Below are 45,827 nucleotides of genomic sequence, written 5' to 3' on the forward strand. Positions count from 1 at the left end.
TGCTCGCGCCGCCTATGAAGACGCGCTGCATTTCGTGCGAAGCAAAACCCGCCCGTGGATCGACTCCGGCAATGACAACGCCACCGAAGACCCGCTGACGATCAAAAGTTTCGGCCACCTGAGCATTCGCCTGCACGCGACGGAAGCACTGCTTGAACGCGCAGGAGAATTCCTCGACCGCGCCCAGGCCGACACCAATGCCGAGACCATCGCGGCGGCCTCGATTGCCGTGGCCGAAGCGCGCGCCATCAGCACGGATATCTCCCTGGCGGCCGGCAGCACGCTGTTCGAACTGGCCGGCAGCCAGGCCACCCTGGCCGAGCACGGGCTGGATCGTCACTGGCGCAACGCCCGCGTGCACACCCTGCACGACCCGGTGCGCTGGAAGTACCACGCGGTTGGCAACTACTACCTCAACGATGAAAACCCGCCGCTGCGAGGGACTATTTGATGCCCTCACCTCTGACAAGGAGAAAAAAGATCCTGCTCAATGCCTTCAACATGAACTGCATCGGGCACATCAACCACGGCCTGTGGACGCATCCACGGGACAACTCGACCCAGTACAAGACTGTCGAGTATTGGACTGAATTGGCGCAGTTGCTGGAGCGTGGTTTGTTCGACGGGCTATTTATCGCCGACATCGTCGGGGTGTATGACGTGTACCAGCACTCGGTCGACGTGCCACTCAAAGAGTCGATCCAGTTGCCGGTCAACGACCCGTTGCTGCTGGTGTCGGCCATGGCCGCGGTGACCAGGAACCTCGGCTTCGGCCTGACCGCCAACCTGACCTATGAGCCGCCGTACCTGTTCGCCCGGCGCCTGTCGACCCTCGATCACCTGAGCCGTGGCCGGGTCGGCTGGAACATCGTCACCGGCTATCTCGACAGCGCCGCCAAGGCCATGGGCCTGAGCGAACAGGTCGAACATGACCGGCGTTACGACCAGGCCGATGAGTACCTTGAGGTGCTGTACAAACTCTGGGAAGGCAGCTGGGAAAACGACGCGGTGATCAACGACCGCGAGCAGCGGGTCTACGCCCAACCTGGAAAAGTCCACAAGGTCGAACACCACGGCGAGTTCTATCAGGTCGAGGGTTATCACCTCTGCGAGCCTTCACCGCAGCGCACGCCGGTGCTGTTTCAGGCCGGCAGTTCGGATCGCGGCCTGGTGTTCGCCGGGCAACACGCCGAGTGCGTGTTCATCAGCGGCCAGAACAAGGCCTCGACCAAGGTGCAGGTGGACAAGGTCCGCGCCAGCGCCGCAGCTGCCGGGCGTAATCCCGAGGACATCAAGGTCTTCATGGGGCTGAACGTAATCGTCGGCGCGACCGAGGCGTTGGCCTGGGCCAAGCACGCTGAATACCTGAGCTACGCCAGCGCCGAGGCCGGGGTGGCGCATTTCTCGGCGTCCACCGGGATCGATTTTTCCGAATACGAACTCGATGAACCCATCCAGTACGTGAAAAACAACGCCATCCAGTCCGCCACCAAAAACCTGCAAAACAACGACTGGACCCGACGCAAGTTGCTTGAGCAACACGCCTTGGGCGGCCGCTACATCACCGTGGTCGGCTCGCCTGAGCAGGTCGCCGATGAACTGGAATCCTGGATCGCGGAAACCGGCCTGGACGGCTTCAACCTGACCCGCATCGTCACCCCGGAAAGTTATGTCGATTTCATCGACTTGGTGATTCCCGAGTTGCAGCGACGCGGCTCGTACAAGACCGCTTATGACGAGGGCACGTTGCGCGAAAAGCTGTTTCACGGCGAGGCGTATTTGCCCGAGCAACACACCGGCTCGGCGTTCCGACGCTAAAAGCATCGCGAGCAGACTCGCTCCCACAGTTGGAATGCGTTCCCCTGTGGGAGCGAGCCTGCTCGCGATGAGGCCCGACGAGACACCACACACTCATGCCCTGACTGGAATAACCACCATGAAAAACAACCTGCTCACCCTCCCAGTCAAAGCACTGGCCCTGGCCCTCGGCCTCTTCAGCTCGGTGACTTTCGCCGCCGACGCACCGCTGAAAATCGGCACCACCGCAGCCTTCGCCATTCCATTGGAAGCAGCGGTCGAAGAGGCCGGCAAACAAGGTCTGAAGGTCGAGCTGGTGGAGTTCAGCGACTGGATCGCACCGAACGTCAGCCTGGCCTCGGGCGACATCGATGTGAACTACTTCCAGCACATTCCGTTCCTCGAAAACGCCAAGGCCGCTGCCGGGTTTGACCTGGTGCCGTTTGCGCCGGGCATCATCAACAACGTCGGCCTGTACTCGAAGAAATACAAAAGCTTTGACGAGCTTCCCGTCGGTGCCAGCGTGGCCATCGCCAACGATCCAATCAACAGCGGGCGTGGGCTGCAACTGCTGGCCAAGGCCGGGTTGATCACCCTCAAACCGGGTGTGGGCTACAAGGCCACCGAAGACGACATCGTCGCCAATCCGAAAAAACTGAAGATCCTTCAGGTCGAAGCCGTGCAACTGGTGCGCGCGTATGACGATGCCGATCTGGTGCAGGGCTACCCGGCCTACATTCGTCTGGCCAAGACCTTCGATGCTGGCTCGGCGCTGCTGTTCGACGGCCTCGACCACAAGGAATACGTGATCCAGTTCGTGATCCAGCCGAAAAGCAAAACCGACCCGCGCCTGATCAAATTCGTCGACATCTACCAGCATTCGCCGGTGGTTCGTGCAGCCCTGGATAAAGCCCATGGCAAGCTCTACCAAGCTGGCTGGGAAGGCTGACCATGAATGCCGCCAACGCCCAGCTTCAACTGCAAATCCCGCCGTCTCGCAGTGCCGAACGGACTGAGCTGCACCCTGAGTTCAACCGCGCCCATGTGCGCTTTATCGGTGTGGGTAAAACCTACAATGGCCAGCAAGGCCCGGTCGCTGCGCTGCACGGCATCGACCTGGCCATCCAGCACGGTGAAGTGTTCGGCATCATCGGCCGCAGCGGTGCCGGCAAGTCCTCGCTGATCCGCACCATCAACCGCCTCGAACAACCGAGCACAGGACGGGTGCTGATCGATCAGGTGGACATCGGCGAGTTCGATGAAGACCGTCTGGTGGCGCTGCGGCGGCGGATCGGCATGATCTTCCAGCACTTCAACCTGATGTCGGCGAAAACCGTGTGGCAGAACGTCGAGCTGCCGCTCAAGGTCGCGGGCGTGCCAAAAGCCGAGCGCGAACAGAAGGTCCGTGAGCTGCTGGAACTGGTGGGCCTGCAAGGCAAACACACGGCCTACCCGGCGCAACTCTCGGGTGGGCAAAAACAGCGCGTCGGCATCGCCCGGGCGCTGGTGCACGACCCGGCGATTCTGCTCTGCGATGAGGCCACCTCGGCGCTTGACCCAGAGACCACGCAATCGATCCTCGGCCTGCTGCGCGAGATCAATCAGCGCCTCGGACTGACGATCATTCTGATTACCCACGAGATGGCGGTGATCCGCGATATCTGCGATCGGGTGGTGGTGCTCGAGCACGGGCGGATTGTCGAGCAGGGGCCGGTTTGGGAAGTGTTTGGCAACCCGCAGCACGAGGTCAGTAAAACCCTGCTGGCGCCTCTGCAACACGGCTTGCCGGAAGAACTGCAAAGCCGATTGCAGGCGCAAGCGCAATCGTCGGAATCCGCGGTAGTGCTGCGCTTGCAGTTCACCGGCAACAGCAATGACGAGCCAGACCTCGCGGCGCTGTTCAGTGCACTTGGCGGTCGCGTGCGCTTGCTGCAAGGCGGTGTCGATCGGATTCAGGGGCATGCCCTTGGGCAATTGTTATTGGCGGTAACCGGTTCGTCCTTGGGCGCCGAAGAGTTACGCCAGCGCGCCAGTCACTGGGCACAACAGGTGGAGGTGCTGGGTTATGTGGTTTGATCGATTGCTGCAGGGCGTTATCGACACGTTTCTGATGGTCGGCGTGTCGTCGCTGATCGCGCTGTTGGCGGGTATTCCGCTGGCGGTGATTCTGGTCACCAGTTCCAAAGGCGGGATCTACCAGGCACCGGCGCTGAACCGCGCGCTGGGGGCCTTCGTCAACCTGTTCCGCTCGATCCCGTTTCTGATCCTGATGGTCGCGCTCATCCCCTTCACCCGCTTGATCGTCGGCACCACTTACGGCGTCTGGGCCGCCGTGGTGCCGCTGACCATCGCCGCTACACCGTTTTTTGCGCGCATCGCCGAGGTCAGTTTGCGCGAGGTCGACCACGGTTTGATCGAGGCCGCTCAGGCCATGGGTTGCCGACGCTGGCACATCGTCTGGCATGTGTTGTTGCCTGAGGCGTTGCCGGGGATTGTCGGTGGTTTCACCATCACGCTGGTCACGATGATCAACTCATCGGCCATGGCGGGAGCGATTGGCGCTGGTGGGCTTGGCGACATCGCGTATCGGTATGGCTATCAGCGGTTTGATAGTCAGATCATGCTGACGGTAATTGTGTTGCTGGTGGTGTTGGTGGCGCTGATTCAGTTGGGAGGGGATCGGTTGGCGCGGGGGTTGAATAAGCGGCGAGAGTAATTTTGGTATTTACTGTGGTGAGGGAGCTGACTCCCAGTCACTGACTCCATCACCAGAAGCATGACCTAAGTCTGGATCGAACTCACGCGAATAGAGTTTGTTTTCAGAAAATGTCTTGAGCCTTCCTGGCTGAGTACATTTTCCAGATCCTGCTGATTCTGGAATACCAAGTCCGTCATATCCTTCCACTTCGCAGAGCTATGGGACTGCCACTCAATGTAATTTTCCGGTAAGTAAAAACTTTTTTCTTGCCCATGAACAGCACGACTTAGTACACCCCAAGTCTCCGATTCCATTTTGTGAAAAATAGGGTACAGATTTTCAAATACAGCCAGATTATTTATTGATGCTTTAAAATCGAAGCTATCACCTCCTGTCAATGTCATATATTTCCGAGATTGCTCTGGCAAGTAAAAGGCTGCCGCACCGTAGCTCGCCGCCCCACCCGCAATCATGAAATTATCAGAAAGCTCAAGTGCGCCGTAAATCGGTCGGACTTTCCCATTGAATTTTGGATGTTCTATAGAACCATACTCTCTGATTACCTTTGACGGCGAGTGGGTATAATCAAACATATTCATTTCAAATCCATCTCTAAAATCCATACCATAATTCGGCGCGGACTCCTGCTCCCATACATTTCTTAACCCGTCACCTTTAAGCTCATGGATTTGATCAGGCGAGATATTAACGGTAAGCCGAGCGTTGGATACAATAACTATTGCAGCTTCCAGAAGTTCCTCCGCCGCTCCAGCATCCTGAACTCTCGCCAACTTCTTAATCTGAGTAATTGCAAAATCTTTGTCCGCACTTTTGCCAGCCAGTATTTTGGGTAGCAGATGCTGTTTGAAATGATTTTTTCTAGCGGCTTCTGCATCACTGTCATTTACAGTCCGGGGGCTACCCCCCAATAAACGACCTAGCCCACCGAACATCCCACTTTCATCAGTGAGTTTTATTGGGTTATTACCAACCATACAGTAAATATTCAGGCCATCGATATTCCCTGCAGGGTCTGCGCTAATCCACCGCTGCAACCACGGCGCGTAATACCGATATCCATAGTAATAAAGCCCGGTCGCATCCCGCTCTTTCCCCGAATAGCGAATCGTCTTGTACTTCGCCACCAGCGCACTTTTACCCGCCCAGCACGCCGTGCCACCGAACGGGTAATAGTGCTCCAGCGTCAGCACACCGGCCTGATCATCCAGCTCCATAGAGCTGGAGCCCAGGTGATCACTCAGGCTGTAGCGCAGTTGATTGTTGTCGACACCGTCAGGCGCGGATTTCGGCCAGTGCAACACGCGCATGCTGCTGCGGCCGGCTTCCACACTGATCACGTGGTGCTCTTCGCCATCGGCATCCCGATGGATTTCCAGACCCGGCAGATAACGCACTTCAGCCCGCAAGGTCCGGGTGCCGGTGTGCGTGAGGCGCACCTTGCGCAGGCGGTGGCCGGGGCGGTCGTAGACGTAACGTTCGTCGTCATCCGGTCCATCGTCACGCTTGACCAAAGTCACCCGGCTCAGCTGATTGCGCGTGTCCCAACTCATCGCTTGTCCGCGTTGCAGCTCGCACTGATTGCCGTTGGCATCGAAGCCCTCGGCAATTTCGTCCTCCCCCGGCAACCCGCCGTCGTCCCGTTGGCCCAGGCTGCGATTACTGCTGCTGGACGTGAACATCGAGAAGCTAGGGGCGCCGCTGTGGTGGCGGGTGATCAGGTTGCCCGCCCGGTCATAGTCGAAGGTCTGGGTGTAACTGCGCCGCTGGTTGGGGTCCAGCGGTGTCGGCAACCACCCCGGCAGTGCCGGGCCATGGCTTGGGCTGCTGACCTCCCAGCCCTTGGCTTCGACCAGTTGATAGAGGCTGTTGTAGCGATAATGGCTGATCGGTTCAATGCGCTGATTGTTGAAATGACTGACCGTCTGCGACTGGTCTTCCAGCTCGACGATATTGCCCACCGGGTCGTAGGCATAGTTCAGGTCCTGCAAGGTTTTTTGCTGTGCAAGACCGGCCACCAGCCTGATCAACCGGCCGTCATCGGCCGCGTACTCGGCGTTGGTCACCACCCCATTGCCAGCGGTTTCGCTGTCGATCTGGCCCAAGGCGTTGTAACGGATGTGGCTGACCAGCAGCTGCGGTTCGTTGGCCGCGGCCTGTTTTAGCCAAACCGCCTTGAGCTCTCCCGCGACGGTGTGGGAGAAGATTCTGACATTGCGTTTGGCATCGGTCTGAGTCTGAAGCTCACCGAGGGGATTGCAGGTTTGTGTCGAGACGAAAGTTTGTTCTTCCAGTAATGCGTTACGAGCGTCGATTGCCAACGGCCAGTCGGGAGTTTCCAGGTCCGCGAGCACGCGCCGGCTCTCGCTCAGTGCTGAGCCATTGAGGGCATAATCGGTAAAGAGTTGAGTGCCGGCAGGGTCGTCGTGACGAATCAGCTGGCCACACTGATTGTGTTCCGCGGTTCCTGCCTCCGAACCGCCATAGCCCAGACGTTCGACTATTCGGGGAGCGCCGTCACTGGCCCACTCGGTAATCGCAACCGGGCGCCGCAACTCGTCGTATTGGGTGTGACGCTGACTGCCGCGACTGTCCCAACTCGATAGCGATTGGCCCGTTTCGTCCAGCAAGCTCAACTGCCAACCGCCGTCGACGCTGTCGGTCAGCAAACTCTGGCCCGTCAAGCCATAGACGGTCGCCAGGTTCGGCTTCGGCGCAGTTCCCCACAACCGTGGGTCCCAGCTCTCGATCAGCCGCCCCGCCGCATCAAAACCCTGTCGGGTAACCCGCGTATCCATGGCTTGCCCGGCGGACTGCCGGCAGTACCCCACGCTACAAATCGCCAACCCACGCTGATCCATAACCGACAATGTCGGTGTGGCCGTGTCGTGAGTTGCCTGGACAGTCATCGCGATCCCTCGCTCGCTTGAGTCTCCCTGAAGCCTGAGCGATTTTTCGTCTGGCCGATACTGTTAGAAGTAACAGGTACGACGGTGATTCATCGGCGCAAAAGCGCTTATAGTCGGCACATCACCCTTTACCTGCGCAGCCGCCATGAAACACACCCCCGACGACCTCAAACAGATCACCGCGACCACGCTGGGCCACTACGATCAGGTGGCCGAGAGTTTTCGTGAAGGCACACGCGACCACGATGTCAGCCAGAACATCGACGCACTGTTGCGGCACATTCAGGGCACTGCGCCGTTCACCCTGCTCGATTTCGGCTGTGGCCCCGGACGCGATCTGCAGACATTCACCCGCATGGGCCACATCGCCATCGGCCTCGATGGTTCGGAACGGTTTGCCCAGATGGCCCGTAAGGACAGCGGTTGCGAAGTCTGGCAGCAAGACTTTCTGAAACTCGATCTGCCGGCCGAACGCTTCGACGGGATCTTCGCCAACGCGGTGCTGTTTCACGTTCCTGTTCAAGAGTTGCCTCGGGTGCTGAAGCAGTTGCACGAGACGTTGAAGCCGGGCGGTGTGTTGTTCAGTTCGAATCCGCGCGGGGATAACCGCGAAGGCTGGAATGGCCCACGCTTTGGGGCGTATCACGATCTGGCAGCGTGGCAAAAGTTGCTGACAGAGGCGGGGTTTGTCGAGTTGGAGCATTACTACCGGCCGGCGGGATTGCCGAGGGATCAACAGCCTTGGTTGGCGAGTGTCTGGCGTAAATCGGTGTAGGCTGATCGTTCCCACGCTCCTGCGTGGGAATGCATCCCGTGACGCTCCGCGTCACATTCAGAGCAGACGCAGAGCGTCCATGGCGGCATTCCCACACGGAGCGTGGGAACGATCATTACGAGGACTTCTTCGGCTCCTTGATCTTGTACCAGGCCACATACAGCGCCGGCAGGAACAGCAGCGTCAGCAAGGTGGCAACAATGATCCCGCCGATCATCGCGTAGGCCATCGGCCCCCAGAACACTTCCCGGGCAATCGGGATCATGCCCAGGCAGGCCGACGCGGCGGTGAGCAGAATCGGTCGGCGACGGTGCTCGGTGGCTTGCACTACGGCGTCCCACGGTGAATATCCGTTGCTCTCGAACTCATCAATCTGAGTCACCAGAATCACCGAGTTGCGGATGATGATGCCGATCAGCGCCAGGATCCCGAGAATCGCCACAAAGCCCATCGGCGTCCCCGTCGGAATCAGCGCCAGCGCCACACCAATCAAACCCAGCGGCGCGACACTCGCCACCAGAAACAGCTTCTGCACGCTGTGCAACTGGATCATCAGGAAGGTCGCCATCAGAAACAGCATCAGCGGCACGACTTTGGCGATCGGCCCTTGGGCCTTGCCGCTTGCTTCGACCGTACCGCCGGTAGCGACCTTATAGCCCACCGGCAACCCGGCAGTGAACTTCTCGATCGCAGGTTTTAGCAGCATCACCAGGTCGGTCGGTTGAATCTGGTCGCGCACCGCCGCCTTGATGGTGACGGTCGGTTGGCGGTCGCGACGCCAGACCAGCGGCTGCTCCAGTTCATAACGCACGGTGGCAAAGGCCAGTAGCGGGATCGACGTTCCGCTGGACGTGACGATTTGCAGGTTTTGCAGGGTTTCCGGCGTACCGCGCTCGGCGTCCACGGCACGCCCGACCACATTGATCAGGTAGATATCATCATCGACCTGGGTCACCGCCGAGCCACTGACGATGCTGTTCATCAGGTTCGCCACGTCTACGGACGACAACCCGAGTTGCCGCGCCTTGTCCTGGGCGATGTCAATGCGCAGGACTTTGCCCGGTTCGTTCCAGTCGAAAATGATCTCGCCGATGTGCGGGCTCTTGTCCAGCTCGCTGGCCAGGTCGATGGCGTGCTTGCGCACCTGATCGATGTCTTTGCCACTGACCCGGTACTGGATCGGCCGGCCTACGGGCGGCCCCATCTCCAGGGCTTGCACAAAGCTGCCAATGCCGACGAAGTCCTTGCGCAGGCGTTCGCGCAAGCGCTCGCTCAGCACCTGTCGGGTTTTGAAATCCTTGCTGACGATCACCAGTTGCGCGTAGTAGGGGTTCTGCAATTGCTGGTCGAGCGGCAGGTAGAAACGAATCGCGCCCTGGCCGATGTAGCTGCTCCAGCGCACGATGTCCGGATCGCCCTTGAGGGTCGCTTCGAAACGGTCGACGGCCCTGCGGGTTTCATCCATCGAGGCGTTTTGTGGCAGGTTGAGATCGACGAGGATTTCCGGGCGATCCGACGACGGGAAGAACTGGTTCTGCACGAAACGCATGCAAAACACCGCCAGCAGAAAGCACAGCACCGTAATGCTGATCGCCCACCAGCGGTTGCGCATGCTCCACAACAAGCCACCGTTGAACGCCTTGCCGATGCGCCCGGGCTCCGCAGCATGCGGTTTCACGTTGGCGCTGAGGATGTGCACGCCGATCACCGGGGCGAACAGCACCGCGACGATCCACGACACGAGCATGGCCGCGGTAAGGACCGCAAACAAGGTGAAGGTGTACTCACCGGCGGAGCTGGCGTTCAGGCCTATCGGCACGAAGCCCGCGACCGTTACCAGGGTCCCGGTCAGCATCGGAAACGCCGTCGAGGTGTAGGCAAACGTCGCCGCCTGCTCCTTGGTTTCGCCCATTTCCAGGCGCGTGACCATCATCTCGACGGTGATCATTGCGTCGTCCACCAACAGCCCCAGGGAGATGATCAACGCACCGAGGGAAATCCGCTGCATGGTGATGCCGCTGTACTCCATGAACACGAAGACCACCGCCAGCACCAGCGGAATCGAACACGCCACCACCAGCCCGGCACGCACGCCAAGGCTGATGAAGCTGACCGCCAGCACGATGATGACCGCCTCGAACAACGCACTGGTAAAGCCACCGACCGCCTCCTCCACCACTTCAGCCTGATCCGACACGTTGTGCACACCGACGCCCACCGGCAGCTCGGCTGTCAGTTCGTCTATGCGCTGGTGCAGTGCCTTACCGAAGACCTGAATGTTGCCGCCCTTCTGCATCGCAATTGCCAGGCCGATGGCCGGCTGGCCGTTGAAGCGGAACATCGGTGACGCCGGGTCGACGTAACCACGGCTGATTTCAGCGATATCGGCCAAACGGTAGAAGCGATCGTTGAGCCGAAGATTGACCGTCTCCAGGTCTTTTTCCGAGGCGAACTGCCCGGAGGTGCGCACGGAAATCCGTTCTGGACCGGCCTCGATCACCCCGGCCGGGGTCACGGCGTTCTGGGTTTGCAGGCTCTGCACCACCTGACGCTGGTCGATGCCGAGTGCCGCCAGTTTGCGGGTGGAGAAGTTCAGGTAGAGCACTTCATTCTGCTGGCCGACCATCTCGATCTTGCCCAGTCCCGGTATGTCGCGAAGCTCGGCGCGGGCCTGCTCGACGTAGTCGCGCAACTCGCGCATCGACAGGCCGTCGGAGGTAAAGGCGTACACCGAGCCAAATACATCACCGAACTCGTCGTTGAACGACGGGCCCTGTATGCCCTGGGGGAAGGTGCCGCGAATGTCGTTGATCTTCTTGCGCACCTGGTACCAGATTTCCGGGATGTCCTTGGCACTGGTGGTGTCACGCAAGTTGACGTAGACCGTGGATTCGCCGGGCCGGGTGTAGCTCTTCACGTAGTCGAGCGAGTCGAGCTCTTCGAGTTTTTTCTCGATACGGTCAGTGACCTGCTTGAGGGTTTCTTCCTGGGTCGCACCGGGCCAGCGGGTCTGGATCACCATGGTTTTGATGGTGAAGGACGGGTCTTCTTCGCGCCCCAGATTGAGGTACGAAAAAACGCCCATCAGCAAGGCGACGAACATCAAATACCAGATGAAGGACTGATGCTTGATGGCCCACTCGGATAAGTTGAAGCTCCCTTTCATTGTGGGCTGCCCTCGTCGACTTTGACTTTTTGCCCCGGTTTGAGGCTGTTCACACCGGCGCTGACCACTCGTTCACCACTTTTGACGCCGTGCGCGAGGATTACGCTGTCGGTGCCACGACTGAGCAGGGTGACGTCTCGTGGGGAAACCGTCTGGGTCTGTTTGTCGACCACCCAGATACGGGTTTTACCGTCGACTTCCTGCAAGGCCGTCAGCGGCAATTCGATACGCGGCTCGATGGCCGAACTCAGGGTCACGCTGATCGCCGTACCAAGACGAAAACCCCGCGGCGTCTCGGCCAGGGTCAAGCGAGCGCGGCGAGTTCGGGTCGCGCTTTGCGCCTGCGGCTCGATCTCGCGGATGGTGGCAGTGCTGTGGATACTCGGGTCAAGTTGCGCCGCAACTGCAAACACCACATCGACGGGCAATTGCTCGGCGAGGCCCGCCGGCAGATCGATGACCGCTTCCTTGATGTCGGGCCGCGCCAGCGTCACCACTTGCTGGCCGGCCGTTACCACCTGTCCGGCCTCGGCGTTCCAGGCCGTCACGATCGCGGCGTGATCGGTACGCAGCTCGGTGTAATTGAGCTGGTCCCGGGCCTGACTGACCGCCGCCCTGGCCTGGTCCAGTGAAGCCTGGGTGGTTGTCAGGTCGGTCTGGGCGATGTCCAGATCCGCCTGAGCGCCCACCCCCTTGTTGAACAGTTCCTGCTGACGGCGTGCATTGGCCTTGGCATTGATCAGCTGCGCCTCGACTTTCGCCTGATCGCCTTGGGCGGCACGTAACTGGTTCTGCTGATCGGTCGGGTCGAGGGTTGCCAGCAACGCGCCCTTCCTGACTTCGCTGCCGACATCCACATTGCGGCTGGCGATACGTCCGGGCACACGGAAACCAAGGTTGCTTTCGTAGCGCGCCTGAATGCTCCCGGCGAAACGCCCGAGGTCCTGCTGGTCAAGAGAATGCACTTCGATCGACAGCACCGGGCGCACCGGCTCCGGGGGTACTTCCTTTTTCGAGCAGGCAGCCAACAGCAGGCCCATCGAAAACAGCAGCAACACGCGCTTCATGGCTGGGCCCCCGTCGAACCTTCGGCGAGCGGCGTAACGATCTCGACCAATACATCGGGGTGCAACAACTGGCCGCCAGCCGTGACGACTTTTTCGCCCCCCTTCAGGCCTTCGCTGATGACCACTTTGCCGGTCAGGTAACGCCCCACTTTGACGGCCTGCAACTGTGCCTTGCCATTGGCGTCCACCCACCACACCGCCGGATCACTGAGGTTCTTGGTCAGCGCTGCCCAGGGCAATTCGATCACAGACGTGCCCGGCACCTGGGCCGTGGCACTGACCACCGAGCCCAACCGCATGCCTTCGGGCAATGCGCTGAGGGTGACCTTGACCTGCACTGTACCGGTTTGCGCCGAAACCGCCGGGGTAATTTCGCGCACCGTGCCGGTGGTGTTGATCTTCGGGTTGTCGAGCAGGCTGACCACCACCGAGCGGTTCGATGGCGGCGCGCTCAACAGCGATTCGTAGACATTGAACACCGCGTCACGCTCGCCATCCCGGGCCAGGCTGAAAATCGGCACCGTGGCCTGCACCACCTGGCCGACTTCAGCCTGACGCGCCGTAATCACACCGGGCGCGTCGGCAATCAGCGCGGTGTAACTCAGTTGCTCGCGGGCATTGGCCAACTGCGCCCGTGCTGCGGTCAACGCGCTTTGGCTGCTGCGCAATGCAGCCTGTGCGGAATCGTATTCGCTTTGGCTGGTGTAACCCTTGGGCAAGAGTTTTTGCTGGCGGACGAACGCGGCAGCAGTCTGTTTGACCCGAGCCTGCTCGGCGACCACTTGGGCCTGGGCCGAATCAACACTGGTCTGCAGGTCTTTCGGGTCGAGTCTGGCCAACACTTGTTTGGCCGAAACCCGATCGCCGACATCCACCATGCGCTGGATGATCTTGCCCGCTACGCGAAACGACAATTCGGTCTGAACCCGCGCCTGAACATCCCCGGTCAGGGTCACCGAAGCGGCGAAATTGGTCGGTTGAACCTCTTGCACAAACACCCGCGGGCGTTCCTTCTCGACCGGCTTTTTATCGCCGCACGCGGCCAGCAGAGCAAACAGGCTCAGGCCAACGATACATTTCAATCCGAGACCAGCCATGCAAGCTCCTTTGCGTGATACGGGCGGGCGTGATGCGGGCGGACACGTGACGGTACGAGTGAGAGCTTAGATCAGGGTTTGGCTACTGCACCCGGAGACTGAAAAATCGAGGGGGTATGGCAATCGGGCGCCTTGTGGCGAGGGGGATGGGCTGGATACACCTGCGTGGAACTGGCCGGACTGAACCTACATAGATCGTTCCCATGCTCCGCGTGGGAATGTAGCCAGGGACGCTGAGCGTCCGGTGAGGCATTCCCACGCAGAGCGTGGGAATGATCATCACGGCAAAGGTCTGGACTTACCCCTGCCACTTCCCGCCTTCGACAATCACGCTCTCAGGCTGGGTGTCATCGCTCAGTTCTTTACGCACGTACTGGTCGTAAAGCTTGAGCAAGTATTTATCTTCACCCAGCTTTGCCAGCTCGGCGTTGACCCAGTCACGCAGTTCGATATTGCCCTTCTTTACCGCAGGCGCAATCGGTGCCTCGGCACCCAGGGTCTCCGTCAACACGCGGTAGCCCGGGTTCTGTTTGGCCCAGCTGAACAGCACCAGATTGTCTTGCGCGTACGCATCGCCGCGACCGCTGGCCAGGGCTTGCAGTGACTCGGTGTTTTTCTCGAACTTCAGCAGCTTCCAGTCCGGGTGGTTCCTGGTCAGCCAGATATCGGCAGTGGTGCCGGTGGTGACGATAGTGGTGCGGGTTGCCAGGTCATCGAGGCTTTTGACCGTGCTTGCCTGCGGCACCAGCGCCTGCACCGCAACCTTGAGGTTCGGGTTGGTGAATTCCACCGCTTCCTTGCGCTCCAGGGTGACGGTCATGTTGGCGAGGATCAGGTCGACCTTGTCGCTTTGCAGGAACGGAATCCGGCTCGCCGGCTCGACCGCGACGAACTCGACCTTGTTCTCGTCGCCCAGCAGATCCTTGGCGAATTGACGGCCGATATCGGTATCAAAACCCACGTAGCGCCCGGCTTCATCGACGAAGCCGAACGGCGGTTTGTCGGTGAACACACCGACGATCAGCTTGTCCCGTGCCTTGATTTTCTCCAGGTAGCTGGCCGCAGGCGCCGCGCTGGCGGTAGAGGCCGCAGGCTTGGCGGCTTGTTCGGATTTGTTGCACCCGGCCAGCAGCGCGAGGCCGAACAAGGGGAGTAGCAGCAGTGAAGACTTGGCAGTTTTCATGAGGGTTCCAGTTCCTTTGCAAGTGTCTTTTTAGGCAGTGCTTCGACGTAGGAGAACTTCTCCAGGAACTGCTGCGCTCGTGCGGTTTGCGGGTTCGTAAAGAAAATCTCGGGGGGGTTTTGTTCGAGGATGCGCCCGGCATCCATGAACACAATGCGGTCGGCCACCGCGCGGGCGAAGGCCATTTCATGGGTGACGATCAACAGCGTCATGCCGTCGCGGGCCAGGCCCTGAATCACTTCCAGCACTTCCTTGACCATCTCCGGGTCAAGGGCGGCGGTGACTTCATCGAACAGCATCACCTGCGGGTTCATGCACAGTGAACGGATGATGGCGATGCGTTGCTGCTGACCACCGGAAAGCTGGCGCGGGAAAGCCTCGCGCTTGTCTGAAAGACCGACTCGTTCGAGCAACGCCAATGCTTGCTCCCGGGCTTCACGCAGTGGACGTTTTTGCACCTTCAGCGGGCCAAGCAAAAGGTTGTCGAGCACGCTCATGTGTGGAAACAGGTGATAGCTCTGGAACACCATGCCGATCTGCTGACGCACTTCGCGCCAGTCGGTGGCCTTGCTCAGCAACTCGCGCCCGGCAAAACGCAGCTCGCCGCTGTGGGCGACTTCCAGACCGTTGAGGCAACGCAGCAAGGTGCTTTTACCGCAGCCGCTGGGGCCGAGGATGACGATCACTTCGCCGGTTTCGACGCTCAAGTCGATCCCGTTCAGAACCTGATGCTCACCGAAGAACTTGTTGAAACCCTTGAACTCGATCAATGCGCTCATGCTTGCGTCCAGCGCCGTTCCAGCACGCGGGAAGCGGCCGAGAGCGGGTAGCAGATAAAGAAGAAAAACAGGAACAACGCGCCGTAGATCAACACCGATTCGTAGGTGCGCTCGATGATCTGCTGGCCGACCTTGATCACGTCGACCACGCCGATCAACACCGCCAGCGAACTGGTCTTGATGATCCGCGTGTAGACGTTGATGGTCGGCGGCGTCATGCGTTTGAGTGCCTGGGGCAGCAGCACATAACCGAAGAGTTGCGGGCCAGACAGCCCGATCGACAAGCCCGCTTCACGCTGGCCGCGGGGCAAGGAATGCAACGCACCGCGTACCACCTCGCCGACTTCGCTGGCGCCCCACAACGACAACACCAGCACCGCGCACCAGAAACCCGGCAGGCTCAGGCCGAAAAAAATTGGCAGGCCGAAGAACAGCAAATACAGCCAGACCAGCACCGGGATTGCCCGGAACAGCTCCAGATAAACCCGCAAAATCGCCTTCAACCACTTCGAGTTCAGGCTGCACAGCACGCCGTAAAGCACTCCGCCCAGCGTGCTGATGGCGATGCTCAAAAACGAAATCGACAAGGTTTGCGCAGCGCCTTTGCCTAACTGCGGCAAGGACACCCAGAGCAATTCAAGACCCGAACTGGCCATGCTGGAGCCTCCTTTCCAGACGGCTGAGCAGCAGCGACAACGGCAAGAACAGCAGCACGCAGATCAGCGTCAGCACGGCGAGCATTTCGTAGGTTTTGTAGTACAGCGCGATGTAGCTCTTGGTGGTGTAGAGAATCTCCGGCACCGCCACCGCCGAGATCACGGTGGTCTCCTTGAGCAGGAAAATGAAGTTGGCGAACAGCGATGGCAAGCTGAGGAGCCCCGCTTGCGGCAGGATCACGTAACGCAGCAATTGCCAGTGGGACAGGCCGATGGAGCGCCCCGACTCCAGTTGTGCCGCAGGTACCGCTTCAACGCCGGCCCGCAGCACCTCCGTGAGGTAGGCACCACCAAGAAAGGTCATGGTGATGATCGCCGCCGCAAACCCGGACACCTTCACCCCAAGCGCTGGCAACGCGAAGTACACGAAGAACAGTTGAATCAGCAGCGGGGTGTTGCGCGCCAGTTCCACGTACAACGCCACCAGGCGCTGCAAGTACGGTGTGCGGAACACCAGGAGCGTCGCGTTGATCAGGGCTACCAGCAACGAAGTGCCGATGGCGATCAGACCGACCTGCAGTGTCACGCCCACGGCGCGCAGAAACGCCGGCAGGGTGCTGAGGATAAAAGCGTAATCGAACGTCATTGAAGATCCTGAACGCCGCAGGGTAAGCGACGGTGGCGCAGTCCATTGAGCTGTCGATAACAGCCCGGCAGGAATCGACTTTAAAGGTATAAAAATAAACATTTAAATACCGATAGAGCATATTGATATCACGCAAAAAACTATCTGCTGGAATGGCGGCGACAGCGGGAGACAGCTATTTTCCTTTGCGCTGTAGGAGGGATCTTTTTTTCAGATTGCCCCTCCAAGGACGAGCAGCGTGCGGCCACACTCCCCCGGCCGAACCATCACAAGGACGATAAAAATGGCAGATGTGCAAACACCCCAGCGGCTGGATCCGCAGGACATCGTGAAGTTATTGGCGGCGTTGCGCCGGGCGTTGAAGGCCAGAGTGGCCTGATGATCGTTCCCACGCTCTGCGTGGGAATGCAGCCAGTGACGCTCTGCGTCACATCCAGAGCCGAACGCGGAGCGTCCGTAGAGGCATGATCACGCCGACGCTATCGAAAGCCGTCGGCGTTGAAACTTTGAAGGGTTTACCGCTCAATCAGAACGCCGGCAGTACCGCGCCGTTGTACTTCTTGGCGATGAATGCCTTCACTTCAGGGCTGGTCAGGGCCTTGGCCAGTTTCTGCATCGCTGCGCTGTCCTTGTTGTCTGGACGCGCGACCAGGAAGTTCACGTAGGGCGAATCCGCACCTTCGATCACCAGCGCATCTTTAGCCGGGTTCAGACCCGCTTCCAGCGCGTAGTTGGTGTTGATCATGTCCAGGTCGACCTGATCCAGCACACGCGGCAGCATCGCCGATTCCAGTTCCTTGAACTTGAAGTTGTGCGGGTTCTTGGCGATGTCTTTCGGGGTAGCCAGGGCGTTTTTTGGGTCTTTCAATTCGATCAGGCCGGCTTTCTGCAACAGGATCAGCGCACGGCCGCTGTTGCTGCCTTCGTTCGGGATAGCGATGGTTGCGCCGTCTTTCAGCTCAGCCAGGGTTTTGACCTTTTTCGAGTAGCCGCCGAACGGTTCGACGTGGACGCCGATCACGGTCACCAGGTGAGTGCCTTTGCCTTCGTTGAAGCTTTGCAGGTACGGCAGGGTCTGGAAGTAGTTGGCGTCCAGACGCTTCTGATCGACCTGCACGTTCGGTTGTACGTAGTCGGTGAAGACCTTGATTTCCAGATCCACGCCTTCTTTGGCGAGGGTTGGTTTGATCAGCTCGAGGATCTCGGCGTGCGGCACCGGCGTTGCGGCAACCACCAGTTTTTCGCCAGCCTGGGCCAGGCCCGCAGTCAGGGCAGCCGCCAATGCGGTGAACAACAGAACCTTTTTCATGCAGTGTCCTTATTTGTCGTTATCGACAACGGCTAAAAAATGAAATGCCAGTGAAGTGCTATCGCTGGTGTGGTGCGGACAATACCGAGATTTTTTATTCCCGAACAATATCTTTTATTCACTTTCATATTCCATTTTGTTCATACAGGCACCACACACTTTGTAGCAGCTGCCGAAGGCTGCGTTCGGCCGCGCAGCGGTCGTCATCCAGACACCGCATTTGCTCAGCAAAAATGAGTTCGATCATTTTGCGTCTGCTAGGCAGCCGAACGCAGGCTACGCCAGCTGCTACAGGATTTGCGTCAGTCTTATCAGCCGGCTTTTTAAAGCGGATCGCTCGTCAACAGTGCCGTTTTTGATCACTTGCGCCACCTGCTGCTCGACCTGCTCCAGCGGCGAGGGTGTTAGAGGTAAATTCAAATGCGCAGGCAGAATCTCCTCGCCACTGCTCACCAGCAACGCAAAGTGAATGACGTTCTCCAGCTCACGGGTATTGCCCGGCCAGCTGTGTCGCTCCAGAACCTGCTGTGCCGCGTCGCTGATAAACGGCACCGGCAGGTCGAGGCGCTGGCTGTAGATACCGAGGAAATACTCGGCCAGTGATTGAATGTCACCGACTCGCTCACGCAAGGCCGGCAATTCGAGCTGACCTTCGCTGAGGTAGTGGTAGAGCCGCTCATGGAATTTACCGGCCGCCACGGCTTGTGCCAGATCGATGCTGGTCGCCGCCACGAGTCGCACATCCACCGGGCTCGGTTGCTGGGCACCCACGCGGGTGACTTCGTGATTCTCCAGGGCGGCGAGCAGTTTGATCTGAATCGGCAACGGCAAATCGCCGATTTCATCCAGGTACAACGTCCCGCCATTGGCCGAACCAAACCACCCGGCGCGACTGCTGGCCGAGCCGCTGAAGCTGCCACCGGCATAACCAAACAACTCGGCATCGGCGTAGGTCGGGCTAATGGCGCCGCAGTTGACCGACACGAACAAACCGCCACGATCACTGGCGCGGTGAATGTGCCGTGCCAACAGCTCTTTGCCACTGCCGGTTTCACCGCGAATCAACACCGAGATCGAGCGCGGCGCCAGTTGCTCCAGCTCTTGGCGCAGCTGACGCGAGCGTGGGTCGACGAACACCAGCGCCTTGGCGCGAATGCTCAACGGGCTTTTTTCAGCGTCGGGAAAAGTCAGCAAGGGCTGACCGAAAGACTCATGCAAACTCATGGCAGACTCCCGCCCATAACCGCCGGGAGACGGGGGCGTTTAAATAAAAAAGAGGTTCAAGCGCGGCGCAGGGCGTGCTGTTCCATGCGGTTTTGCAGGCGATACAGGTAGGCGAAACCCTGTTCCCAACGATGGTGGCCGGACTTCACGTTGATGTGCCCGGCCCCCGCCAGAATCCCCGCCTCAGCGCCCCAGTTACGTGCCAGTTCAAGCGCCCGTGGAGCGCTGACGGCGGCATCGTTGTCGGAGCTCACAACCTGGCTCGGGAACGGCAGCAGGTGCGTCGGAATCGGTGCAAAATTGCGCAACGCTGGCGCGCAGGCCGGGCGTTCGACGTCGGCAGGCGCAACCAGCAAGGCCCCGCGAACCTGACGCAAAGCCTGCAACGGCGCAGCGGCCGCCCAATGGGCAACGGTGATGCAGCCCAGGCTGTGGGCGATCAGGATCACCGGTGTGCTGTCGGCATCAATCGCTTCGGCCAGCGCCGCGACCCAATCTTCACGGCGTGGCGTCAACCAGTCGGCCTGCTCCACCCGTGCGCTGTTCGGCAGGCTGTTCTGCCAATGGCTTTGCCAATGATCATCTGGCGATCCTTGCCAGCCCGGCACAATCAGGTAGCGAATTGATTCGTTGCGCATGGGGAGCTCTCCTGTGCGTGTCTGTTCCTGATCGAGTATAGGGACGGGATTTATATTCGTTAAGGAATAAGAAGATATTTATTAATATCTATATCGAATATAAAACCTGCCCCTGTGGGAGCGAGCTTGCTCGCGATAGCGGCAAATCAGTCACCATCAATGTTGAATGTGGCGGCGCCATCGCGAGCAAGCTCGCTCCCACAGGGTTACTGGTTGGCAGTTGATTCAGGACAAAAAAAGGGGCCGCACCCTGCCAAGGAGACGGCCCCGGAAATCGAAAATCTGTTAACCCGTGGTAATCACCGACAGCTCGGTAATCTTCAAATGTTTAACACGGACAGGTTGCGGTTCAATGAATAGATCCGCCTGCGCCTGACGCCCCCACGTGACCGCTTCGACGGATGAATCATCGCTTCAATTACTTATCCCCTAAAGTAATATTTTATGATTTATATATAATTTTATCGTATAAAAAAATCAGCATTTCCTGCCAGCGCCCGGAATCAAAGGGCTGCCGAGGAACACGCCTGAGAACGATCTACGCTTGAGCTTCCCGCACCGTTTCGATTGTCTGCAGCTCCTTGCGCACAAACCGGTTCGCCCGCCCAAACGTGCCAAAATCATTGAAGCGCACGCCCATCTCGTGCATCACCTTGTGCGCCACCGGCACGGTCAGCTGGCGGATATAAAACGGTTCCTTCACCACAAAATGATGGACGCCATGGCTGCTGCCGAAGTTGAAGCAGAACGCCTGCAACGGCCACATCCACCATGGATTGAGCACCTGGGTCTGCTGGATCACGTTGCCCGGCTCGATGTCGCCGTAGTAATGCATATTCGAGCTGACGAAGTGCAGGCAAAAGGTGCGCAGCACGTTCGGGCCGATGATCACCACGGCGGCGATATCAATCACCTGCATCACCGACAGCGTGGTCGCCGACCACTCCACCGAGGTTCCCAGCAAACACGCAATGCCGTTGGCCGCGTGGAAACCAAGAAACAGGTACCACGCCCCCCAATGCACCAGCGCCAGTGGCGCGTAAACCTTCAGCGTGCGCTTGATGATGCTGAATTTATGCGTCCAGGTCTTGGCCCGCAGCATGCGGATAAACGCCGACATCACGTTGTCGCCGATCATCAGCAAACGCGCGATGCCCCAAGGCTCGCCGTTGGTGATAGCGCGTTCTTCCATGTCGGCTTCACTGCCGGACACCTTGTGATGGTTGAGGTGCAGATGGCGGCGGATCCACGGGTTGATGGTGCTCGGCCGCGCCAGCCAGACCAAGCCCATCATCAGGTTGTGCGGCACGCGTTGCTTGCGAAAATACATGCTGTGAATCAGGTCGTGTTCCAGCTCATGGGTCAGCGATGCAAAAAACGCATTCAGCAGCAAACACACCCACCAGGCCATGTGCCCGGTCATGTAGAGCGCCGCCGAGCCGATTATCCCGGCCAGGGCGAAGGCCAGAATGCCCGCGCCCAACGCGTCTTGATGATTGAGAATCGGGTAGCGTTGACGCAGTTCGACACCGCGGGCGAGCACCACTTCACGAATATGTGCTGATCGTTGTTGTGCATTCAGGCGTTCAGGACTTGCAGAAGTACCGTACATGCTTCCATCCTTTAGTTATTGATGTTCGCATCCTGCCCTGTGCGATTGCTTCGGGCGTTAGCTGTGAACGCCAACCTGTTGACCGGAAGCGCCAATCATCATGATTGAACCTACCTCACTCGCCAGCTGGACCCGCGCTTTGCGCAAGCAACTCGACGCCCTCGGCCTCGACAGCCACGCGCTGTGCCTGCAAGCCGGGCTCGACCCAAAACTGATGGACGACCCCAATGCCCGCTATCCGTTATCGGCCACCACCCGACTGTGGGAACTGGCGGTCGAGGTCAGCGGCGACCCGGCGATTGGCTTGCGGGTTTCGCGGTTCGTCAGCCCGACCACCTTCCACGCGTTGGGTTATGCCTTGGTGGCCAGTGGCAGTCTGCGTGAGGTGTTCGAGCGCATCGTGCGGTATCACCAGGTGATCAGCGACGCCTTGGACCTCGAACTGACCCGTGGCGAAGACCGCTATTACTTCACCCTCAAGGTTCCCGAAGGCAGCCCGGCGCCAGCACGGGAAGCGATCGACGCCTTCGCCGCGATCTACGTGCGCACCTGTCGCAACCGTCTGGGCCGGGACTATGCGCCGCTGGCGGTGTACCTGCGTCGCCCGGAACCGGTCGACCCGAAACAATGGCACGCGGTGTTCCGCGCGCCGATCTTCTTTGCCGCTGACGAAGACCGGCTGGAGTTTTCCATCGAAGACTTCGAAAGCCATCTGGATGACGCCAACCCGGAGCTGGCCGAACACAACGAAACCGTACTCAAGCGCGCCCTGACGCAACTGCGCCTGCTGACCTGGGAGCGCAAGGTGCTCGATGCCATCGAAGCACAACTGCCGGAAGGCGAACCCAGCGCCGAACGTATCGCCGAGACCTTGCACTTGAGTTTACGCAGCTTGCAACGGCACCTGGCGGACGAAGGTTGCCGGTTCGATACGCTGCTCAATGAGTGTCGTGAAAATCTGGCACTGCTGCACTTGCGAGACCCGCAGTGCTCGTTGAGCGAAATCAGTTATCTGCTCGGATTCGCCGACACCAGCAGCTTCAGCCGTGCCTTCAAACGCTGGACCGGGATGACGCCGGGGCAGTTTCGGGATGGGTTGCGGTGATCAGCCTTTCACGAGACTGCGCTCAACGCCTGATTTCCACTGCTCCAACATCGCTTCACCCACCTCAGAAAAGGCACTGTTTGCCTTGATGTAATCAACCATCTCAGCCATCGCTACCTCCATCCCGTGGGCGACTTGCTGCAGCAGTTCATTACAACGCCCCTCGGTCAGGCTGCAGGCAGACCGACCAAAACGCATCAGCATTTTGTATTTGGGCCATGCCTTTGATCCACCCAACAGCAACGCCATGCTGTCTGTCTTGATGTAGACCGAGGTTGTGACGATGTCATAGGCCGGAGCAAGGCTGATTTGCGCATCGGCGCCGCAGTGCTCGTAAAGCACACCGAAGTTCTTGAGGTGGGCGTCGCCATTTTTCAGACCGGATGACAGGACAACGATCTTGAAAAATGACTCAAGGGCCCGGTTAAGCAAGGACGGGGAGACAAATTCCTTGATCTGCCTGGCGGCACCTTCGTATGAGCCATCGTATTTTGCCCTGGAAGGCCAGGCATTGAGCACGCAGAAATCTTCAAAGCCCAGATAGCCCTGGTCATTCAGATCGAAGCGTTCGACGACCAGAAATTTGCCGCGCTCGCTGAGCTCGAACTTCGGTACCTCAAGACCCGAATGCAATGCAGCCCGCATACAAAAGTATTCGTTGGCGGCCAACTCAGGGTATTCCTCTGGACGGAAGGTCTTGACCAGATGAGTTGCCCCTCGATGGGTCAGGCGATCGACGGTTGTCGCGCTGTCACGGACAAGCACTTTGGGCTGCACACCGGAAACACCCGAATACTGACCATAGGTGTGCACCAGATCTTCAAACAAACCCTGAGCACCGTCATGCACCAGTAGGTCCGCAAGGCAGGTTTCAGGTGGCCGGTCGCTTGCATCCTGGGTGTCTGCAATCCCCAGCCGCCCCAGTTGATGCGGACCGATGATCGCTAGCATCGCGAAGTCGTCAAACCCTCGAACCGCCTTGCTGAAACGACGAACCAGCTCATCGCGCAGAGAGCCTTCCGGCAGATTCATTTCGAAAACCGGTGGCACTCCTCTTTCCCACGTATAGCTCTCGAGGCGAGCCGGCATGGTCAGCGAGACGGCGTTTTCTTCCAGCACGTCTTCGGTGTAGGTAAACACTGAATCAATGCGAGACTGACTGCGGCCCAGAGTTCCTACCGGGGTGCCGGACACACTGATATGCAACCTGTCCCTATCCTGCGATTCAACCATGGAAGTTTTCCTTTTTCAGGGTATCCAGAGTCGGACGCTTCGATTGCCGGGGCACGGCCGCGAGCTCGTACCCAAAGCCGTTGAGAATTGCTTCAACCTTGCGGATACCGATTTCGGAGAGGGTGTTGTTCTCGATACCCGAGATCGTGGCACGGCTCATGCCATACTGCTTTGCCAGGTCTTGTTGTGACAGCTTTCGCTCTTTACGTAGCAATCTGATCAGTTCGCCAAGGCTTTCCATTCGAACCCCATGCATCATATACAGTGCATTTCTAATAAATAGCTAAATATGCATCATATTTAATGCATTATTAAGGCAAAGTTTAGCTCATTTTTTCGCCTGACTCGCTCCGCAGGTTCGTGTTAATCATCAGGGACCCGAGGCGCCCAAGAGACCTCAGCGCCCTCGATCACGTCTGAGCAACTTGCGCACCCGCGCCACCAGCTCGCTCACCGCGAACGGTTTGAGCAGGTAGTCATCCTCATGCAGTTCCAACCCGCGCAGCCGGTCTTCAATACCATCGTGGGTGGTCAGGAACAGCACCGGCGTTGCGCCGAGCTGGCGGATCTGTTGCAACAGCTGCCAGCCGTTGAGGCCGGGCAGCATCACGTCGAGGATGATCAAATCGTACTCACCCGCTTCGATGAAGCGTCGACCGGCCATGCCGTTGTCCGCCACATCCACTACATAACTGGCTTCGCTCAGGCCCTGGGCCAGAAGTTTCGCGGTCTCGGGTTCGTCTTCCACTAACAGCAAACGCATGGCACACCTCGAATAATCGTAAACACAGGCTAGGCGCCTTGGTGCACAAAGCCCATCACTAACGGTTATTTCGGATGAGGCGGCCGACTCAGACGCTCGCCATCGCCCGCAACCGACCTGCATCGAGGATCTCTATCTCGCCATAACTCAGGTTGAGAATGCCCTGGTTCTCCAGGTCCTTGAGGATCTGGTTCGTGGTCTGCCGCGACAGCGAAAGCAACAACGCCAACTGCTCCTGCGGCAGCTGCAAGGTGCGCCGTGCCGGTTCGATCTCACCGTAGCCGTCGGCGATCATCAGCAAGCGATGCGCCACGCGGGCCGGGGCCGGCAGCAGCGTCAACTGTTCGAGATTGATGAACGTCAGGCGCAACTTATGGCTCATCAGCAACGCCAACTGGCGCCAGTGTTGCGGGTGCTCTTCGAGGAAGGCGAGCAACGGGGCCTGGGGGATGTGCAACAGAATGCAGTGGCCCACGCCATAGGCGTCATGGGTGCGTGGCTGGCCATCGAACAGACTGATTTCGCCGAACCAGTACGGCGGCTCGATCAGGCTCAACAACGCCTCCTTGCCCTGCTCACTCACGGCGCCCACGCGTATCGCACCTTCGAGCACCGCGTACAGACCACACGGCGGATCACCGCGCTTGAACAGCCGTTGCCCCGGCGACAACCGCCGCACGCGGGCCAGGGACAGCAGACTATCCTGTAACAAGGGCGGCAAATGGCTGAACCACTGGCCTCTCATCAGGCGTGACCGCCAGGCCTGCATATCCATGAAAACTCCGAGATGATTGTCGTCTGGCTGACAGAGCAACGACGGACCGCAGGGCATGATCGAGATCCCTACAGGAGGAATAACAATGAAAAGCCTCGTTGACCACCTCAGTCAATACGCCGCATACCACCGTGACCCGCGCAACATCGCCAGCCACTTCATTGGCATTCCGCTGATCGTGGTCGCCGTCGCGGTGTTGCTGTCACGGCCAGGATCGCCGGTGGCCGGGCTCTGGCTGTCTCCAGCGGCGCTGTTGGCGCTGGCCTCGGCGTGGTTCTATTTGCGCCTTGAAGTGCGCCTTGGGGTGGTGATGACAGTGCTACTGGGCCTGTCCGTTTGGCTAGGCCAGATTCTCGCAGCGCACAGCACCTTGCTCTGGTTGAGCAGTGGCATCGCGATGTTTGTGGTCGGCTGGGCGATCCAGTTTGTCGGCCATCACTACGAAGGACGCAAACCGGCGTTTGTCGATGATGTGACGGGATTGATCGTCGGGCCGTTGTTTGTGGTGGTGGAACTGGCGTTTTTGCTGGGGTTGCGGCATGAGCTCAAAGAGCAGATCGAGGCGCGGGCTGGCGGGGTACGGGTCAATCGCAAGAATGCGGCAGTCTGAAAGATCATTCCCACGCTCCCGCGTGGGAATGCAGCCCGTGACGCTCCGCGTCCAGAGCGTCCGGTTAGGCGTTCCCACGCAGAGCATGGGAACGATCTGTCTAGAGATTGGCGACTTTCTGCCAGACCTTGGGCTTGAAGAACAACGTCTCGCCCTTGGCCAGCCCGGTCAGGCTGTCGTGATCTTTCACCACTTCCGCTTCGATCAGTTCGCTCTGACCTTCGACCTTCAAGGTGATGCGGGTGGTCGCACCCAGCGGACGGATATCGCGCACTAGCGCCGCGTGGTGATCGTCCAGCTCGGTGCGCGACAGCGACACTTCGTGAGGACGGAACAGCACGTGGTTGTCGTCGCCCAGGTGCAGACGGTTCGAATCACCGAGGAAGTGATACACGAAATCGCTGGCCGGGTTTTCGTAGACGTCGCCCGGTGAACCGATCTGCTCGATCACACCCTTGTTCATGACCACGATGCGGTCGGCCACTTCCATCGCCTCTTCCTGGTCGTGAGTCACGAATACCGAGGTCAGGTTGATGTCTTCGTGCAGCCGCGCCAGCCAGCGCCGCAGCTCTTTACGGACCTTGGCATCCAGCGCGCCGAAAGGTTCGTCGAGCAGCAAGACTTTCGGCTCAACCGCCAAGGCACGGGCCAAGGCGATGCGCTGGCGCTGACCGCCGGAGAGTTGTTCCGGGTAGCGATCCGACAGCCAATCCAGTTGCACCATGTTCAGTAGTTCGTGGACTTTGACCGCGATCTGGCTTTCGCTCGGACGCTGGTTTTTCGGCTTCATGCGCAGGCCGAACGCGACGTTGTCGAACACGGTCATGTGGCGGAACAAGGCGTAGTGCTGGAACACAAAGCCGACGTTGCGATCACGCACGTCGTGGCCGGAGACGTCTTCGCCGTGGAACACGATACTGCCAGCGTCCGGGGTTTCCAGGCCGGCGATGATCCGCAGCAAGGTGGTTTTGCCGCAGCCGGACGGGCCAAGCAAGGCCACCAGTTCGCCGCTCTGGATGTCCAGGTTGATGCTGTTCAGCGCCTTGAAGGCATTGAAGTTCTTGCTGACATTACGGACTTCGATCGACATGACTTATTCCTCCGCGGCGCTGGCGCGCAGGCGGTTAATACGGTTTTCGCTCCACTGCTTGAGCAGCAGGATGAAGAGCGCCAGGATCAGCAACAGGCTCGCAACGGCAAACGCGGCAACGTGGTTGTATTCGTTGTAGAGGATCTCGACGTGCAGCGGCAGAGTGTTGGTCACCCCGCGAATGTGCCCGGAAACCACCGACACCGCACCGAACTCGCCCATCGCCCGCGCGGTACACAGCACCACGCCGTAGATCAGGCCCCACTTGATGTTCGGCACCGTCACGTGCCAGAACATCTGCCAACCGTTAGCACCCAACAACCGCGCGGCCTCCTCTTCCTGCGTGCCTTGCTCCTGCATCAGCGGAATCAGTTCACGCGCCACAAACGGCACGGTGACGAAAATCGTCGCCAGCACGATGCCCGGCAAGGCGAAGACGATCTGGATATCGTGGTCCTGCAGCCACGGGCCAAAAATCCCCTGGGCACCAAACATCAGCACGTAGACCAAACCCGCGATCACTGGCGATACCGAGAACGGCAAGTCGATCAGGGTCACCAGCATGCTCTTGCCACGGAATGAGTATTTGCTCACGCACCAGGCCGCGCTGACGCCGAACACCAGGTTCAACGGCACCGAAATCAGTACCGCAATGACGGTCAGCTTCAGGGCCGACAAAGCATCCGGTTCGAAGATCGCGGTGAAGAACGCGCCGAGGCCCAGCTTCAAGCCCTGGGACACCACGATGAACAGTGGCAGCAACAGGAACAGCGCAAAAATCAGCCAGCCGAGGCCAATCAGAATCAGCCGCGAGGTAGCACTACCGCGACGGGCGGCATTGGCCGAAGACGCGGCGGCAATAGACGATTGGGACATTTTTCGCGCCTCCTTATGGGGTTTCGATGCGCCGCTGCAACAAGTTGATCAGCAGCAACAGGACGAAGGAAACCACCAGCATCAGCACGCCAATGGAGGTCGCGCCGGTGTAGTCGTATTGGTCGAGCTTGACCATGATCAGCAACGGCAGGATTTCGGTTTTCATCGGCATGTTGCCGGCAATGAAAATCACCGAGCCGTACTCGCCAACGCCCCGGGCGAACGCCAGGGCAAAACCGGTCAGCCAGGCCGGCAGCAACGCCGGCACCAGAACGTAGCGAAACACCTGCAACGGCTTGGCACCCAGGCACGCGGCGGCCTCTTCGATCTCTCGCGGGATGTCGGCCAGTACCGGCTGCACCGTACGCACCACGAACGGCAACGTGACGAAGGTCAGCGCCAGGGTGATGCCGAGCGGCGTGTAGGCGATCTTGAACCCCAGATCCGCCGCGAACTGCCCGACCAGACCGGTCGGCGTGTACAGCGCCGTCAGCGCAATACCGGCCACGGCCGTCGGCAATGCGAACGGCAGATCGATCATCGCGTCGATGATCTTGCGTCCGGGGAAGGTGTAACGCACCAGCACCCAGGCCAGCAACGTGCCGATGATGCCGTTGATGATCGCGGCGTACAGCGCGGTGCCGAAACTGAGCTTCAATGCCGCCAGCACCCGTGGCGCCGAGATGATTGCCCAGAACTGATCCCAGGTGAGTTGAGCGGCATGCACGAACATCGCCGCCAAAGGTATAAGCACAATCAGACTGAGGTACACCAAGGTGTAGCCCAGCGTCAGCCCGAAGCCGGGTATGACGGGGGAGATACGACGCGACATAAAAGTCCTTGGTTAAGAGCGCGCAAAGCCCCGACGGTGAGATCGGGGCTCGTTTATCAGCTATTTCAGGTTACTGCGCCTGATAGATCTGGTCGAACACGCCACCATCATTGAAGAATTTCGGCTGGGCAGATTTCCAGCCACCGAAATCCTTGTCGATGGTCACCAGCTCCAGAGTCGGGAACTGTTTGGTGTACTTGGCGGCCACGTCCTTGTCACGCGGGCGGTAGAAGTTTTTCGCAGCAATTTCCTGACCGGCCGGGCTGTACAGATGCTTGAGGTAGGCTTCGGCGATTTGCTCGTTACCCTTCTTCTCGGCGTTCTTGTCGACGACCGCTACGGGCGGTTCGGCGAGGATCGACAGCGAAGGCACGACGATGTCGAACTTGTCAGCGCCGCCCTGTTCTTTCAGCGCCAGGAAGGCTTCGTTTTCCCAGGCCAGCAACACGTCACCCTGACCATTGTTGACGAAGGTAATGGTCGAACCGCGAGCGCCGGTGTCCAGCACCGGGACGTGCTTGAACAGGGTTTGCACGTACTCTTTGGCCTTGGCTTCGTTACCGCCGTTGGCTTTCAGGCCATAGGCCCAGGCGGCGAGGAAGTTCCAGCGCGCACCGCCGGAGGTTTTCGGGTTCGGGGTGATCACTTCAACACCGTTTTTGGTCAGGTCGCCCCAGTCCTTGATGCCTTTGGGGTTGCCTTTGCGCACCAGGAACACGATGGTCGAGGTGTACGGCGTGCTGGCGTCCGGCAGGCGTTTTTGCCAGTCGGCCGGCAGGGTCTTGCCGAGTTTGGCGATTTCGTCGATGTCACCGGCCAGGGCCAGGGTCACCACATCGGCCCGCAGACCATCAATCACCGCCCGGCCCTGTTTGCCCGAACCACCGTGGGATTGCTGGATCTTCACGTTGTCGCCAGCGTGCTCTTTCTTCCAGAAATTGATGAACTCGGCGTTGTAGTCCTGATACAGCTCGCGGGTCGGGTCGTACGACACGTTGAGCAGTTCATAATCCTTGGCAACCGCGACACCTGTAAAAATGGCGCTGGCCAGAGCGGCCAAAGCGTAACGGCGAATCGACGACATGGTGCAGCTCCTGAATTTTTTTGTGTTGGCTGTTCTTATGGTTTCCGGAATCGGGTTGCCCTTTGAGTAGTGCTTCAGCTCGGCTTGTTGCCTGGGTTCTGCAAACGGAATTTCTCTTTGCGTTCGATCTGAACCACCTGCGCGTTGTGCACGGTGATTTCTACTGCCCCAAAGCGCAGATCGCGCAATGCGCTCTGGATCTCGCGCAGAATGGTTGCTTCGTCCTGGCCGTCAACGCTACGTAGAGATGCGCTCATGGTGCTGCTCCTTCAATGAGATGTGCCTGGCAGTGGCGGCACTGCTTACGGCGTGAGGGCAATAGTAGATAGGCGCAGATATTCTTAAAAATACTATTTAAGAATGTTTATATAACTGAAAGACTGATCGTTCCCACGCTCTGTGTGGGAACGATCAGTGCTGAAAAATCACTGGGGCCCGCGCCCAGTCCAGCTCATGAGCCGGCATCGGCCGACCAAACCAGTAACCCTGGCCCAGATCACAATCCTGTTCGAGCAGAAACGCCGCCTGCTCGACCTGCTCGATGCCTTCGGCGTGCACCTGCATGCCCATGCTTTGCGCGAGGGCGATGATCACTCGGACGATCGCCGCATCGTCCTCATCAAACGGCAGGCCAGCGACAAAGCCCTGGTCGATCTTGAGTTTCTGCACCGGCAGGCGCTTGAGCCGCAGCAACGATGAATACCCCGTGCCGAAGTCATCAATGGCCAGCCGCACGCCCAGTTCGCGCAGACGATGCATTTGTTCCAGCGCGACTTCCGGATCGTCCATCACCGCGCTTTCGGTCACTTCCAGCTCCAGGCACGCCGGGTCCAATCCCGTGTCGTGCAGCACTTGGGCAACCCGCTCAAACAGTTCGCGCCGGGCAAACAGGCGGGTAGAAACGTTCACCGCAATAAACGACAACACCACCCCGGCGTTCTGCCAGGCACACATCTGCTGGCAGGCCTGTAGCATCACCCACGCATCAATCTCGGCGATCAACCCAGTGCGCTCGGCAATCGGAATGAACTCACCCGGTGGCACCAACCCGCGCTGCGGATGTTGCCAACGAACCAGCGCTTCAACGCCGATCAACCGGCTGATCTTGAGGTCATGCACCGGCTGGTAGTACACCCGCAACTCCTGCTGCTCCAGCGCGCGGCGCAATTCGAAGGCCATCTCGACCCGGTGCTGGGCGTGGGCGGTCAACTCCTCGGTGTACAAGGCATAACCGTCGCGCCCCGAACTCTTGGCCTTGAACAACGCCGAATCGGCATTGCGCAGCAATTGTTCGGCGCTCAGCGCGTCGCTGGGGAACAGGCTGATACCGACACTGGCGTTGATGAACAACGGGTGAGCCGCGATGAAAAACGGCTCTTTCAGGCCCTCAATGATCCGCTGCGCCAACGCGGCAGCCTGCACCACTTGCGGACAGTTCTCGGCCAACACGGCAAACTCGTCGCCACCCAACCGCGCCAGCGTAACACCGGGGCCAAACAGGCCTTGCAGACGCACCGCCATCGCTTTGAGCAGTTGATCGCCAACGTTATGCCCGAGGCTGTCGTTGATCATCTTGAAATGGTCCAGATCGATCATCAGCAACGCACACCCGCGCTTGTGGATCTGCGCCGACGCCAGCGCCTGCTCGACGCGATCACTGAACAGCAAACGATTGGGCAGGTCGGTCAGCGGGTCGTGGTGCGCCAGATGCGCGAGTTCATGCTCGGAGTTCTTGATCGCACTGATGTCGGAAAACACCGCCACATAGTGGCTGAGCTGGCCGCGGTCATCGTGAATGACCCGGATGGTCTGCCATTGCGGATAAATTTCACCACTTTTGCGCCGGTTCCAGACCTCGCCGCTCCATTCGCGGGTGCGTTTCAGACTCTCGAATATTGCTAGATAGAAATCCGGCGGATGATGGCCAGACTTGAACAGGTTGGGACTCTGGCCCAACACCTCTTCGGCCTGATAACCGGTGATGTCCATAAAGGCCCGATTGACATGGACGATCATCCTCTGGCGATCAGTGACCAACACCCCTTCACGGGTGCAATCGAACACCGCCTGCGCCTGGCGCAATCGAGTGCGATCTTCGTTACGGTGGCGCAATTTGGCGCCGAGCCCGAGAAAACACAGCAAACGAGCCCGGGCAATGAAGATAAACCCGGCGCTAAGCACCACCCAGACATAACCGTTGATCAGTTGCCATCGCTGAAGATCAGCGGATCCATCGAATAAATTGGTTAATAAATAACCAGTGGATTTCAACCAAACGACAGAAAACACCAGGTAGAGCAGCGCTGCACGCAAGGCATCGCGATAAGAAGCAGACATGCGGTCATCCATGGCCTTACAAAAAAGGTTGGAATTATAGATTAAAGAAACATCCGGCCACTCTTATCTGAAAGGGCGACTGGTTTTATCTGTGTGCTGAGTGATAATGCGCCAGCTGTTTTTTTCTTTATCGAGGGCCATACAGCCTATGTGGTACGAAGGTTTACTCGGCTTGTCGCCCTGGCAACTGGTGGCAGTCACCCTGTTAATGACCCACATCACCATCGTGGGCGTCACGGTTTATCTGCATCGTTATTCAGCACACCGCTCCCTTGAGCTCAATGCGGGTCTTAAACACTTTTTCCGCTTCTGGCTGTGGCTGACCACGGCGCAGAACACCCGCGAGTGGACTGCCATCCACCGCAAGCATCACGCCAAATGCGAAACCGTCGACGACCCGCACAGTCCGGTGATCAAAGGCCTGTCCACGGTCTTGCGCAAAGGTGCCGAGCTGTACCGCGCCGAAGCGGAAAACCCCGAGACGCTGCGCATCTACGGCAAGAATTGCCCCGAAGACTGGATCGAACGCAAGCTCTACACTCCTTATCCACTGCTGGGCGTGGCGATCATGGGCGTCATCGACCTGCTGCTGTTCGGCACCATCGGCATCACCATCTGGGCAATCCAGATGATGTGGATCCCGGTCTGGGCCGCTGGCGTGGTCAATGGCCTGGGTCATGCCGTTGGCTACCGCAACTTCGAATGCCGTGATGCAGCGACCAATCTGGTGCCCTGGGGCATTCTGATCGGCGGTGAAGAACTGCATAACAACCATCACACCTACCCTAACTCGGCGAAACTGTCGGTGAAGAAGTGGGAATTCGACCTCGGCTGGGCGTGGATCCAGGTCTTCAGCTTCCTGCGCCTGGCCAAGGTTCAGCGGGTTGCGCCGATCGCCCACCGTGTCGAAGGCAAAGGCATCCTGGACATGGACACCGCCATGGCGATCCTCAACAACCGCTTCCAGATCATGGCCCAGTACCGCAAGCTGGTGATCGGCCCGCTGGTCAAGCAAGAGCTGGAAAAGGTCGACCATTCGGTTCGCCACCAATTCCATCGCGCCAAGCGACTGCTCTCGCGTGAAACCAGCCTGCTGGATGACAAGCACCATGTGCGCATCCAGACCATGCTCGAGCACAGCCAGGCACTGAAGGTAATTTACGAGAAACGCCTGGCCTTGCAGCAGATCTGGATCAAGACCAGCTCAAATGGCCATGACATGCTGGCGGCCATCAAGGATTGGGTCCACGAAGCCGAAGCCAGCGGTATTCAATCGCTGCGCGACTTCGCCCACCAGTTGAAAACCTACTCGCTGCGCCCTGCCTGACTTGTCTTGCTCCCGTCGGCCGGTCCGCGCTCGGGCGCAGCAGTCACAAACCTGACGGCACGTTTTAACTGACAAAACGCAGTTACTGATCGTTCCCACGTTCCCGCGTGGGAACGATCAATCGGACTTGTCGCGATCAGCGTTTGCGCAAGCGCAGCAGTTCCGGCAGGCCGATTTTGAGCAGGCGCGCCGTTCGGCTTTTGGCCAGTTCTTCAACGCCTTCATGCTCGGTCAGGCGAGCGAGTTGCGCCGCCAGGTTCATCACCAGCGCTTCACGGGAATAAACCCCGCCACCGAGCTGATAGACCGCCGCAATCAGCTCTCGCAACTCCAGCGGAAGCCGCCAGCGGGTGCGCAACGCCGAACCATAGGCCGCACCAAATTCAGCCAGCGCGTCGCCGACCTCTTCCTGCTCGTCCAGTTCGCCTCCCGCCTGTATCCACTCCTGCAAGCAACGTAACAGCGCCAGATCGCCGAGGCGATGGAGCATGCCGGCGCAATAACACCGCTCCTGATCGAGATCGAGCAAGCGCGCCAGGGTCCGTCCGTATTCGGCGGTGTGCAGTGACAGCTCCCAGTAGCGCTCGGCGTAATCGGCCAGGCACGGATCACTCAACTTCGCACTGCGCTTGAGGGCCAGGCCAACGATCAGGTTCATGCTTTGCCCGGTGCCCAGGCGGTTCAAGGCCTGGGACACAGTCTGCACGATGTCGCCAAGGTGCTGCGAGGCGCTGTTGGCGGCGGCGATCAGCACGGCGGTGATCTGCGGGTCAGTGCGCACTTCTTCCTCCAGCAGCTTCAGATCGAGGCCATTGGGGTTCAGGCCGCGCTTGACCGCCAGCTGCACGTCCGCGAGCAACGGCGCGCCGTCCGCCAACTCACGCCGACGCTCAAGGAAGGTCGACAAGGTCATGCCGGGCGCCAGCGCCGGGACATCACAGGAAACCGTCTGGCCGGCGCTCAGGAGCAAGTCCTGCAGGCGCTGAGTCAGACCTTCCATGTTCAGGGGTTTGGTCAGATAGGCCGTCGGGGCCAGCGGCAACACCTCGCGCACGCTGGCACTGTCGTTGCGGCTGCTCATCAAAATGAACGGCAACACCGGGTTACGTCGCCGCTGACGCACACTGCGCAGCAAACCCAGGCCATCGACACCGGAAAGCTCCGAATCGGCAATCACCAGGTCATAAGAATTTTCACTCAACAGCTCCAGCGCCTGCTGGCCATCGGCACACAGATCCAGTCGCGCATCGCAGCGCACGTGCAGCAACACCTGCTTGAGCAGGTCACGAGACCAAGGGTCAGCCTCGGCAATCAGCACTCGCGGTACAGCCGGTAAATCAACAGCGGTCATCAGTTCACTCCGAGACAATGCTGCACCTTAGACAATGCTGGCCATTCGATACAGCGCAAAAGCCGCCGATGTGTTTCAAGTGACAAAAAAAACCCGCCGAAGCGGGTTTTTTGTCGATCAGGTCACACTAGGCAATCAGAGCTCGGAGAAGCACTCTTCCATAATCGCCAGACCTTTATCCAGTTGCTCGTCCGGTGCAGTCAGCGGTACCAGTACACGCAGCACATTGCCGTAAGTGCCGCACGACAGCAGGATCAGACCCTTGTCGCGTGCCTTGGCCACGACTTGGGCGACGGCTGCAGCGTTAGGCTTGTGGCTGTCGCCGTTTTCGAACAGTTCAACCGCGATCATCGCGCCCAGGGCACGCACTTCACCGATCACCGGGTACTTGGCCTGGATAGCCTTGAGGCCAGTGACCAGACGCTCTCCGACTGCCTTGCAGCGATCCAGCAGATGCTCTTCTTCGAACACTTCCATCACCGCCAGCGCAGCGGCGCAAGCGATCGGGCTACCGGCGTAAGTGCCGCCCAGGCCGCCTGGAGCGATGGCGTCCATGTATTCAGCCTTGCCGCACACACCGGCCAGCGGGAAGCCGCCAGCGATGGATTTGGCGAAAGTGGTCAGGTCGGCTGCAACGCCCATCTGTTCCATGGCGAAGAAGGTGCCGGTACGACCAGCGCCGGTTTGTACTTCGTCAGCGATCAACAGAATGCCGTGCTGGTCGCACAGGGCACGCAGACGCTTCATGAACTCTTTCGGCGCAACGTAGAAACCACCTTCGCCCTGAACCGGCTCGATGATGATCGCAGCGATGTCACGCGGCTCGGCGTCGTTCTTGAAGATGCGCTCGATGCTGGCGATCGAATCGTCGATGCTCACGCCATGCAGTTCGTTCGGGTACAGCGCGCGGAAGATGCCGCCTGGCATCAGGCCCATGCCGGCCGAGTAAGGCACGACTTTACCGGTCAGGCCCAGGGTCATCATGGTGCGACCGTGGTAAGCACCGGTGAAGGCAATCACGCCAGCACGGCCAGTGGCGGCACGGGCGATCTTGATGGAGTTTTCCACGGCTTCGGAGCCAGTGGTCACCAGCAGGGTTTTCTTGGCGAAATCACCTGGAACCTTGGCGTTGATTTTTTCGCACAGTTCTACGTACGGCTCGTAAGCCAGCACCTGGAAGCAGGTGTGAGTGAGCTTGTTCAGCTGCTCGGTCACGGCCGCGATGACTTTCGGGTGCAGGTGACCGGTGTTCAGCACGGCGATACCGCCGGCGAAGTCGATGAACTCGCGACCTTCAACGTCGGTCACGGTGGCGTTCTTCGCCGAGTCGGCGAAGATCGGGTGAATCTGGCCAACACCGCGTGGTACAGCGGCTTCGCGGCGTTTCATCAAAGAAGCATTTGTCTTGCTCATATGTCCTCATTCGCAGCTCAGGGCGGCGTGGTCCAAGGAATACGTGGCGGGGAGGCAACTACGGCAGCATGCGATGATCGACTGCCACAGCTTTCCCGGCCACCGAGAAATAACGTTTGAAGCCCGCAAAGGGACAGCGCTCTCGTGCCCTTTGCGTTTAATTCCTTACCTGATCAGATGCCCAGGCAGAGGTATTTGATTTCCAGGTAATCTTCGATGCCGTACTTGGAGCCTTCACGGCCCAGGCCCGAGGCCTTGATGCCACCGAACGGCGCGACTTCGTTGGAGATCAACCCGGTGTTGACGCCGACCATGCCGTATTCCAGGGCTTCAGCCACACGGAACACACGACCCAGGTCACGCGCATAGAAGTACGAGGCCAGACCGAACTCGGTGTCGTTCGACATCGCGATCACTTCGGCTTCGTCTTTGAAGCGGAACAGTGGCGCCAATGGACCGAAGGTTTCTTCCTTGGCCACTGCAGCGCTTTTCGGCACGTTGGTCAGGATGGTCGGTTCGAAGAAGTTGCCTTCCATCACCTTGCCACCGGCCAGCAGGGTTGCGCCTTTGCTCAGGGCATCAGCAATGTGCTCCTGAACCTTGGCCACGGCTTTGCCGTCGATCAACGGGCCAGTGGTGGTGCCTTCTTCCAGACCGTTGCCGATCTTGAGTTTGGCCACGGCCACTTTGAGTTTTTCAGCGAACGCGTCGTACACCGAATCCTGAATGTACAGGCGGTTGGCGCAAACGCAGGTCTGGCCGTTGTTGCGGTATTTGGAAATGATCGCGCCTTCGACGGCCTTATCCAGGTCCGCGTCGTCGAACACGATGAACGGAGCGTTGCCGCCCAGTTCCAGGGAGACTTTCTTGATGTCCTTGGCACATTCGGCCATCAGCTGACGACCGATTTCGGTCGAGCCGGTGAAGGACAATTTGCGCACGATCGGGTTGCTGGTCAGTTCGCTGCCGATGTCGCCGGCGCTGCCGGTCACAACGCTCAGCACGCCTTTCGGAATACCGGCACGCTGGGCCAGCTCAGCCAGGGCGAAGGCCGAGTAAGGCGTTTGCGAAGCAGGCTTGAGCACCATGGTGCAGCCGGCGGCCAGGGCCGGGCCGGCTTTACGGGTGATCATCGCAGCCGGGAAGTTCCACGGAGTGATGGCAGCGGTCACGCCGATCGGCTGCTTGATCACGATCAGGCGCTTGTCTGGCTGGTGGCCCGGAATCACGTCACCGTAGATGCGCTTGGCTTCTTCGGCGAACCATTCGATGAAGGACGCGGCGTAAACGATTTCGCCCTTGGCTTCGGCCAATGGCTTGCCTTGCTCCAGAGTCATCAGGCGAGCCAGGTCGTCCTGGTTTTCAATGATCAGTTCGAACCAGCGACGCAGCTTGTTCGCGCGCTCTTTGGCGGTCAGTGCACGCCAGGCCGGCAGCGCTTTGTCAGCGGCTTCGATCGCACGGCGGGTTTCGGCAGCGCCCATTTTCGGCACAGTGCCCAGAATTTCGCCCGTTGCCGGGTTGGTGACGTTGATCGTCTGACCATTGTCCGCATCGACCCAAGCGCCATCAACGAAGGCTTGCTGGCGGAACAACAGGGTGTCTTTAAGCTGCATGTCGGCTTTCCTTAACAGCACCGCGCACGCGCGGAGCAAATTATGATTGTTGAAAGGCGCCTTGAAGGCTGCCGTCAGGGAAATCATTCACCGGGCTGAAGCACATAAATAGCGCACTATTGAAGCTCGTGCGGTTCAGCACCCAGACAAGAGCGTTTGAAATCTCAAACGAATCCTAGGATCAAAGGGGGTAAAGGACAATAGGCTGTTCGAAAAAAAGAACGAAAACGCCGCATTTGCCCTGTTTTTCTGATCAACGTCGTAAACACCCACTCGGCGGGCGCGAAACATCAGGCTATTCAGCAGCATGGACGCCCGCAGCGCATATGAGTATCATGGCGCCCGCGCTGCACCAGTAGCTCAGCTGGATAGAGTACTGCCCTCCGAAGGCAGGGGTCGTGGGTTCGAATCCCGCCTGGTGCACCATCTTCTTTCCCTTGTATGACAAGGGAATAGCGCTCCTGATAAAAACCTGTCCTGGTCCTGAAAGTCGTTTTTGCCACAAATTTGCCACACTTGAACGTGGCGGGAATGGTCGAAATGGCAACAATCAGGAATCGCGGCGAGTATCAGTGGGAAGCGCAAATTCGCCGTAAGGGCTACCCAGCCCAACGCAAAACCTTCGAAACAAAATCCGACGCCCAAGCCTGGGTACGCATGATCGAAAGCGAAATCGACCGGGGCATCTTTGTCTCTCGCGTCGAGGCTGAACGCACCGCCTTCCATCAACTCATTGACACCGTTCGGTCCCAGCACGCTGGTCGCAACGCCAAGGGCTCGAAGTATGAGGTCCTGTTGAGCGGTGTGTGCCACCATCGTTACCTCAAGCATGAAGGATTAAACTGCTGCGATTTTCTGCTTCCTAAAATCAAGGATGAAACATGATTCGACCCTCATTTTCTAGCGCGTGGGCGGCTTCTCAACGGATTTACGACACCCTCAATCCATCTGAAAAAGTTGCGACAGTCATCGGTGGCAATGTTGCAACGAACATTAACAGCCGTGATCCAGCCCTAAGGTGGGTCAACACGTGCGCAGTGCGCATGAGTTATATCCTCAATTACTCCGGCTCACTCATACCGCGAATAGTTGGCGAAACCGTGTCTGGCGCCGACAAGCGCTGGTACTTTTATCGCGTCAAAAGCCTGATTGCCTATCTGGAACAGCAATGGGGAAGTGCCGAGACGGTCAAATACCCGGCCGCAGATGGTGGCACCCTGGCGGGCAGGAAGGGACTTATTTTGTTTGAAGTTTCTGGTTGGTCGGACGCTCAGGGGCATGCCACATTGTTTGACGGCAGAATGTGTTATGACCACTGCTATTTCAATGAGCCGGGTGTGAACTATCAAACCGACCGCGCAAACTTCTGGAGTTTGCCTTGATGAAATATCTGACTGCGGTCTTGGTACTGGCTTGGGCAGCCGCACCTTCCAACAGTTGGTCCAAGGATGATCCGACCAACTCCCCACAGGCAGGCGGGCGCACCTACGCGCAAAACTACAAGGATATGGTGCTGGCAGACTGCATCGCTACAGCCTACAAGAGCGAACCTAAAGCCGCCCAGGACGCCGGAAGCAGTGCCAGTGCGCTTATGGACTGGACCTATTTCGATCTGGAGCAAGCACCTCAAGCCGGTAAACCTCTGGTTGACCAGTTTCTGGCTCGTGATTATCACAATCCACTGGTCGAATCAGAGCGTCAAGGCGTTCGCTTTGAGCTGCTCAAATGCCTGGACCTGTATCACAGCAAAGAGTTGGACAGCCAGGTCAGGCAATTGGTCATCAACCCCCAGCATACCTATCGTCAGGACAACCCGCCACGACCCAAAAAGGATTGACCCTGCCCCCGGTGTCAGGATAGTTGTCGCCTCTCCGAATTTTCCTGAAAAAGCATATCGGGGGCGGAAAGAGACTGGTCGTGCCGTATTATTCATCTGAACGTAGAGCCGCATTGCTCAAGATGCTGCTTCCCCCGCTGAGCCTGACGATGGCCGAAGTTTCCCGGCGCGAAGGGGTCAGCGAGATGTCTTTGTCCAACTGGCGCAAACAGGTCAGATCCTAAGGGAATGTAGTGTCCGAAACTAAGCCGTCAAAATAGGGGACAGACCAGAATGGCACTTACTTAGCAGCTAACTGGCTGATGTGACTGCAAAAAAATGAAAAAAGGCTGGCCTTGGTCTACGGTGATAGTTGCGAACACACACCCACAGAGCAAGGACCAGCCCGAGTGAATCGTAGACGTCAAATCGTCAGGCATCAACAGCAGCGCATTCGTCAACACGCCACCAACAGCAATGCTCACGCCTTCTTCAGGCTGCTCAGCGATCCAGAGCTTCTGCAACGCGTTGAGTCAACGATACCCAAACATCGTCAGCGGCTGTTCCCACCGGCCGAAACACTGTCGATGTTTTTGGCCCAGGCGATGAATGCTGATCGCTCTTGCCAGAATGCGGTGAATGACTTGTCGATCAAGCGTTCCTGCGATGGTTTAAAGCCCAGCAGCGTTCATACCGGGGCTTACTGCAAAGCCCGAGCACGGTTGCCAGTAGAGATGGTTTCGACTTTGTTGCGCTCCACCGGCACATCAATGAGCAACAAGGCACCGCCGTCATGGCGCTGGATGGGGCGACCTGTGCATCTTGTGGATGGCACCACGGTCACCATGCCCGATACGCTGGCCAACCAAGAGGCGTATCCACAATCTCGTGGACAAAAAGCTGGATTGGGCTTTCCCATCTGCCGTTTGGTGGGAATCATTTGCCTCGCCAGCGGAGCAGTTTTAGACGCCTCGCTGGGGCGCTTTCGAGGCAAAGGCGGCGATGAGCAGACGCTGCTCAGAACAATGCTCGACACCTTGAATCGAGGTGACGTTGTGTTGGGCGATGCCTACTACGCGACGTATTTTTTGTTGTGTGAACTGCAACGTCGTGGGGTCGATGGGGTGTTCGAGCAATATGGCGCACGACGACGTAGTACTGATTTTCAAATGGGGAAATCGTTGGGGTCGGAAGATCATTTGGTTGAATTGAAAAAGCCCAAGCAGCGGCCTTCCTGCATGAGTCAGACCTATTACGACGATGCGCCAGAGACACTGACAGTACGTGAACTGAAAACCGGCGGAAAAATCCTGGTGACGACCTTGAGCTGCCCGCAGCAAGTACCGAAAGCAGCGCTCAAATCGCTGTATAAGGGCCGATGGCATGTTGAGCTGGATCTATGCAATCTCAAGACAACGTTGGGGCTTGAAACGCTGAGCTGCAAGACACCTGGCATGGCCGTCAAAGAGTTATGGATTTATCTGCTGGCGCACAATCTGATTCGGATGATCATGGCCCAATCCGCGCTGTTAGCGGATTGTTTACCGCGAGAACTGAGCTTCAAGCATAGTCTTCAGCTGTGCCTTGCGTTGAGGCAGTACGGGGTTGGCGAATACGGCGATGAGTTGTTGAGCCTGCTCGAGTTGATTGCCTGCAAACGTGTCGGAAACCGGCCTGGCAGGATAGAGCCCCGCGCTTTAAAACGAAGACCCAAGCCTTACCCCATGCTGATGCAAGCACGTCGATCGGCAAGGGCTGAGGTACGGAGAAATGGGCACCCGAAGAAGGTTAAGTAAGTGCCATTCAAATCTGTCCCCTTTTCGCATTTTTCGCTTCCAATAATTTCGACAATAGAATAAGAAGCTTATCGAGTCTTGCCGCTCGATTACTCGCCCCCAAAAAACGCACATTTAATATTCTCGGTCAGTCCTAAAAAATCGTCATAGGCAACAGGCCCAAAATCTGGTTCATGCTCAGAAATATATTGCTTTGCAGTCAACCCATAGTTCGATGCTATGCCCTCGACTTCAAGCAGACGCCTTGGACCTATCAACCAATTGGACCCAGCATTGTATTCGCGCTTATGTTCAACCAAGCACCAAATAACTTTCCCTTTATAGTCATCAATAGCCCGTTTGAGCCTTGCAATCGTTTCGGAGTTCTCTTGTTCAAACCTGAATGCAACCCATGGTGGGAAAGTGGAACGGTCTTCCGGCTCAAAATGATCAACACTCCACACATCAGGAAACCGTTGTTGATATTTCCTCCACTCAAGAGGAGAGATGTCACCCAACACATTCAACAGACGGCCCTCTAAGGCCTGGATTTTAGAGACACTCATTATAGCCCCTTCAATTTATCAGAAATTGATATACCGTCAGGATTAATCCCCTTTATATGTTGCTCCCAATCTCCCTTTGGGATAGGAGCCGAGGACAAACGCGGATCATATACGTACCGACCATCAGTATAAATCTGATGATAAAACTGCCCCGGCTCCGTCGCGCCATTTTCAAAAACATTCAAATCGCCCGTTTTAGATGGCCTCACCTCTATGATTTTACCCTTGCCACCAGCAGCATCAAACAACTTGCTTGCTATATCAGAGCAATCTGTGCTGTCACACTTTATCATCCCCTGAATACGCTCACCACTCATCGCATCAACGACTGACTTATCTGGAGGGAAATCTGGATTGATCGGTCGGAATGGACGGTCCATTCCTGGCGCATTCGGAACATCTGGGACTTGCAGAGGATCTGGAACTAGCCTCCCTTCTGGCAATTTCTGACTAGCACCCGCACCAGCAATCTCCCCAGCAGTACCTGTCCCTTTTGCACCCGAGATCCTCGCCTCAGCCGCCACCAACTCTGCCAGATTACCTCCAGCCTTCGGCCTCAGTCCACCCTCGGCGTTTTCGTAATAAAAGACGCCATCTGAGCCGACGACTTCAGTATTACCAGTCTTGGTATTGCTGACCCGCCGATAACCTTCAGGCAATTCACCCGTCTCATTGAAGGCTGCGCCCCCTGAGCTGCCTTCGCGATAGCCTGACGGAAGGGCTGGCCTCTGCGCAGTACTTGCTGTTGTCTGTGCAAAAGTACCCGCCCCTGCTACTTCTCCCGCACCGTTTGCACCAGCGGACTCAATCCCCTTTCCAGCAAATGCCTCCGCACCCTTCCCAGCAACTGCCTCCACACCTTTGACGGCCAATGCATCTCGCGCTGCCAAGCCCTTGATTGCGCTCAGAAGCGTTCCCTTGCCCACCCCGCCTATGGGCATAAGCTCAACAAGTAGCTTGAGATCAATATTCGAATTGATTCCGCCACCCGCCAGAACACGTAACCGGTCCATTTGCTCTGCTTGGGCCTCAGCATTGGCACTGAGCGCACCAATTTCAGGAAGCTTCCTGATAGCAATGGAATCCCCGTATTGCTCAGCCCACTTGTCCGGTACTACACCCATACCACCAGGGGCGTTGTTGTAGGTGGAATTGCTCGAAGGATTGAAGAGGCGCGAGTCGTTGTACTGCCTATCCGTAGATGTGAACGCAACGACCTTGTCGCCGTTCGCGACGATGGGGCTCCCATCCGACCACGTCAAAAGCACCTTTTCGTTCTGCAGTTGAGTGACCACTCCTCGGGCAACACGCAGGTCGTCAGCTAAGTGCTGCCCCTCTGGGTTATTCGGGCTATAGCCGGACAGAATTCCCTGTAGTTCATTGTTGGTCTGCTTATCGACTTCACCCCCTGCTACGAATGTCAGTAGAGCGTTCCATTCGAAGCCTGATTGGCTTTTGCCAGTTGAGGCATCTAAATTCTTAGCCTCAAGAGCAAGTCTTTTCTCTTCTTGAACGTGCAATTTACGGTTGTAAGACTGTGCATTCCCGGCGATTTCCGAGCCTCGAGAAACGTCGCCATCAACACTTGCTGCCGCCAGCAACCCCACCAGTTTGGACGCAGCGTTTACCAACCGGTCGTGCTCTGCGGGGTCATCGCTACTGAGTAACGGCGTTTTATCCAAGGTCGTGATAAGCGCTTCATTAGCGCCTGCGGCGATCGCCCCCGTTTTAAAGTCGCCCCCCATTGCTTCTGAAAGCAACCCACCCACGACAGCATGCAGAGCGGTTTTACTTAGGCCGCTGTCTTGAAGGGTGGGTTTGAAGGCATCGCCAAAATCACCAACACCTGTGAAAGCAGTAGCCTGAAGCACATCGAAGGCGCTGCCCTTCATTGCGTCCTTGAAGCTGCCTTGCCCAAGGGCTTCAGAAAGCGTTCCACGCACCGCTCCGCCCGCTAACTGGATCGTACCGAACCGACCAATAGCCGCCGGATCGTTCCAATGAGGTACTACGCTCGGGCCACTCACTTTGTTAGTGATAGGGTCGCTCTGTGCGCCAAACCAGTTGCCACTGGCGTAATTCACAAATCCTGCTGAGGCGCCCGCGATCAGCGCTTGTTTCATGCTGTCGCTACTGAAGGTTTCCTTGAATGCGGCTCCCAGGTTGCCCTTGTTGTTTATCGTGCTGACCACGCCCGTACTGGCAAGGGAGGTCAACGATGCGGTGGCAATGATGTTTCCCAGACCCGCCGAGGTGGCAACGGTGGCAGCGGTGGCAGCAGTAGTCGCCGTTGCTGCGGTAGCTGCGGTAGCTGTCGTTGCCGCCGCCATGGTCCCACCGGCTGTGGCTCCCATTGCCGTACTGGCAGAAGCCACCGCCGTACTCGCCGCGCCCGCCGTCAATACTGTGACGATAATAATGATCGCCAGCATCGCCCCTTGGCCCAGCCCGGAATGGTCGTATTTGAAGGAGTCGTGCACCTCCTTAATCTGTCGCCAATCCACATCCCCACGCTTCTCGGCGTCCTTGAGCCAAGCCAGTTGCGGATCGGCCTTGACCATCGCGTCAATGGTCTGGCTGACGGTGTTCTGGTTGATTTGCTTGACGTCGATGTGCAGGCCGTCGACGGCTTTGATCACCAGATTGCCTTTAGCCAGCAGTTGGCTCTGGCGCAGGGCTTCATCGGTGTTGCCTTTGCCTTCGGCACTGTTCCAGGCGAGGTCACTGCTGCTCTTCTCATGACTCTCCTGATGCAGATCCTTCACCCCTTCAAAGGTGATGGCGCCGCCGCTTTGCAGCGTCAGGTCCTTACCGCTTTCAAGCTTGGCCACCTGGTACTTCTGATCCCCACCGCTGGCCAGCGTCAGGTCCCCACCGGTCTTGATTTCACTGCCGACGTTCGTGACTTGAGTCACTTCATCGTGCTGGGTTTTCTTGCTGCCCCAACTGCCTCTTTTCTTCATGTCGTACAGCGAGTAATCGCTGTCTTGTGCGGCCAGCAGTTGAAGGTTGTTGCCCGCCACCAGGTACGCTTCGGCGCCCGCGTTGATGCGGCTGGAAGTCAGCGTCAGGTCCTTGCCCGCGCTCAGCGCAACATTGCCGCCAGCGGTGAGGGTGGTGGACACCTGGTGAACATGGTCTTCCTGGCTCTTCACCTCCTTGCTCTTGCTGTACGAGTGCTGCTCGTCCGCTGCCGAGGCCAGGGTCAGGTTTTCGGCGCTCATGGCGATGTTGCGTTTGGCGTCGATCTGGCTGGCGATGGCGCTGATATCACGTCCGGCGTCGACTTTCAGATCACGGCCAACGTCAATACTGGAGCGGTACTGGGTGATGGTCTGATTGCGGTGGTTGGGGCCGGCCTCGTTGCTGTCGACCTGCTCGGCGGAGCCGAAGTGGACATCACGACCGGCGCTGATCGTGGTGTCGGCGCCGCTTTTCAACACGCCACCGCCGCTGTTGATATCGCGTCCGGCGCGGATGGTCAGGTAGTTGGCCGCTTCGATACGGGCCGCGCTGTCGACGAAACCCCGTCGCTCGCTGCGGGAGTCGCTGGCGCTTTCATGGGTGGTGACCGTGCGTTCGTTGATCACATCGTCATTGATCGCGGTCAGGTTGACGTCACGCCCGGCGATGATGCCACCGGCCTTGTTGACGAGGTTGTTGCCCGCCAACAGGTCCAGACGA

At 58.4% G+C, this 45,827-nt stretch carries 40 protein-coding genes, 1 tRNA gene and 1 pseudogene (1 of these 42 only partly in view); 15 read left to right on the forward strand and 27 right to left on the reverse strand.

What is annotated here, in order from left to right:
- The 5 genes from FPT12_RS20790 to FPT12_RS20810 form a co-directional block, all read left to right on the forward strand.
- On the forward strand, positions 1–451 hold the 3' portion of the coding sequence (locus FPT12_RS20790) for an SfnB family sulfur acquisition oxidoreductase (RefSeq protein ID WP_145019407.1). Its footprint begins 743 nt before the window's first position; the window shows 451 of its 1,194 coding nt (coding positions 744–1,194); its start codon lies off the left edge, out of view; the stop codon is at positions 449–451.
- The gene (locus FPT12_RS20795; RefSeq protein WP_145019409.1) at positions 451–1,818 is read left to right on the forward strand and encodes an LLM class flavin-dependent oxidoreductase; all 1,368 of its coding nucleotides are present in this window, start codon (positions 451–453) and stop codon (positions 1,816–1,818) included. The genes FPT12_RS20790 and FPT12_RS20795 overlap by 1 nt, the downstream gene beginning before the upstream one ends.
- 118 nt (positions 1,819–1,936) lie before the next feature.
- Positions 1,937–2,746, forward strand: coding sequence for a MetQ/NlpA family ABC transporter substrate-binding protein (locus tag FPT12_RS20800; RefSeq protein ID WP_145019412.1), 810 nt, complete (start codon positions 1,937–1,939; stop codon positions 2,744–2,746).
- A 2-nt stretch (positions 2,747–2,748) separates the two neighbouring features.
- Positions 2,749–3,873 (forward strand): methionine ABC transporter ATP-binding protein, encoded by a 1,125-nt coding sequence (locus FPT12_RS20805; protein ID WP_145019414.1) that lies wholly within the window; start codon positions 2,749–2,751, stop codon positions 3,871–3,873.
- Positions 3,863–4,513, forward strand: coding sequence for a methionine ABC transporter permease (locus FPT12_RS20810; protein ID WP_145019417.1), 651 nt, complete (start codon positions 3,863–3,865; stop codon positions 4,511–4,513). The genes FPT12_RS20805 and FPT12_RS20810 overlap by 11 nt, the downstream gene beginning before the upstream one ends.
- A gap of 65 nt (positions 4,514–4,578) precedes the next feature.
- Here the strand turns inward: FPT12_RS20810 and FPT12_RS20815 are convergent, their stop codons facing one another.
- The gene (locus FPT12_RS20815) at positions 4,579–7,422 is read right to left on the reverse strand and encodes an RHS repeat domain-containing protein (protein WP_145019420.1); all 2,844 of its coding nucleotides are present in this window, start codon (positions 7,420–7,422) and stop codon (positions 4,579–4,581) included.
- A gap of 145 nt (positions 7,423–7,567) precedes the next feature.
- Here FPT12_RS20815 and FPT12_RS20820 point away from each other — a divergent pair, with 145 nt between their 5' ends.
- On the forward strand, positions 7,568–8,197 hold the full coding sequence (locus tag FPT12_RS20820) for a bifunctional 2-polyprenyl-6-hydroxyphenol methylase/3-demethylubiquinol 3-O-methyltransferase UbiG (RefSeq protein WP_145019423.1): 630 nt from the start codon (positions 7,568–7,570) through the stop codon (positions 8,195–8,197).
- Positions 8,198–8,312: 115 nt separating this feature from the next.
- Here the strand turns inward: FPT12_RS20820 and FPT12_RS20825 are convergent, their stop codons facing one another.
- The 11 genes from FPT12_RS20825 to FPT12_RS20880 all read right to left on the reverse strand — a co-directional run bounded on the left by FPT12_RS20825 (position 8,313) and on the right by FPT12_RS20880 (position 21,574).
- Positions 8,313–11,363, reverse strand: a complete 3,051-nt coding sequence (locus tag FPT12_RS20825; RefSeq protein WP_145019426.1) for an efflux RND transporter permease subunit — start codon at positions 11,361–11,363, stop codon at positions 8,313–8,315.
- Positions 11,360–12,430 (reverse strand): efflux RND transporter periplasmic adaptor subunit, encoded by a 1,071-nt coding sequence (locus FPT12_RS20830; protein ID WP_145019428.1) that lies wholly within the window; start codon positions 12,428–12,430, stop codon positions 11,360–11,362. Before FPT12_RS20830 ends, FPT12_RS20825 begins: the two co-directional genes overlap by 4 nt.
- Positions 12,427–13,527: an efflux RND transporter periplasmic adaptor subunit gene (locus FPT12_RS20835; RefSeq protein ID WP_145019431.1), complete on the reverse strand. Its 1,101-nt coding sequence runs from the start codon at positions 13,525–13,527 to the stop codon at positions 12,427–12,429. The genes FPT12_RS20830 and FPT12_RS20835 overlap by 4 nt, the downstream gene beginning before the upstream one ends.
- Before the next feature lie 298 nt (positions 13,528–13,825).
- On the reverse strand, positions 13,826–14,710 hold the full coding sequence (locus FPT12_RS20840; protein ID WP_145019434.1) for a transporter substrate-binding domain-containing protein: 885 nt from the start codon (positions 14,708–14,710) through the stop codon (positions 13,826–13,828).
- Complete coding sequence (locus tag FPT12_RS20845) at positions 14,707–15,489, reverse strand: amino acid ABC transporter ATP-binding protein (RefSeq protein ID WP_145019437.1); 783 nt, start codon at positions 15,487–15,489, stop codon at positions 14,707–14,709. Before FPT12_RS20845 ends, FPT12_RS20840 begins: the two co-directional genes overlap by 4 nt.
- Positions 15,486–16,145, reverse strand: a complete 660-nt coding sequence (locus tag FPT12_RS20850; RefSeq protein WP_145019440.1) for an amino acid ABC transporter permease — start codon at positions 16,143–16,145, stop codon at positions 15,486–15,488. The genes FPT12_RS20845 and FPT12_RS20850 overlap by 4 nt, the downstream gene beginning before the upstream one ends.
- Positions 16,126–16,791 (reverse strand): amino acid ABC transporter permease, encoded by a 666-nt coding sequence (locus FPT12_RS20855; protein ID WP_145019443.1) that lies wholly within the window; start codon positions 16,789–16,791, stop codon positions 16,126–16,128. The genes FPT12_RS20850 and FPT12_RS20855 overlap by 20 nt, the downstream gene beginning before the upstream one ends.
- A 526-nt stretch (positions 16,792–17,317) precedes the next feature.
- Positions 17,318–18,100 carry a MetQ/NlpA family ABC transporter substrate-binding protein gene (locus FPT12_RS20860; RefSeq protein ID WP_019691162.1) on the reverse strand — a complete coding sequence of 261 codons (783 nt, stop codon included), beginning with the start codon at positions 18,098–18,100 and terminating at the stop codon, positions 17,318–17,320.
- A 288-nt stretch (positions 18,101–18,388) separates the two neighbouring features.
- On the reverse strand, positions 18,389–19,324 hold the full coding sequence (locus FPT12_RS20865) for a sigma 54-interacting transcriptional regulator (protein ID WP_145019445.1): 936 nt from the start codon (positions 19,322–19,324) through the stop codon (positions 18,389–18,391).
- Between the two features lie 56 nt (positions 19,325–19,380).
- Entirely contained in the window at positions 19,381–19,962 is a 582-nt protein-coding gene (locus FPT12_RS20870) for an alpha/beta hydrolase (protein ID WP_145019448.1), read from the reverse strand.
- A gap of 538 nt (positions 19,963–20,500) precedes the next feature.
- Positions 20,501–21,574, reverse strand: a complete 1,074-nt coding sequence (locus FPT12_RS20880; protein WP_145019454.1) for a fatty acid desaturase — start codon at positions 21,572–21,574, stop codon at positions 20,501–20,503.
- A 100-nt stretch (positions 21,575–21,674) separates the two neighbouring features.
- Between FPT12_RS20880 and FPT12_RS20885 the strand changes: the two genes are divergently transcribed.
- Entirely contained in the window at positions 21,675–22,679 is a 1,005-nt protein-coding gene (locus tag FPT12_RS20885) for an AraC family transcriptional regulator (protein ID WP_145019457.1), read from the forward strand.
- Here the strand turns inward: FPT12_RS20885 and FPT12_RS20890 are convergent, their stop codons facing one another.
- The 4 genes from FPT12_RS20890 to FPT12_RS20905 all read right to left on the reverse strand — a co-directional run bounded on the left by FPT12_RS20890 (position 22,680) and on the right by FPT12_RS20905 (position 25,450).
- Positions 22,680–23,912: a type II toxin-antitoxin system HipA family toxin gene (locus tag FPT12_RS20890; protein ID WP_145019460.1), complete on the reverse strand. Its 1,233-nt coding sequence runs from the start codon at positions 23,910–23,912 to the stop codon at positions 22,680–22,682.
- Entirely contained in the window at positions 23,905–24,153 is a 249-nt protein-coding gene (locus tag FPT12_RS20895; protein WP_145019463.1) for a helix-turn-helix domain-containing protein, read from the reverse strand. The genes FPT12_RS20890 and FPT12_RS20895 overlap by 8 nt, the downstream gene beginning before the upstream one ends.
- Before the next feature lie 156 nt (positions 24,154–24,309).
- Positions 24,310–24,675, reverse strand: coding sequence for a response regulator (locus FPT12_RS20900; protein WP_145019467.1), 366 nt, complete (start codon positions 24,673–24,675; stop codon positions 24,310–24,312).
- An 88-nt stretch (positions 24,676–24,763) separates the two neighbouring features.
- Positions 24,764–25,450: a Crp/Fnr family transcriptional regulator gene (locus tag FPT12_RS20905; protein WP_145019470.1), complete on the reverse strand. Its 687-nt coding sequence runs from the start codon at positions 25,448–25,450 to the stop codon at positions 24,764–24,766.
- Positions 25,451–25,535: 85 nt separating this feature from the next.
- Here FPT12_RS20905 and FPT12_RS20910 point away from each other — a divergent pair, with 85 nt between their 5' ends.
- Positions 25,536–26,060 carry a DUF962 domain-containing protein gene (locus tag FPT12_RS20910; RefSeq protein WP_145019473.1) on the forward strand — a complete coding sequence of 175 codons (525 nt, stop codon included), beginning with the start codon at positions 25,536–25,538 and terminating at the stop codon, positions 26,058–26,060.
- A gap of 100 nt (positions 26,061–26,160) precedes the next feature.
- Here the strand turns inward: FPT12_RS20910 and FPT12_RS20915 are convergent, their stop codons facing one another.
- From FPT12_RS20915 to dibA, 6 genes are all read right to left on the reverse strand, one after another.
- Entirely contained in the window at positions 26,161–27,150 is a 990-nt protein-coding gene (locus tag FPT12_RS20915) for a sulfate/molybdate ABC transporter ATP-binding protein (protein WP_145019476.1), read from the reverse strand.
- 3 nt (positions 27,151–27,153) lie between these two features.
- Complete coding sequence (gene cysW, locus FPT12_RS20920) at positions 27,154–28,026, reverse strand: sulfate ABC transporter permease subunit CysW (RefSeq protein WP_145019479.1); 873 nt, start codon at positions 28,024–28,026, stop codon at positions 27,154–27,156.
- 13 nt (positions 28,027–28,039) lie between these two features.
- Positions 28,040–28,858 (reverse strand): sulfate ABC transporter permease subunit CysT, encoded by an 819-nt coding sequence (gene cysT, locus FPT12_RS20925; RefSeq protein ID WP_145019482.1) that lies wholly within the window; start codon positions 28,856–28,858, stop codon positions 28,040–28,042.
- A 70-nt stretch (positions 28,859–28,928) separates the two neighbouring features.
- Positions 28,929–29,942 (reverse strand): sulfate ABC transporter substrate-binding protein, encoded by a 1,014-nt coding sequence (locus FPT12_RS20930; RefSeq protein WP_145019484.1) that lies wholly within the window; start codon positions 29,940–29,942, stop codon positions 28,929–28,931.
- A gap of 74 nt (positions 29,943–30,016) precedes the next feature.
- Entirely contained in the window at positions 30,017–30,199 is a 183-nt protein-coding gene (oscA, locus tag FPT12_RS20935; protein ID WP_007941032.1) for a sulfur starvation response protein OscA, read from the reverse strand.
- Positions 30,200–30,353: 154 nt separating this feature from the next.
- A complete protein-coding gene (dibA, locus tag FPT12_RS20940; protein ID WP_145019487.1) occupies positions 30,354–32,279 on the reverse strand; it encodes a phosphodiesterase DibA in 1,926 nt (641 codons plus the stop codon).
- A 148-nt stretch (positions 32,280–32,427) separates the two neighbouring features.
- On the opposite strand from dibA, the gene desA reads away from it, so the two are divergent.
- A complete protein-coding gene (gene desA / locus FPT12_RS20945; protein ID WP_145019489.1) occupies positions 32,428–33,606 on the forward strand; it encodes a delta-9 fatty acid desaturase DesA in 1,179 nt (392 codons plus the stop codon).
- Positions 33,607–33,742: 136 nt separating this feature from the next.
- Here desA and FPT12_RS20950 read toward each other — a convergent pair whose 3' ends face one another.
- The 3 genes from FPT12_RS20950 to gabD form a co-directional block, all read right to left on the reverse strand.
- A complete protein-coding gene (locus tag FPT12_RS20950) occupies positions 33,743–34,957 on the reverse strand; it encodes a response regulator (RefSeq protein WP_145019492.1) in 1,215 nt (404 codons plus the stop codon).
- Between the two features lie 135 nt (positions 34,958–35,092).
- On the reverse strand, positions 35,093–36,370 hold the full coding sequence (gabT, locus tag FPT12_RS20955; protein ID WP_145019495.1) for a 4-aminobutyrate--2-oxoglutarate transaminase: 1,278 nt from the start codon (positions 36,368–36,370) through the stop codon (positions 35,093–35,095).
- Between the two features lie 173 nt (positions 36,371–36,543).
- Positions 36,544–37,986, reverse strand: a complete 1,443-nt coding sequence (gene gabD / locus FPT12_RS20960) for an NADP-dependent succinate-semialdehyde dehydrogenase (RefSeq protein ID WP_145019498.1) — start codon at positions 37,984–37,986, stop codon at positions 36,544–36,546.
- 349 nt (positions 37,987–38,335) lie between these two features.
- On the opposite strand from gabD, the gene FPT12_RS20965 reads away from it, so the two are divergent.
- From FPT12_RS20965 to FPT12_RS20990, 6 genes and pseudogenes are all read left to right on the forward strand, one after another.
- A tRNA-Arg gene (locus tag FPT12_RS20965) sits at positions 38,336–38,412 on the forward strand.
- A gap of 105 nt (positions 38,413–38,517) precedes the next feature.
- The gene (locus FPT12_RS20970; RefSeq protein WP_256676830.1) at positions 38,518–38,871 is read left to right on the forward strand and encodes a DNA recombinase; all 354 of its coding nucleotides are present in this window, start codon (positions 38,518–38,520) and stop codon (positions 38,869–38,871) included.
- Positions 38,868–39,368, forward strand: coding sequence for a type VI secretion system amidase effector protein Tae4 (locus tag FPT12_RS20975; protein WP_145019501.1), 501 nt, complete (start codon positions 38,868–38,870; stop codon positions 39,366–39,368). The genes FPT12_RS20970 and FPT12_RS20975 overlap by 4 nt, the downstream gene beginning before the upstream one ends.
- Positions 39,368–39,823 (forward strand): type VI secretion system amidase immunity protein Tai4, encoded by a 456-nt coding sequence (locus FPT12_RS20980; protein ID WP_145019504.1) that lies wholly within the window; start codon positions 39,368–39,370, stop codon positions 39,821–39,823. The genes FPT12_RS20975 and FPT12_RS20980 overlap by 1 nt, the downstream gene beginning before the upstream one ends.
- An 80-nt stretch (positions 39,824–39,903) precedes the next feature.
- Positions 39,904–40,044, forward strand: a pseudogene (locus FPT12_RS20985) (transposase); the annotation flags it as partial.
- Positions 40,045–40,212: 168 nt separating this feature from the next.
- A complete protein-coding gene (locus tag FPT12_RS20990) occupies positions 40,213–41,598 on the forward strand; it encodes an IS4 family transposase (RefSeq protein WP_145019507.1) in 1,386 nt (461 codons plus the stop codon).
- A gap of 89 nt (positions 41,599–41,687) precedes the next feature.
- On the opposite strand, the gene FPT12_RS20995 is transcribed toward FPT12_RS20990, so the two are convergent.
- Both FPT12_RS20995 and FPT12_RS21000 read right to left on the reverse strand, forming a co-directional pair.
- Positions 41,688–42,143 carry a hypothetical protein gene (locus FPT12_RS20995; RefSeq protein WP_145019510.1) on the reverse strand — a complete coding sequence of 152 codons (456 nt, stop codon included), beginning with the start codon at positions 42,141–42,143 and terminating at the stop codon, positions 41,688–41,690.
- A partial coding sequence (locus FPT12_RS21000) for a DUF637 domain-containing protein (RefSeq protein ID WP_178098828.1) occupies positions 42,143–45,827 on the reverse strand: 3,685 nt, incomplete at its 5' end. The genes FPT12_RS21000 and FPT12_RS20995, both read right to left, overlap by 1 nt.

Source organism: Pseudomonas sp. H3(2019) (assembly GCF_007713465.1).
GTDB lineage: Bacteria > Pseudomonadota > Gammaproteobacteria > Pseudomonadales > Pseudomonadaceae > Aquipseudomonas.

Bases quoted from the DNA above. Each gene is read 5' to 3' on its own strand.
- FPT12_RS20795 (WP_145019409.1), top strand. From the start codon at position 451: ATGCCCTCACCTCTGACAAGGAGAAAAAAGATCCTGCTCAATGCCTTC.
- FPT12_RS20800 (WP_145019412.1), top strand. From the start codon at position 1,937: ATGAAAAACAACCTGCTCACCCTCCCAGTCAAAGCACTGGCCCTGGCC.
- FPT12_RS20805 (WP_145019414.1), top strand. From the start codon at position 2,749: ATGAATGCCGCCAACGCCCAGCTTCAACTGCAAATCCCGCCGTCTCGC.
- FPT12_RS20810 (WP_145019417.1), top strand. From the start codon at position 3,863: ATGTGGTTTGATCGATTGCTGCAGGGCGTTATCGACACGTTTCTGATG.
- FPT12_RS20815 (WP_145019420.1), bottom strand. From the start codon at position 7,422: ATGACTGTCCAGGCAACTCACGACACGGCCACACCGACATTGTCGGTT.
- FPT12_RS20820 (WP_145019423.1), top strand. From the start codon at position 7,568: ATGAAACACACCCCCGACGACCTCAAACAGATCACCGCGACCACGCTG.
- FPT12_RS20825 (WP_145019426.1), bottom strand. From the start codon at position 11,363: ATGAAAGGGAGCTTCAACTTATCCGAGTGGGCCATCAAGCATCAGTCC.
- FPT12_RS20830 (WP_145019428.1), bottom strand. From the start codon at position 12,430: ATGAAGCGCGTGTTGCTGCTGTTTTCGATGGGCCTGCTGTTGGCTGCC.
- FPT12_RS20835 (WP_145019431.1), bottom strand. From the start codon at position 13,527: ATGGCTGGTCTCGGATTGAAATGTATCGTTGGCCTGAGCCTGTTTGCT.
- FPT12_RS20840 (WP_145019434.1), bottom strand. From the start codon at position 14,710: ATGAAAACTGCCAAGTCTTCACTGCTGCTACTCCCCTTGTTCGGCCTC.
- FPT12_RS20845 (WP_145019437.1), bottom strand. From the start codon at position 15,489: ATGAGCGCATTGATCGAGTTCAAGGGTTTCAACAAGTTCTTCGGTGAG.
- FPT12_RS20850 (WP_145019440.1), bottom strand. From the start codon at position 16,145: ATGGCCAGTTCGGGTCTTGAATTGCTCTGGGTGTCCTTGCCGCAGTTA.
- FPT12_RS20855 (WP_145019443.1), bottom strand. From the start codon at position 16,791: ATGACGTTCGATTACGCTTTTATCCTCAGCACCCTGCCGGCGTTTCTG.
- FPT12_RS20860 (WP_019691162.1), bottom strand. From the start codon at position 18,100: ATGAAAAAGGTTCTGTTGTTCACCGCATTGGCGGCTGCCCTGACTGCG.
- FPT12_RS20865 (WP_145019445.1), bottom strand. From the start codon at position 19,324: ATGAGTTTGCATGAGTCTTTCGGTCAGCCCTTGCTGACTTTTCCCGAC.
- FPT12_RS20870 (WP_145019448.1), bottom strand. From the start codon at position 19,962: ATGCGCAACGAATCAATTCGCTACCTGATTGTGCCGGGCTGGCAAGGA.
- FPT12_RS20880 (WP_145019454.1), bottom strand. From the start codon at position 21,574: ATGTACGGTACTTCTGCAAGTCCTGAACGCCTGAATGCACAACAACGA.
- FPT12_RS20885 (WP_145019457.1), top strand. From the start codon at position 21,675: ATGATTGAACCTACCTCACTCGCCAGCTGGACCCGCGCTTTGCGCAAG.
- FPT12_RS20890 (WP_145019460.1), bottom strand. From the start codon at position 23,912: ATGGTTGAATCGCAGGATAGGGACAGGTTGCATATCAGTGTGTCCGGC.
- FPT12_RS20895 (WP_145019463.1), bottom strand. From the start codon at position 24,153: ATGGAAAGCCTTGGCGAACTGATCAGATTGCTACGTAAAGAGCGAAAG.
- FPT12_RS20900 (WP_145019467.1), bottom strand. From the start codon at position 24,675: ATGCGTTTGCTGTTAGTGGAAGACGAACCCGAGACCGCGAAACTTCTG.
- FPT12_RS20905 (WP_145019470.1), bottom strand. From the start codon at position 25,450: ATGGATATGCAGGCCTGGCGGTCACGCCTGATGAGAGGCCAGTGGTTC.
- FPT12_RS20910 (WP_145019473.1), top strand. From the start codon at position 25,536: ATGAAAAGCCTCGTTGACCACCTCAGTCAATACGCCGCATACCACCGT.
- FPT12_RS20915 (WP_145019476.1), bottom strand. From the start codon at position 27,150: ATGTCGATCGAAGTCCGTAATGTCAGCAAGAACTTCAATGCCTTCAAG.
- cysW (WP_145019479.1), bottom strand. From the start codon at position 28,026: ATGTCCCAATCGTCTATTGCCGCCGCGTCTTCGGCCAATGCCGCCCGT.
- cysT (WP_145019482.1), bottom strand. From the start codon at position 28,858: ATGTCGCGTCGTATCTCCCCCGTCATACCCGGCTTCGGGCTGACGCTG.
- FPT12_RS20930 (WP_145019484.1), bottom strand. From the start codon at position 29,942: ATGTCGTCGATTCGCCGTTACGCTTTGGCCGCTCTGGCCAGCGCCATT.
- oscA (WP_007941032.1), bottom strand. From the start codon at position 30,199: ATGAGCGCATCTCTACGTAGCGTTGACGGCCAGGACGAAGCAACCATT.
- dibA (WP_145019487.1), bottom strand. From the start codon at position 32,279: ATGTCTGCTTCTTATCGCGATGCCTTGCGTGCAGCGCTGCTCTACCTG.
- desA (WP_145019489.1), top strand. From the start codon at position 32,428: ATGTGGTACGAAGGTTTACTCGGCTTGTCGCCCTGGCAACTGGTGGCA.
- FPT12_RS20950 (WP_145019492.1), bottom strand. From the start codon at position 34,957: ATGACCGCTGTTGATTTACCGGCTGTACCGCGAGTGCTGATTGCCGAG.
- gabT (WP_145019495.1), bottom strand. From the start codon at position 36,370: ATGAGCAAGACAAATGCTTCTTTGATGAAACGCCGCGAAGCCGCTGTA.
- gabD (WP_145019498.1), bottom strand. From the start codon at position 37,986: ATGCAGCTTAAAGACACCCTGTTGTTCCGCCAGCAAGCCTTCGTTGAT.
- FPT12_RS20970 (WP_256676830.1), top strand. From the start codon at position 38,518: ATGGTCGAAATGGCAACAATCAGGAATCGCGGCGAGTATCAGTGGGAA.
- FPT12_RS20975 (WP_145019501.1), top strand. From the start codon at position 38,868: ATGATTCGACCCTCATTTTCTAGCGCGTGGGCGGCTTCTCAACGGATT.
- FPT12_RS20980 (WP_145019504.1), top strand. From the start codon at position 39,368: ATGAAATATCTGACTGCGGTCTTGGTACTGGCTTGGGCAGCCGCACCT.
- FPT12_RS20995 (WP_145019510.1), bottom strand. From the start codon at position 42,143: ATGAGTGTCTCTAAAATCCAGGCCTTAGAGGGCCGTCTGTTGAATGTG.